Source organism: Micromonospora halophytica (assembly GCF_900090245.1).
GTDB lineage: Bacteria > Actinomycetota > Actinomycetes > Mycobacteriales > Micromonosporaceae > Micromonospora > Micromonospora halophytica.
This window is the reverse complement of the sequence record NZ_FMDN01000006.1, coordinates 115343-171402: the sequence shown is the minus strand read 5'-3', so window position 1 is coordinate 171402 and position 56060 is coordinate 115343. Positions and strand designations below refer to the sequence as shown.

General features: G+C 73.5%; 52 protein-coding genes (2 of these 52 running past the window's edge). 19 read left to right on the top strand and 33 right to left on the bottom strand.

The features are described 5' to 3' along the window. From GA0070560_RS11575 to ctaD, 3 genes are all read left to right on the top strand, one after another. Window positions 1-493, top strand: partial view of a glycosyltransferase gene (locus GA0070560_RS11575; RefSeq protein ID WP_091294709.1) — the 3' portion only. Its footprint begins 665 nt before the window's first position; the window shows 493 of its 1158 coding nt (coding positions 666-1158); its start codon lies off the left edge, out of view; it ends in the stop codon at window positions 491-493. Between the two features lie 200 nt (window positions 494-693). Next, window positions 694-1422: an ATP-binding protein gene (locus tag GA0070560_RS11570; protein WP_091294706.1), complete on the top strand. Its 729-nt coding sequence runs from the start codon at window positions 694-696 to the stop codon at window positions 1420-1422. Between the two features lie 88 nt (window positions 1423-1510). Next, entirely contained in the window at window positions 1511-3514 is a 2004-nt protein-coding gene (ctaD, locus tag GA0070560_RS11565) for an aa3-type cytochrome oxidase subunit I (protein ID WP_091294704.1), read from the top strand. A gap of 238 nt (window positions 3515-3752) precedes the next feature. On the opposite strand, the gene GA0070560_RS11560 is transcribed toward ctaD, so the two are convergent. Then, window positions 3753-4895, bottom strand: a complete 1143-nt coding sequence (locus tag GA0070560_RS11560) for a SigB/SigF/SigG family RNA polymerase sigma factor (RefSeq protein ID WP_091294701.1) — start codon at window positions 4893-4895, stop codon at window positions 3753-3755. Window positions 4896-5173: 278 nt separating this feature from the next. After that, on the bottom strand, window positions 5174-6586 hold the full coding sequence (locus GA0070560_RS11555; protein WP_245675474.1) for a hypothetical protein: 1413 nt from the start codon (window positions 6584-6586) through the stop codon (window positions 5174-5176). 192 nt (window positions 6587-6778) lie between these two features. Between GA0070560_RS11555 and GA0070560_RS11550 the strand changes: the two genes are divergently transcribed. Then, window positions 6779-7009: a CDGSH iron-sulfur domain-containing protein gene (locus GA0070560_RS11550; RefSeq protein ID WP_091294699.1), complete on the top strand. Its 231-nt coding sequence runs from the start codon at window positions 6779-6781 to the stop codon at window positions 7007-7009. A 12-nt stretch (window positions 7010-7021) separates the two neighbouring features. Here GA0070560_RS11550 and GA0070560_RS11545 read toward each other — a convergent pair whose 3' ends face one another. Genes GA0070560_RS11545 through GA0070560_RS11535 form a run of 3 tightly spaced genes read right to left on the bottom strand, consistent with a single transcriptional unit; the run spans window position 7022 to window position 10998 of the window. Next, window positions 7022-8074, bottom strand: coding sequence for an iron-containing redox enzyme family protein (locus tag GA0070560_RS11545; RefSeq protein WP_091294697.1), 1053 nt, complete (start codon window positions 8072-8074; stop codon window positions 7022-7024). A 49-nt stretch (window positions 8075-8123) separates the two neighbouring features. Then, on the bottom strand, window positions 8124-9887 hold the full coding sequence (locus tag GA0070560_RS11540; protein ID WP_091294696.1) for a thiamine pyrophosphate-binding protein: 1764 nt from the start codon (window positions 9885-9887) through the stop codon (window positions 8124-8126). Then, window positions 9880-10998: a baeRF2 domain-containing protein gene (locus GA0070560_RS11535; protein WP_091294695.1), complete on the bottom strand. Its 1119-nt coding sequence runs from the start codon at window positions 10996-10998 to the stop codon at window positions 9880-9882. Before GA0070560_RS11535 ends, GA0070560_RS11540 begins: the two co-directional genes overlap by 8 nt. A gap of 146 nt (window positions 10999-11144) precedes the next feature. Here GA0070560_RS11535 and GA0070560_RS11530 point away from each other — a divergent pair, with 146 nt between their 5' ends. Further along, window positions 11145-11696: a hypothetical protein gene (locus tag GA0070560_RS11530; protein ID WP_170839376.1), complete on the top strand. Its 552-nt coding sequence runs from the start codon at window positions 11145-11147 to the stop codon at window positions 11694-11696. 46 nt (window positions 11697-11742) lie between these two features. Here the strand turns inward: GA0070560_RS11530 and GA0070560_RS11525 are convergent, their stop codons facing one another. Beyond that, the gene (locus GA0070560_RS11525) at window positions 11743-12081 is read right to left on the bottom strand and encodes a DUF3817 domain-containing protein (RefSeq protein ID WP_091294694.1); all 339 of its coding nucleotides are present in this window, start codon (window positions 12079-12081) and stop codon (window positions 11743-11745) included. A gap of 164 nt (window positions 12082-12245) precedes the next feature. Between GA0070560_RS11525 and GA0070560_RS11520 the strand changes: the two genes are divergently transcribed. Further along, window positions 12246-13724, top strand: a complete 1479-nt coding sequence (locus GA0070560_RS11520; protein WP_091294692.1) for a glutamate-cysteine ligase family protein — start codon at window positions 12246-12248, stop codon at window positions 13722-13724. A gap of 115 nt (window positions 13725-13839) precedes the next feature. On the opposite strand, the gene GA0070560_RS11515 is transcribed toward GA0070560_RS11520, so the two are convergent. The 4 genes from GA0070560_RS11515 to GA0070560_RS11500 form a co-directional block, all read right to left on the bottom strand. After that, window positions 13840-15042, bottom strand: coding sequence for a zinc-dependent alcohol dehydrogenase (locus tag GA0070560_RS11515; protein WP_091294691.1), 1203 nt, complete (start codon window positions 15040-15042; stop codon window positions 13840-13842). Between the two features lie 15 nt (window positions 15043-15057). Next, entirely contained in the window at window positions 15058-16014 is a 957-nt protein-coding gene (locus GA0070560_RS11510; RefSeq protein ID WP_091294690.1) for an SRPBCC family protein, read from the bottom strand. A 335-nt stretch (window positions 16015-16349) separates the two neighbouring features. After that, on the bottom strand, window positions 16350-17267 hold the full coding sequence (bla, locus tag GA0070560_RS11505; protein ID WP_425412637.1) for a class A beta-lactamase: 918 nt from the start codon (window positions 17265-17267) through the stop codon (window positions 16350-16352). A gap of 117 nt (window positions 17268-17384) precedes the next feature. Beyond that, entirely contained in the window at window positions 17385-18002 is a 618-nt protein-coding gene (locus GA0070560_RS11500; protein ID WP_091294688.1) for a DUF6518 family protein, read from the bottom strand. 135 nt (window positions 18003-18137) lie between these two features. Between GA0070560_RS11500 and GA0070560_RS11495 the strand changes: the two genes are divergently transcribed. Together GA0070560_RS11495 and GA0070560_RS11490 are read left to right on the top strand one after the other, a co-directional pair. After that, window positions 18138-18509 (top strand): PadR family transcriptional regulator, encoded by a 372-nt coding sequence (locus GA0070560_RS11495; RefSeq protein WP_091294687.1) that lies wholly within the window; start codon window positions 18138-18140, stop codon window positions 18507-18509. Further along, the gene (locus GA0070560_RS11490) at window positions 18506-19873 is read left to right on the top strand and encodes a permease prefix domain 1-containing protein (RefSeq protein ID WP_170839366.1); all 1368 of its coding nucleotides are present in this window, start codon (window positions 18506-18508) and stop codon (window positions 19871-19873) included. Before GA0070560_RS11495 ends, GA0070560_RS11490 begins: the two co-directional genes overlap by 4 nt. An 80-nt stretch (window positions 19874-19953) precedes the next feature. Here GA0070560_RS11490 and GA0070560_RS11485 read toward each other — a convergent pair whose 3' ends face one another. The 4 genes from GA0070560_RS11485 to glgX all read right to left on the bottom strand — a co-directional run bounded on the left by GA0070560_RS11485 (window position 19954) and on the right by glgX (window position 26780). Continuing rightward, window positions 19954-20430: a LysR family transcriptional regulator gene (locus tag GA0070560_RS11485; RefSeq protein WP_211565811.1), complete on the bottom strand. Its 477-nt coding sequence runs from the start codon at window positions 20428-20430 to the stop codon at window positions 19954-19956. Window positions 20431-20597: 167 nt separating this feature from the next. Continuing rightward, a complete protein-coding gene (treZ, locus tag GA0070560_RS11480) occupies window positions 20598-22331 on the bottom strand; it encodes a malto-oligosyltrehalose trehalohydrolase (RefSeq protein ID WP_091294684.1) in 1734 nt (577 codons plus the stop codon). Further along, a complete protein-coding gene (treY, locus tag GA0070560_RS11475) occupies window positions 22328-24658 on the bottom strand; it encodes a malto-oligosyltrehalose synthase (protein ID WP_091294683.1) in 2331 nt (776 codons plus the stop codon). The genes treZ and treY overlap by 4 nt, the downstream gene beginning before the upstream one ends. A gap of 1 nt (window position 24659) precedes the next feature. Beyond that, window positions 24660-26780 carry a glycogen debranching protein GlgX gene (gene glgX, locus GA0070560_RS11470; RefSeq protein WP_091294682.1) on the bottom strand — a complete coding sequence of 707 codons (2121 nt, stop codon included), beginning with the start codon at window positions 26778-26780 and terminating at the stop codon, window positions 24660-24662. Window positions 26781-27099: 319 nt separating this feature from the next. Here glgX and GA0070560_RS11465 point away from each other — a divergent pair, with 319 nt between their 5' ends. Then, window positions 27100-28506, top strand: a complete 1407-nt coding sequence (locus GA0070560_RS11465; protein WP_091294681.1) for a glycosyltransferase family 4 protein — start codon at window positions 27100-27102, stop codon at window positions 28504-28506. A 347-nt stretch (window positions 28507-28853) separates the two neighbouring features. On the opposite strand, the gene GA0070560_RS11460 is transcribed toward GA0070560_RS11465, so the two are convergent. The 4 genes from GA0070560_RS11460 to GA0070560_RS28660 form a co-directional block, all read right to left on the bottom strand. After that, on the bottom strand, window positions 28854-30137 hold the full coding sequence (locus GA0070560_RS11460; protein ID WP_091294680.1) for a citrate synthase: 1284 nt from the start codon (window positions 30135-30137) through the stop codon (window positions 28854-28856). Window positions 30138-30325: 188 nt separating this feature from the next. Then, window positions 30326-32317, bottom strand: a complete 1992-nt coding sequence (locus GA0070560_RS11455) for a sulfatase-like hydrolase/transferase (RefSeq protein ID WP_245675485.1) — start codon at window positions 32315-32317, stop codon at window positions 30326-30328. A 52-nt stretch (window positions 32318-32369) separates the two neighbouring features. Further along, the gene (locus GA0070560_RS11450; RefSeq protein ID WP_091295030.1) at window positions 32370-33785 is read right to left on the bottom strand and encodes a class I SAM-dependent methyltransferase; all 1416 of its coding nucleotides are present in this window, start codon (window positions 33783-33785) and stop codon (window positions 32370-32372) included. Between the two features lie 10 nt (window positions 33786-33795). Then, complete coding sequence (locus GA0070560_RS28660) at window positions 33796-33945, bottom strand: hypothetical protein (protein WP_157745101.1); 150 nt, start codon at window positions 33943-33945, stop codon at window positions 33796-33798. 187 nt (window positions 33946-34132) lie between these two features. Between GA0070560_RS28660 and GA0070560_RS11445 the strand changes: the two genes are divergently transcribed. Then, the gene (locus GA0070560_RS11445; RefSeq protein ID WP_091294678.1) at window positions 34133-34540 is read left to right on the top strand and encodes a VOC family protein; all 408 of its coding nucleotides are present in this window, start codon (window positions 34133-34135) and stop codon (window positions 34538-34540) included. A gap of 49 nt (window positions 34541-34589) precedes the next feature. Here GA0070560_RS11445 and GA0070560_RS11440 read toward each other — a convergent pair whose 3' ends face one another. From GA0070560_RS11440 to GA0070560_RS11425, 4 genes are all read right to left on the bottom strand, one after another. After that, on the bottom strand, window positions 34590-35279 hold the full coding sequence (locus GA0070560_RS11440; protein WP_091295028.1) for a helix-turn-helix transcriptional regulator: 690 nt from the start codon (window positions 35277-35279) through the stop codon (window positions 34590-34592). 50 nt (window positions 35280-35329) lie between these two features. Then, on the bottom strand, window positions 35330-36841 hold the full coding sequence (locus GA0070560_RS11435; RefSeq protein ID WP_091294677.1) for a sensor histidine kinase: 1512 nt from the start codon (window positions 36839-36841) through the stop codon (window positions 35330-35332). Then, on the bottom strand, window positions 36819-37565 hold the full coding sequence (locus GA0070560_RS11430) for a response regulator transcription factor (protein WP_091294676.1): 747 nt from the start codon (window positions 37563-37565) through the stop codon (window positions 36819-36821). Before GA0070560_RS11430 ends, GA0070560_RS11435 begins: the two co-directional genes overlap by 23 nt. A gap of 236 nt (window positions 37566-37801) precedes the next feature. Beyond that, entirely contained in the window at window positions 37802-38032 is a 231-nt protein-coding gene (locus GA0070560_RS11425) for a hypothetical protein (protein ID WP_091294675.1), read from the bottom strand. Between the two features lie 197 nt (window positions 38033-38229). Between GA0070560_RS11425 and GA0070560_RS11420 the strand changes: the two genes are divergently transcribed. Then, window positions 38230-39180: a serine/threonine-protein kinase gene (locus GA0070560_RS11420; protein WP_091294674.1), complete on the top strand. Its 951-nt coding sequence runs from the start codon at window positions 38230-38232 to the stop codon at window positions 39178-39180. Between the two features lie 91 nt (window positions 39181-39271). Beyond that, complete coding sequence (locus GA0070560_RS11415) at window positions 39272-39697, top strand: OsmC family protein (RefSeq protein WP_091294673.1); 426 nt, start codon at window positions 39272-39274, stop codon at window positions 39695-39697. A 4-nt stretch (window positions 39698-39701) separates the two neighbouring features. On the opposite strand, the gene GA0070560_RS11410 is transcribed toward GA0070560_RS11415, so the two are convergent. Next, entirely contained in the window at window positions 39702-40643 is a 942-nt protein-coding gene (locus GA0070560_RS11410) for an endonuclease/exonuclease/phosphatase family protein (protein ID WP_245675473.1), read from the bottom strand. Between the two features lie 303 nt (window positions 40644-40946). Between GA0070560_RS11410 and GA0070560_RS11405 the strand changes: the two genes are divergently transcribed. Then, entirely contained in the window at window positions 40947-41795 is an 849-nt protein-coding gene (locus GA0070560_RS11405) for a hypothetical protein (RefSeq protein WP_425412627.1), read from the top strand. Window positions 41796-41804: 9 nt separating this feature from the next. Here the strand turns inward: GA0070560_RS11405 and GA0070560_RS11400 are convergent, their stop codons facing one another. From GA0070560_RS11400 to GA0070560_RS11380, 5 genes are all read right to left on the bottom strand, one after another. After that, on the bottom strand, window positions 41805-42353 hold the full coding sequence (locus tag GA0070560_RS11400; RefSeq protein WP_091294671.1) for an ATP synthase subunit B family protein: 549 nt from the start codon (window positions 42351-42353) through the stop codon (window positions 41805-41807). A gap of 122 nt (window positions 42354-42475) precedes the next feature. Next, window positions 42476-42907, bottom strand: a complete 432-nt coding sequence (locus GA0070560_RS11395; protein WP_425412626.1) for a response regulator — start codon at window positions 42905-42907, stop codon at window positions 42476-42478. A gap of 89 nt (window positions 42908-42996) precedes the next feature. Beyond that, window positions 42997-43344, bottom strand: a complete 348-nt coding sequence (locus tag GA0070560_RS11390) for an STAS domain-containing protein (protein WP_091294669.1) — start codon at window positions 43342-43344, stop codon at window positions 42997-42999. An 86-nt stretch (window positions 43345-43430) separates the two neighbouring features. Beyond that, window positions 43431-44477 carry a cobalamin B12-binding domain-containing protein gene (locus GA0070560_RS11385; protein WP_091294668.1) on the bottom strand — a complete coding sequence of 349 codons (1047 nt, stop codon included), beginning with the start codon at window positions 44475-44477 and terminating at the stop codon, window positions 43431-43433. Beyond that, window positions 44474-46240 (bottom strand): PP2C family protein-serine/threonine phosphatase, encoded by a 1767-nt coding sequence (locus GA0070560_RS11380; protein ID WP_091294667.1) that lies wholly within the window; start codon window positions 46238-46240, stop codon window positions 44474-44476. The genes GA0070560_RS11385 and GA0070560_RS11380 overlap by 4 nt, the downstream gene beginning before the upstream one ends. A gap of 216 nt (window positions 46241-46456) precedes the next feature. On the opposite strand from GA0070560_RS11380, the gene GA0070560_RS11375 reads away from it, so the two are divergent. Together GA0070560_RS11375 and GA0070560_RS11370 are read left to right on the top strand one after the other, a co-directional pair. Further along, a complete protein-coding gene (locus tag GA0070560_RS11375) occupies window positions 46457-46849 on the top strand; it encodes an STAS domain-containing protein (protein ID WP_245675472.1) in 393 nt (130 codons plus the stop codon). A gap of 46 nt (window positions 46850-46895) precedes the next feature. Beyond that, complete coding sequence (locus tag GA0070560_RS11370) at window positions 46896-47237, top strand: STAS domain-containing protein (RefSeq protein ID WP_091294665.1); 342 nt, start codon at window positions 46896-46898, stop codon at window positions 47235-47237. A gap of 69 nt (window positions 47238-47306) precedes the next feature. Here GA0070560_RS11370 and GA0070560_RS11365 read toward each other — a convergent pair whose 3' ends face one another. Continuing rightward, a complete protein-coding gene (locus tag GA0070560_RS11365) occupies window positions 47307-47621 on the bottom strand; it encodes a hypothetical protein (protein ID WP_091294664.1) in 315 nt (104 codons plus the stop codon). A gap of 182 nt (window positions 47622-47803) precedes the next feature. On the opposite strand from GA0070560_RS11365, the gene GA0070560_RS11360 reads away from it, so the two are divergent. Together GA0070560_RS11360 and GA0070560_RS11355 are read left to right on the top strand one after the other, a co-directional pair. After that, window positions 47804-48781 carry a DUF2267 domain-containing protein gene (locus GA0070560_RS11360; RefSeq protein ID WP_091294663.1) on the top strand — a complete coding sequence of 326 codons (978 nt, stop codon included), beginning with the start codon at window positions 47804-47806 and terminating at the stop codon, window positions 48779-48781. A 106-nt stretch (window positions 48782-48887) separates the two neighbouring features. Then, a complete protein-coding gene (locus GA0070560_RS11355) occupies window positions 48888-49679 on the top strand; it encodes a spermidine synthase (protein ID WP_091294662.1) in 792 nt (263 codons plus the stop codon). A 127-nt stretch (window positions 49680-49806) separates the two neighbouring features. Here GA0070560_RS11355 and GA0070560_RS11350 read toward each other — a convergent pair whose 3' ends face one another. Beyond that, window positions 49807-51111, bottom strand: coding sequence for an NAD(P)/FAD-dependent oxidoreductase (locus tag GA0070560_RS11350; protein WP_091294661.1), 1305 nt, complete (start codon window positions 51109-51111; stop codon window positions 49807-49809). 44 nt (window positions 51112-51155) lie between these two features. After that, on the bottom strand, window positions 51156-53309 hold the full coding sequence (locus tag GA0070560_RS11345) for an amylo-alpha-1,6-glucosidase (RefSeq protein ID WP_091294660.1): 2154 nt from the start codon (window positions 53307-53309) through the stop codon (window positions 51156-51158). 198 nt (window positions 53310-53507) lie between these two features. Here GA0070560_RS11345 and GA0070560_RS11340 point away from each other — a divergent pair, with 198 nt between their 5' ends. Both GA0070560_RS11340 and GA0070560_RS28655 read left to right on the top strand, forming a co-directional pair. Next, entirely contained in the window at window positions 53508-54590 is a 1083-nt protein-coding gene (locus GA0070560_RS11340) for a hypothetical protein (RefSeq protein WP_091294659.1), read from the top strand. A gap of 127 nt (window positions 54591-54717) precedes the next feature. Beyond that, complete coding sequence (locus GA0070560_RS28655) at window positions 54718-54879, top strand: hypothetical protein (protein WP_170839365.1); 162 nt, start codon at window positions 54718-54720, stop codon at window positions 54877-54879. A gap of 39 nt (window positions 54880-54918) precedes the next feature. On the opposite strand, the gene GA0070560_RS29425 is transcribed toward GA0070560_RS28655, so the two are convergent. Together GA0070560_RS29425 and GA0070560_RS11330 are read right to left on the bottom strand one after the other, a co-directional pair. Further along, window positions 54919-55449, bottom strand: a complete 531-nt coding sequence (locus GA0070560_RS29425; RefSeq protein WP_091294658.1) for a GNAT family N-acetyltransferase — start codon at window positions 55447-55449, stop codon at window positions 54919-54921. Window positions 55450-55733: 284 nt separating this feature from the next. After that, window positions 55734-56060, bottom strand: partial view of a TerC family protein gene (locus GA0070560_RS11330; RefSeq protein ID WP_091294657.1) — the final stretch only. The gene runs 690 nt beyond the window's last position; the window shows 327 of its 1017 coding nt (coding positions 691-1017); the start codon falls outside the window, past its right edge; it ends in the stop codon at window positions 55734-55736.

Here is a 56060-nt window from a genome sequence, read left to right as displayed (position 1 = left end):
GCCGGTCGGGCCGTACCACCGGCCGGAGGACCTGGCCGCGGCCGGGGACGAGGCCCGGCAGAACCCGGACGTCCGGTTCTTCTACGACGAGGTGGCCCCCCATGTGGACGGCGAGCTGGTCCGGTGGGTGGGCACGGTCGCCGGGCAGGAGCGCGACGACCTGCTGGCCGGGGCGAAGGTTTCGCTCTTCCCGCTACGGTGGGAGGAGCCGGGCGGCACCGCCGTGGTGGAGTCGCTGGCGCTGGGCACGCCGGTGGTGGCGACCGCCCGCGGCTGCCTGCCCGAGCTGATCGAGCACGGGCGCACCGGCCTGCTCACCGGCGACGAGGAGGAGCTGGGTGACCTGCTGCTCGCGGCCAGCCTGCTGGATGCCGACGAGTGCCGGCGGGAGGCCGCCGTCCGGTTCACCCCGGCGGTGATGGCGCAGCGGTACGTCGGCCTCTACGAGCAGGTCCGGCGGGGCGCACGGGTACCCCAGTTGCAGGCCGCCTGAGACGGACTTGTTCGGGGTGTTCCAGGTCTCGGTGCTGCACCTGGGGCTGGGGGTGGGCATGCTCGGTCTGGGCCTGCTCGCCCGACGTGACGGGGATCGCCGCTGAGCGGCCATGGCGGGCGAATGCGTTCCGGTTTCGGCCTGGTCCGCCCCGGGTACCTGCGGGGATCTGCCAGCACGCGAGCCGAATCGAGGAGCCGATGGCCAGCCGGATCAGCTGTGAGGTCCACGACGAGTCCCCGGTGACCGTCGTGCGACTCGCCGGCGCGCTGGACCTCGCCACGATGCGCTCGGTGCACACCGTGCTGGACCGCTGCCTGACCAGCCAGCCGGACGCGCTGGTGGTCGACCTCGACGGGGTGGAGGTCGCCGACCGGCTGGCGCTGTCCGTCTTCGCCGCCACCGCCCGGCGGGCCGCCGACTGGCCGTCCGTGCCGGTGGTGCTCTGCGCTCCCCCGGCCGACGCCGCGGCCTGGCTGGCCAGGTCCACCGCCTGCCGGGTGGTGCCGGTACGCCCCAGCTGCGCCGAGGCCACCGAACTGGCCGGAGCGTCCGCCTCGCCCCGGCTGCGGGTGCGGCTGGAGCCGGTGGCGACCGCCTGTCGGAAGGCCCGGGAGCTGGTCGCGGAGGCCTGCGGTCGGTGGAACGTCCCGGAGCTGGCGGGCCCGGCCTCGCTGGTGCTCAGCGAACTGGTGGGCAACGTGGTCCGGCACGCGCACACGCCGATGCAGGTGACGCTGACGCTGCGCCGGCCGTACCTGCAGGTCTCGGTGGCCGACGGCAGCCCGACGGCGGCCCGGGCCAGCTGCCCGGAGCTGCGCGCCGAGGGTGGCCGGGGCCTGGTGCTGGTCCGTGAGGTGGCGCAGCGCTGGGGCAGCTCGCCGCTCGGCGACGGCAAGGTGGTCTGGGCCCTCGTGCCGGCGGTTTGACCGAAAATTACCTCTCTCGCCTGGTTACATAGGCAGCGGGGCGGGTAGTCACGCCCGTCCTTTCTGTCGTGACGACGGGGTGAGAGCCATGCCCAGACGGGTAACCACGGAGCCCGCACGAGACCGGGGGCCGGCGATTCTGGCGCCGGCCCGGTTCGGGGGCTATCCCGGCCCGGTCCGGTCGGCCCTGCCCGGTGCCAAACTGATCAAGCTGCTCGGGACGACCGACGCCAAGCAGATCGGTCTGCTCTACATGCTGACGTCGTTCATCTTCTTCCTGATCGGCGGGGTGCTGGCGCTGTTCCTGCGGGCCGAACTGGCCCGCCCGGGGATGCAACTGCTCTCTCCGGAGCAGTACAACCAGGCGTTCACCATGCACGGCACCATCATGCTGCTGCTCTTCGCGACCCCGCTGGTGTTCGCCTTCGCCAACTACATCGTCCCGATCCAGATCGGCGCCCCGGACGTCTCCTTCCCCCGGCTCAACGCGTTCGCCTACTGGCTGTACCTCTTCGGCGGGGCGATCGTGATGGCCAGCTTCTTCACCCCCGGCGGCGCCGCGGACTTCGGCTGGTTCGCCTACACACCGCTGAGCACGGCCGAACACTCGCCGGGAGTCGGCGCCAACTTGTGGGTGATCGGGCTGGCCATCTCCGGCCTCGGCACGATCCTCGGCGCGGTCAACATAATCACCACGATCCTGACCCTGCGCGCGCCCGGGATGACGATGTTCCGGATGCCGATCTTCACCTGGAACATCCTGCTGACCAGCGTCATCGTGATCTTCATCTTCCCGCTGCTGGCGGCCGCGTTGCTCGCGCTGGCTTCGGACCGGCTCCTCGACTCGCACGTCTTCGACTCGACCACCGGCGGCGCACTGCTCTGGCAGCACCTGTTCTGGTTCTTCGGCCACCCCGAGGTCTACGTCGTGGCGCTGCCGTTCTTCGGCATCATCACCGAGATCATTCCGGTCTTCTCCCGCAAGCCGATCTTCGGCTACACCGGCCTGGTGTTCGCCACCATCGCGATCACCGTGCTGTCGATGACCGTGTGGGCGCACCACATGTTCGGCACCGGCCAGGTGCTCCTGCCGTTCTTCAGCGTGCTCAGCTTCCTGATCGCCGTACCGACCGGAGTGAAGTTCTTCAACTGGATCGGCACCATGTGGAAGGGGCAGATCACCTTCGAGACCCCGATGCTCTTCGCCGTCGGGTTCCTGGTGACCTTCCTGTTCGGCGGCCTCTCCGGGGTGCTGCTGGCCAGCCCGCCGGTCGACTGGCACGTCACCGACACCTACTTCGTGGTCGCCCACTTCCACTACGTGCTCTTCGGCACGATCGTCTTCGCCGCCTTCGGCGGCGTGTACTTCTGGTTCCCGAAGATGACCGGGAGGCTGCTCGACGAGCGCCTCGGCAAGCTCCACTTCTGGACGATGTTCGTCGGCTTCCACGCCACGTTCCTGGTGCAGCACTGGCTGGGCAACGAGGGCATGCCCCGCCGGTACGCCGACTACCTGCCCAGTGACGGCTTCACCACGTTGAACATCATCTCCACGGTGGGCTCGTTCGTGCTCGGCATCTCCACCCTGTTCTTCATCTACAACGCCTGGCGGTCCTGGCGCTACGGCGCGATGGTGACGGTGGACGACCCGTGGGGCTTCGGCAACTCCCTGGAGTGGGCCACCACCTGCCCGCCGCCGCTGCGCAACTTCGACCGGATGCCCCGGATCCGCTCCGAGCGGCCCGCCTTCGACGCCAAGTACGGCCCGCTCGTCGCCGACCTGGGCCGGGACCTGCCGCAGCGCACCACCCGCCCGCCGCAGGAGTTCCGCGAGGAGCTGCACCGGGAGAAGCACCTACCGGAGTCGCCGGCGGCCGAGGGTGCGCACGGCGCACGGGAGGCGGTGGCCTACCACCCCGCCCCGCAGTCCGGCGCCCGGCCGGTGGACGTGCCGGAGCCGGAGGAGGTGCGCCGACCCAGCTTCGAGGAGACCGACGCGCCGGAGAACGGCGCCCCGGACGCGGAGCGGGCGTCGCAGGAGAGCGAGCGGTGGCGGCACCCGCGCGGGCACGGCGACACCGAGGAGCACTGAGCGGGGTACGTCGAGACCGCTCGGGTGCGGGGCCTGGGCGTACTCCGCGCGGGCCCGCACCGCAGTGAGGGGTGGGTCCACAAGGCAAGGGGTCGCGCGTCGACGGCCATGTGCCTCCTCTGCCGCCGTCGCCACGGGCCCGCCCACTCCGGACGGTCGGCTGTCGACGGCCGGGACGAGGGGCCGGTGCCGGCCGACCCCGGCGCGGACAGCCGCGCCGGGGTCGGGTGACAGGTGCTCAGGCGTCGACGGTGGCCGGCAGACCGGCCGCCGTCAGCGATCGGCGTACCGCCGGCTGCACCCGGGTCAACCGCAGCGGGACGCCGGTTCGGGCGGCCGCGTCCCGGCCGGCCATCAGCGCCGCGATCCCGCCGGCGTCGACCCCACCGGCGCCGTCCAGGTCGACCACGACCTCGCGGGGCCGGCCGGTGACCGCCTCCAGCATCACCCGGCGCAACTGGTCGGCGCCGTCCCGGTCGATCTCGCCGCCGACCTCCACCACCACCCGGTCGCCGGTGCGCTTGAGCGCGATCCGGTTGCGCCCGGTCCCGGTCTCGGCGGCGCCGTTCTGCCAGGGCGGCGGAGCGTCGGCCAGCATGGCCTGGCGCAGCCAGGTCAGCGCGCGCGACAGCAGCCGGGAGACGTGCATCTGCGAGATGCCGAACCGGGCCGCGATCTCCGCCTGGGTCTGGTTGCCGTAGAAGCGCATGGCCAGGATGCGCCGCTCCCGCCAGGGCAGGCGGTGCAGCAGCCCGCTGACCGTCACCCGGTCGTCCACCGACTCCAGAGCGTTGTCCGACTCGCCGACCAGGTCGCCGAACTCGGCGGAACTCTCCCCGCCGACCGGCGCGTTCAGCGAGGCCGGGCTGTAGCCGGCGGCCGACTCCAGCGCGGCGAGGATCTCCTCCTCCGGGGTCTCCAGCCGCGCGGCCAGCTCCGCCACGCTGGGCGCGCGGGACAGCTCGCTGGTCAGCGCCGCGGTTGCCTGCCCGACCTCCAGGATCAGGTCGCGCAGCCGGCGGGGCACGTGCACCCCCCAGGTGCGGTCGCGGAAGTGCCGCTTGATCTCGCCGACGATGGTGATGGCCGCGTACGCGGTGAACGAGCCCCGCTCCGGGTCGTACCGGTCGACGGCGTTGACCAGGCCGAGCCGGGCCACCTGCTCCAGGTCCTCCAGCGGCTCACCCCGCCCCCGGTACCGGCGGGCCAGCCGGCCGGCGAACGGCAGGGCGAACCGGACCAGGTCGTCCCGTGCCTCCTGCCGCCGCTCGGGCGGCAGACCCTCGATCCGCGCCGCGTACGCCAGCGCCGCGGCGTCCAGGTCCTCCAGGCCGCGCTCGTTCGTCGGCGGTGGTGTGGTTGTGGTGGTCTGTCCGAACATCCGCGCCTCCCTCAGGAAGGTCCCCCGCCCGGATCGGAGCCGGTCGTGCGCGTGGTCGGGCCACGCACCGGGCCGGAAGTTGGGTCACGTGACGCGCCGGTGTCACCGGACGCGCGGGAGCGGCAGAGAGCGCGCCGCACGGCATGTGGGGCCGTCGCAGCGAGCGGTGTTCCCGCTCCGTAGGTACTCAATCACGGGACCCGGGGTTCGCGAGGATGTTTCGGCGGCTCGGCCCGCCGGGTCGGGTGCCAGCCCGCCCGGCGTCCGGTTTCCGCCCGTCAGGTCACGGCCAGTCCGAGCGGGGCGCCGCCCTCACGCAGCGCCGCGAGGGCCTCGGCGGCGGCCAGCGGCGGCGGGACCGGCAGGTCGTACGGCTGGTTGCGGAGCACCTCGGTGGCCCGGCGGGTGGGGACGGTGGCGACCGGATAGCCGCGGGCGGCGGTCCGGTCCAGGGCCCGACGACGGCGACCGAACGCGGCGACGGCGAGCCACTGCGGCAGTCCGGCCACCGCCGGCGTACGCATGCCGGGCGACTCCGGCAGCACGTCCACCGAACTGAACGGCTCGCTGCCGGCGAGCCACCACTCCACCGCCTCGACGCTGCGCCGGGTGGCGTTCTCGCACCAGTAGGGCACCAGCCCCGCCCGCACCACCTGCCACGGGTCGAGCAGCCGGCCGCACTCGACCACCAACCGGTTGCCGGTCTTGCCGGCCCGCCGCAGCCAGCGCCGGTAGAGGTCGGCGACGGCGGCGCTCAGCGCGGCCGGGTGCGGAAAGAGCACCTCGTGCAGGCCGTGGCCGTGGCGTTGGGCCCAGCGTCGGGCCGCCTCGGCGAAGCCCGGTTCCACCCCGTGCTCGGCGTGTTCCCCGGCCGAGGAGACCTCGGTCGGTTCCCAGTGGGCGCCGTTGCCGCCGGCGGACCGCAGCACCTGACGTAGGGCTGGCGAGTCCGGGTGGAAGTCCACCGGCTCCAGCCCGCTGGACGGGCAGCCGAGCTGGAAGCTGTGACCCCGGCCCTCGTCCAGCACCGGCCAGGTCCGGGCGTCGCGGACGACCAGCACCGGGGCACCGGGCAGCAGCCGGTCGGCCAGGAAGCGGGCGTACGCCAGCGGCAGTGCCCGCCACCGGGCCAGCAGCGACACGGTCGCCCCGGCCAGCGCGCCCCGGCTGGCCGGGCAGTGCACCTGCCGTACGTGCAGGTCGGGGTTGCCGGCCAGCAGCCGGGCGGCGAGCGCCGCGCCGTGGTCGAGCGCGGCCCGGGGCCGGTCCACCGCTCCCCGGCTCCAGTGCGCGCTCATCTCGAAGCCGGCCGGCAGCCACGGTACGCCGAGCGCGACCGCCAGGTGCACCGCGGCGGCGTGCGGCGAGCCCACGACCACTCCCGGGTAGCGCCGGCGGGGGTACTGCTCGACGAGCCACCGGGCCACCCGTTCGGCCTCGACCTCGGCGGTCTGGTCCGGGGTGAGCGCGACGCGTCCGGCGGCCCGGGCGGCCGCGGCACGGCGTACCGCCTCGGGCGCGGCGGTGAACCGGGACAGCGGGGTGGGCTGGCCCAGGTCGGCGCAGTCGGCGCCGCGCAGCGCCCTGGCGGCGGCCGCCACCAGCACCCGCGCGGTACTGCCCGCCGCCACGACCCGGTCGCCGGCCAGGCCCGCGCCCTCGGCCACGAGCCCCTTCTGCACCTCGGGCACCGGCCCCACCTTGCCTCGTTCGCTCACCACGCGGCCCGGCTTCCCGTACCGATGGGGTCTAAACGGTGCATTGGGGGCAATCACCGGGTCGGTGGCGGTACGCCGGTCGAGGTGCCCCCGGTCCGGGACCGCCCAGCCGGGACAGCCGTCACGCAGGAGTTTCGGCGGAACCGGCACGGGCACATCCGACGCATGAGCGCCGAGGACCCCACCGCCGACGCGGCGGCAGTCATCACCCCCTACCCGGACGGACCACTGCTGGTCCGGGGCGACTTCGCCCTGGTCACACCCGACGGGCGCACCATCGACGCACGGCGGGGCACGGTCGCGCTGTGCCGGTGCGGCAAGTCGGCGCTCAAGCCGTTCTGCGACGGCACCCACAAGGCGGTGAACTTCCGCGCCGGGACCGACCGCGAGAGCTGACCGGCGGGTGGGTCAGGCTGCGGCGGGAAGGGCGACGGGCTCGGGTGCCGGACGCAGTGAGGACCGGCCGACGGCCCAGCTGTCGAGCAGGTACGCCGCGAAGAGCCGATCCACCGCCAGCGCGGCGGCCGCACCGAACAGCACGTCGGCGGTGAGCCCGGGCTCCGCGCGCGCCAGCCCACCGCACAGGTCGTACGCGGCGATCTGCTCGTGCACGGCGTCGGCCTCGACGTGCTCGTCGTAGAAGCGGGTGGCCACCTCGTCCAGACCGAGCCGGCGCAGCCCGTTGCCGTAGCGGCGGTTCGGCAGCGACGAGGTCATCTCGAAGGCGGCGAGGTGGCCCAGGAGCGCGCCGCGAAGCCGCCGGTGCAGCCCGAACAGCGAGATCAGGTTGTTCGTGGCCAGGGTGACCGCCGGGACCAGGTCCAGGTGGGCGGCGTACCCGGTGTCCAGGCCGAGTCGGTCGAGGGTGACACGGAACAGTTCGGCGTGCATCCGGTCCAGCCGGCCGTTGCCGTACTCGTCCATCTGGATCTCCACCAGGGCGGCCTTCGCCGGCCCGCCGAGCCGGGGCAGACCCCAGCTGTGCGGGTCGGCCTCGCGCAGGTGGTAGATCGACCGGTGCGTGACGAACTCGCGGAACTGCGCCAGCGTGGCCCGGCGCTGCAACGCGGCGGCGAGCGACGGCCCGTCGTCGGCGGCCACCAGGTCGGCCAGCGCCCGGGGCACGCCGGCGGGCAGCACCGCCGGCAGCGGCCCGGCCAGCCGGCGCAGGGCCGCCTCGAAGGCCCGCTCGGCGACCGACCGGAGCACCACCAGCGTGGGCTGCCACTCCCAGTCGTCGTCCACTCCCTGCCAGCCCCGGTAGTGCAGCTCGTAGCAGAGGAACAGGGTCAGCTGGAGGTCCTCGTCACCGAGCGGGTCCCCCGTCGCCAGCTGCGCGCCGAGGTCCGTCGGCAGGTCGTGCGGCGGCTGCCGCAGCGCGTCGACCAGGGCGGCGGAGACCACGCCCCGGGGCTGCGGCAGTGGCGCGGGGCCGTAGCGGCGGTCGACGGCGTCGGACATGGAACCTCCTGGAAACGGCGGGGTCTCCTGATGCCCGACCGGAAAACGGCTAAACGAGGTCTTCCGCCTCGACCGCCGTCCGGGCCCGCAGCATCGTGTCGCGGACCCGCCGCACCGCGTCGCCCTCGGCGAAGATCCCCCGCAGATCGGCCAGGGCCGGCTCCGGCGGGCGCAGCGGCACCGCCGGGTCCACCACCGCCTCCAGCACGCAGGGCCGGTCCGCGGCGAGCGCCTCGTCCCAGGCCGCCCCGACCAGCTCCGGCCGGTCGACCCGGACGCCGTGCAGGCCGAGCAGCCGACCCCAACCGGCGTACGGCACCTCGGGGCGGCGGCGGGTCGCGGCGTCGAGATGCGGCCGCCCGCCGCCCGTGCCGGAGCGGCCGCGGTTGTTGAGCACCAGCACCACCAGCCGCGGGTCGGCCCACTCCTGCCACCGGTCCGCCACGGTGATCAGCTCGGCCAGGCCGTTGAGCTGCATCGCCCCGTCGCCGACCAGCGCCACCACCGGCTCGCGCGGCCGGGCCAGCTTGGCCGCGACCGCGTACGGCAGGGCGCAGCCCATCGAGCCGAGGGTGCCGCAGAGCTGGGCGTTCACCCCGGGCGGCAGCTCCAGATGGCGGGCGTACCAGTAGGTGACCGAACCGACGTCGACGGCGACCGCGCCGACGCGGGGCAGCCGGGCGGAGAGCTCGTGCAGCACCAGTTGCGGGTTCACCGGCTCGGCCGGCTCGGCGGCCCGGGCGGCGGCGTGCCGGCGCCACCGGTCGACCGAGCCCTCCACGGTGGCCCGCCACTGCCGGTTGGGCTGGTCCGCCACCCGGGCCAACAGAGCGCGCAGCGTCTCGGCGGCATCGCCGACCAGCGGCACGTCCACCGGGTAACGGTTGCCGATCCGCCGCCCGTCGATGTCGATCTGCACCGTGCGGGTCTGGCCCGGCATCGGGAAGTAGTCGGTCCACGGGTCGTTCGTGCCGACCAGCAGGAGGGTGTCCGCCCCGCCCATCAGCTGCGCCGCCGCCGGAGTGCCCACCTCGCCCAGCACCCCGGTGTGGAAGGGCAGCCGCTCGTCGAGCACCGGCTTGCCGAGCAGCGAGGTGGCCACCCCCGCGCCGAGCCGGTCGGCGAGCGCGACGACCTCGTCGGCTGCACCCCGGGCACCCTGGCCCACCAGGATCGCCACCCGGTGTCCCACGGTGAGCAGCGACGCGGCGGCACCCAGGTCGGCGTCGTGCGGCAGCACCCGGGCCAGCGGCTCCCCCGGGGTCGCGGTCACCACCCCGGCCGCGTACGGCTGCAGGTCGGGCACGACGGTCTCCTGCACCGCCCGGGGCAACACCACGCAGGTGGGGCTGCGAGTCGCGGCGGCGGTCCGGAACGCCTGGTCGAGCAGGACCGGCAGGTGCGCCGGGGAGCGGGCGTAGCGGACGAACTGGTTGCAGACGTCGCCGAAGAGCCGGCTCAGCCCGATCTCCTCGTGCGCGCCGCCCAGCGGGCCGCTGATGTCCTCCCCCACGACCGCCACCACCGGCTTGCTGTCCAGCTTGGCGTCGTACAGGCCGTTGAGCAGGTGCACCGCGCTGGGTCCCTGGGTGGCCAGGCAGACGCCGATCTCCCCGGTGAACTTGGCGTGCCCGGTCGCCATGAAGGCGGCGGTCTCCTCGTGCCGGGCCGGGACGAACTCCGGGTCGCCCCCGGCGGCGTCCAGCGCCTCGACCACCGGGGCGATCGCCGCCCCCGGATAGCCGAAGACACGGGGCACCCGCCAGGCCCGGAGCCGGTCCACGACCAGGTCGGCCGCCGTCCGGTCAGCCATTGCCACGTCCGGGCGTGCCGGCGTCGACGTAGCGCAGCACCGCGCCGACGCCGTCGGTCAGGTCGGGCGCCTCGTCCGGGCCGAGGACGGTCAGCTCGGCGTCGGTGCCGACCAGCGCCCGGACCAGGGCGGCGTCGGCCCGGGCCCGCTGCGGGTCGCGGACGGCCGCGAGCTGCCCCGGGTCGGTGGCGATGTCGGTGGGCTCGGGGCCGATCCAGAGCTGCCCGTTCGCCGACGGGTCGTCGACGATGAGCATGGTGTCGACCTGGTTGCGTTGCAGGGCGGAGACCACGGCGTCCAGCCCGGCCCCGACGTCCTCCTGCATGCCGAAGCGGTCCAGCGCGGCGGCGACCCGCTGTTCGGCGACCTCCGCGATGGTCTGCACGGTCACGTCGTCCATCAGGGTGTCGTCGGCCCCGACGTTGCGGGCGCCGGCGTCGGTGCGGACCACCATGTCCTGCCAGCGCTCGGGCAGCTGGGCGGCGATCATGCCGGTGGCGCGGACGTCACCGGCGACCACGAGCACCTCGGCGCCGACCTTCTCGGCCAGCTCCACGGTGGCGGCGGCCGCGTCGCCGGCGTTGTGGTGCCACGCCTCCATCGCCGCGCGCTGGTAGCGGGACTGTGACCAGCCGCCCGGCTGCACCCGGCGCAGCTGCCAGCTCTCCCGGCCCTGCACATGTGCCCGGCGGGGCACCCCGCCCGCGCTGACCGCCATCGCGTCCGCCCCGGTGCGGTCGGCCAGCACCCGCACCCAGGCGACCTGCTCACCCCGCTGGGCCACCAGCGGCATGGTGTGCGGCAGGTCGGACCAGACGGCCAGGTCCTTCAGCGGCGGCGCGGTCAGGTACTCGGTGAGCACCACGTGACCTCGGGTGGCGAAGACCGCGATGCCGTAGTCCCCCGGCATCGGGTCGTGCCCGCGCACCACCCGTTCGATCGCGTCGATGCTCCCGGCGTCGGCGCCCTGCTCCAGCAGCTGGCCCTTGAGGGCCCGCCAGCGCAGGTCGACCTGTGGATGCGCGTCGTGGGTGTCCCGGGAGGCGTCCAGGTATACCGAGCACCACGGCCCGGGCCGGTCGTAGAGCGGGCGCAGGAAGGACAGCTGCATGCTCAAGACCCCTTTCCAGCTCGGCCGCACGCTTACCCGCGCCACCGGGGATGTCACCTCGCCGCACCGCCGGGCGTGACCGGGAGTTCATTCACGTCGTTCGACCGGGAGGGCCGATACCATCAGTGCACGGATCCGGACTCTCGGTGGTGATCATGGACAGCGATCTCGCGCCCCGCGTCGTGCGCCCGACGCAGCGCATCCTCACCGGGCGGGTCGTCCGGCTGCTGGAGGGATATCCCCGGGAGGTCCGCATCGGGCAGCCGGTGCTGTTGGCGGTGGTGACCGCCGCGAGCGTGACGGGTCTGCTGGTGCTGCTGGTGCGCACGCTGATCTCGTCCGGCGGCGGCGGAGGCGGCGCCCGGCGCAAGTGGAAGGACCTGAAGAAGGGTCCCGAGTTCCTGGTGACCCCGCTGCGGGTCCGCGACGCGGCCGGCGTCCTCTACGAGGTGGAGCTGCACGGACACCTGCCGCAGAGCGCCCTGCACCCGGGCGACCACGTGCAGCTCACCCTGCGCCCGCAGGATCCCGACCTGCCGCCGAAGGTGGAGCGGATCGTCAACCTGACCACCGCGCAGCCGCTGCGGCCGCGTACCGCGACCGTCTGGTCGCATCTCGGGCCGCCACTGCTGCTCCAGGCGGCGCTCGGACTGCTGCTGCTGGCGAGCGTGGGTGCCTGCTCGGTGCTGACCGGCTGAGGGTTTCGCGCCCGCCCGGCGGGGCGACGGCCGTGGGCGGGCGGGGTCAGCCGACCGGGGTGAGCGGGCGTTGCGACCGCGGCGCGGCGTCGAGCAGGCCGCGCCGCTTGGCCCAGCGCTCGAAGAACAGGGTGGCGAACGGCGGCACGGAGCAGACCAGCGCGACGACGGTGACCGCCGGGCTCCACCGGTGCGTCCGAGCCATCACCAGCACCAGCAGCCCGTACGCCACGAAGAGCGCGCCGTGCACCGGGCCGAAGATCTTGACGCCGATCTCGTTGGCCGGAGGGCCGTACTTGACCGCCATGCCGACCAGCAGGGCCAGCCAGGAACACGCTTCGGCGATCGCCGCCGCCACGAACAGCCGGGTGGTCTTCTCGCGCATCGCGCCATCGTAGCGAGCCCTCCGGCCCCGGCCGGGCACCTCGACTCCCCGGCGCGACAGGGATCACCTCCGCGCGGGACGGGTAGGTAAGAGTCCTTCGGGTCTTTCCCGTCCTTGCCGGAACGTGCGAGGTTGGGAGAACCAACGGTGACAAGGTGGTGACCATGGGCGAGGACGTCGGCGTGCGCACCTTCAGTCGTGAGGACCGGGCCCGCTACCGCGAGAAGGTACGCCGGTGCCTGGACGTGTTCGCCGAGATGCTGCGCGAGTCACGCTTCGACGTCGAGCGGCCGATGACCGGGCTGGAGATCGAGATCAATCTGGTCGACGACGAGTCCATGCCGGCGATGCGCAACGCCGACGTCCTCTCCGCCGTCGCCGACCCCAGCTTCCAGACCGAACTGGGGCAGTTCAACGTCGAGATCAACGTCGCCCCGCGCCGGCTGGCCGGCACCGGCACCGCCGAGTTCGAGCAGCACGTACGGGCCAGCCTCAACGCCGCCGAGTCCAAGGCCCGCACCGTCGGCACACACCTGGTGATGATCGGCATTCTGCCCACCCTGCGCCCGGAGCACCTGACCGCCGCGACACTGTCGGCGAACCCGCGCTACAAGCTGCTCAACGAGCAGATCTTCGCCGCCCGCGGTGAGGACCTGCGGATCGCGATCACCGGGGTGGAGCGGCTGACCGCCACCGCGGACACCATCACCCCCGAGGCCGCCTGCACCAGCACCCAGTTCCATCTCCAGGTCAGCCCGGCGCAGTTCGCCGACTACTGGAACGCCGCCCAGGCGATCGCCGGCATCCAGGTGGCGCTCGGCGCGAACTCCCCCCTCTTCTTCGGCCGGGAGCTGTGGCGCGAGACCCGCATCCCGCTGTTCCAGCAGGCCACCGACACCCGCTCGGAAGAGATCAAGGCACAGGGGGTACGTCCGCGCGTCTGGTTCGGCGAACGCTGGATCACCAGCGTCTTCGACCTGTTCGAGGAGAACGTGCGCTACTTCCCGGCCCTGTTGCCGGTCTGCGACCCGGAGGACCCGGCCGAGGCGCTCGCGGCCGGCGGGGTGCCGAAGCTCGCCGAGTTGCGGCTGCACAACGGCACCGTCTACCGCTGGAACCGACCCGTCTACGACGTGCTCAAGGGCCGACCCCACCTGCGGGTGGAGAACCGGGTGCTGCCCGCCGGGCCGACCGTGCTGGACACGGTCGCCAACGGCGCGTTCTACTTCGGGCTGGTGCGCGGCCTGGCCGAGTCGGATCGTCCGCTGTGGTCGCAGATGTCGTTCAGCGCCGCCGAGGAGAACTTCCACAGTGGCGCCCGGTACGGCATCGACGGCCAGGTGTTCTGGCCCGGGCTGGGCTACCTGCCGGTGACCGAGCTGGTGCTGCGCCGGCTGCTGCCGCTGGCGTACCACGGGCTGGACCGGTGGGGCGTGGACCCGGCCGAACGGGACCGGCTGCTCGGCATCATCGAGCAGCGCTGCCTGACCGGACGCAACGGCGCCACCTGGCAGGTGGAGACGTTGCACCGGCTGGAGTCCGCCGACCACCTGGACCGGCCGGAGGCGCTGCGCGAGGTGGTCCGCCACTACGTGGAGCTGATGCACAGCAACCGCCCCGTGCACGAGTGGCCGCTGCCCTGACCGGCGGGCACCCGACGGCCCGGTCGTGACCAGCGGCGGAACCGGAGAGCGCCCGGTCCCGCCGCCGATCAGCCGGTCGGCCGGCACCCGGGCGTCGTCGGAGGCGGCGCCGGGCTCAGACCTTGAGCACGACCTTGGTGCAGTCGTCCTGCTTCTTCTGGAAGATCCGGTAACCCTTCGCCGCGTCCTTGAGCGGCATCCGGTGGCTGATCACGAAGCTCGGGTCGATGTCGCCGCGGACGATGTGCTCCAGCAGCGGCCGGGTGTAGCGCTGCACATGGCACTGGCCGGTCCGCATGATCAGCGACCGGTTCATGAACGCCCCCATCGGGAACTTGTCCACGAAGCCGCCGTACGCGCCGATCACCGACACCACTCCCCCGCTGCGGCAGGCCATGATCGCCTGGCGCAACGCGAACGGCCGCTCGGTCTCCAGCCGCCCGGCCTGCTTCACCCGGTCGTACGCGTACATCGCGGCGTTGCCGTGGTGCCCTTCCAGGCCGACCGCGTCGATGCAGGCGTCCGGGCCCCGGCCGGCGGTGAGCTGGTTCAGCTCGTCGAGGACGTCGAGCTGCTCGTAGTTGATCGTCTCCGCGCCGACCTGCTCGTAGTTGATCGTCTCCGCGCCGACCTGCTCGGCGGCCAACCGCAGCCGGTACGGGTACCGGTCGATCACGATGACCCGCTCCGCGCCGAGCAGCCGGGCGCTGGCCGCCGCGAGCAGCCCCACCGGCCCGGCGCCCCAGACCGCGATCACGTCGCCGGGCTTGATGTCGCACATCTCGGCACCCATGTAGCCGGTGGGGAGGACGTCGGCGAGCATCAGCGCCTGGTCGTCCGGCACCTCGTCGGGGACCTTGATCGGGCCGACGTCGGCGAACGGCACCCGGGCGTACTCGGCCTGGCCACCGGCGTACCCGCCGAGCAGGTGGGAGTAGCCGAAGATGCCGGCCGGGGAGTGGCCCATGATCTTCTCGGCGACGCCGGCGTTGGGGTTGGAGTTCTCGCAGACCGAGTAGCGGCCCTGCTGGCAGGAGGCGCAGTTGCCGCACGCGATCGGGAACGGCACCACCACCCGGTCGCCGACGGCGAGGTTGTCCACCTCCGGGCCGACCTCCACCACCTCGCCCATGAACTCGTGACCGAGGATGTCGCCCTTGCGCAGCGCGGGAATGTAGCCGTGGTAGAGGTGCAGGTCGGAGCCACAGATCGCGGTGGAGCTGATCTTCACGACAGCATCGCGGGCGTTCATGATGCGCGGGTCGGGCACGTCGACGACCTTGACGCTGTCCCTGCCCATCCAGGCGGTGGCCTTCATCGTCTCTCCTCTCGGTCAGCCGCGCAGGCCGGCGGGCAGGGGCTGGGCGGGTCGCTGCCGGAGCTGCTGGTGCAGGCTGACGCCCTCGGGGCTGGCGTCGGAGCGGACCACCTCGCCGGTCTCCAGCACCTGCTTGAACCGGCGCAGGTCGTCGCGGACCTGCTGCTCCGGTTCCTCGCCGAAGAGCTTCGCCACGGCCCGGCCGAGCCGTCCGGCCGGCGGGGCGTACCCGAGTTCGACCCGGACCTCGGTGCCGCGGTCGCCGGGGGCGGGCACGAAGCGCACCCGGCCCGCGTTGGGCACCCGCGCGCCCGGCAGCGACCGCCAGGAGATCAACTCGTTCGGGCGGTCCTCGACGATCTCGGCGTCCCAGCTGATGTGCCGGCCGGCCGGACCGCGCGCCGTCCAGTGCGAGTTGCGCAGGTCCTCGGCGCGCACGGATTCCAGGTGGGCCATGAACCGGGGCAGGTTCTCCAGGTCGCGCCAGAACCGGTACGCCTCGGACGCCGGCCGGTTCACGGTGACCCCGACCTCCATGAGGATGAGCCGCTCCCGGGCCCGCCGGGCCCGCCCGGCACGCAGCGCGGCGAGCAGGTCGACGGCGGCGATGCCGGCGGTCACCGCCGTGGTGACAGCCACCCGCCGGCGGCGCTCACCGCGCCGGTCCGCGAGGGCCCGCCCGAGCAGGGTGAGGTCGACGGCGTCACCGGCGACCCGGGTCCACGTCCAGCCGGCGGGCCGCCGTCCGGCCAGCAGTCCGGCGGCCTGCCCGAGTTCCCGGGCGGCGACGGCCGGGATGACGCCCGCCGCGTGCGGGGAGTCGTCCACCCCGGTCAGCCGGGCCACCGTGCGCGGGGCCAGCAGCCCACCCACGCCGAGAGTCAGGCTCACCACGCCCAGCAGCCGGGGCAGTCCGGTGCCCCGGCGGCGCCGTTCCAGTTCGTCCAGCACCGTCGGATCGGTTCTGTCCACGTCGCACCACCGTCAGATCGTCCTGACCGCCAGGCTGCGGCCCGGCGGCGGAAGCCGCCACACCTGACGCTATGCCCGCCGCACGGCGCACGAACCCCGAATCGGGGCAGCGGGCCCACCCGTCCCGGCGTCACGGGACGGTCCGGGGCGACGCGGACTGCCGGCCTCGGTGACGATCATGCCGGGTGCCTGGTCTGGCTGAGCACTTCGCCGGGCAGACGAACGGCCGCTGCGGCGCGGCGAAGGCCGGGGTCCTGCTCCTGACGACCGGCATCCGACGCCCGCGACCTGCCACCCGACCCGGCCGGCTGACCGTCCTCCCCAGCGCCACCCGGTCAACGCAGCGCCTTGAGCGTCACCCTGGTCGCCTCCGCGATCAACGCGTCGTCGTGCCGGGCGTCCTTCGTGTCGCGGCGGGACATCACGGCCAGCACGATCGGGGCGGCGTCCGGCGGCCAGAGGACGGCGATGTCGTTGCGGGTGCCGTACCCGCCGGCGCCGGTCTTGTCGCCGACCTGCCAGCCTGCCGGCACCCCGGCCCGGATCAGGTTCGCCCCGGTGGTGTTGCGCTTGAGCCAGTCGAGCAGCACCCGCTGGTCCTCGACCGACAACGCGCCGCCGATCGCGTACGCCTGGAGCGAGTCGGCCATGGCGCGCGGCGTGCTGGTGTCGCGGACGTCGCCCGGTGCGGCCTCGTTGAGGGCCGGTTCGGTGCGGGCGGGGTCGGTGACGGTGTCGCCGATGCCGCGCAGCGCCCGCTCGAACCCGGCCGGGCCACCCAGTTCGGCGAGCACCAGGTTCGCGGCGGTGTTGTCGCTGTAGCGCACCGCGGCGTCGGCGGCCTCGCGCAGGGTCATCCCGTCCGCGACGTGCTTCTCCGTGACCGGCGAGTGCATCACCAGGTCCTCGCGGCCGTAACGGACCACCCGGTCCAGCTCCGCGTCCGAGGTGGCGGCCAGCAGCGCCCCGGCGGCCAACGCCTTGAACGTCGACGCGTACGCGAACCGTTCGTCGGCCCGGTACGCGAGCGTGCGGCCGGAGCCGGTGTCGAGGGCATAGACGCCGAGCCGGGCGTCGTAGCGCTGCTCCAGCGCGGCGAACTCCGCAGGTGGCGGCACCGGCGTCACGGTCGGGCCGACAGGGGCGGTGGTCCCGGGGACGGCGGTGGGCCGGGCGCTCGTGCAGCCGGTCGCCGCGGCGAGCCCGACCGCGACCACCGCCGCGAGCACCCGACGAACGGGCCAGGTCATGATGGCGCTCCTCTCCGTCGGTGGCGGTCGCCGTGGTGCGACCCACCCGAGCGGCTCGGGTGGCGGCGACACCGCCGGCACCCGTGTCACAGCCTGCCACCACCGACGACACGGACACTCCTATGCCGCGCCGGCCACCGCGAATCCCCACGAGATGAACACGGCCAGGGGCAGGGCGACGGCCAGTGCGAGCGCCCGCTGCCGGTGCGATCCGCCGATCAGCACGACGATCAGGACACCGAGCGCGACGTCGATGGCCACGTTCCATTCCGCGCCGGGGGGATGGTCGGGATCGCGGGCCTTGCCGACGAACCGGGCCGCCTCCTCGAAGAAGACGGCTGCCGGCAGCGCGGCCCCGACGACCCGCCGCCAGCCCGTCTCGCGCGCCCAGGTGCCCGCGGTGCCGAAGACCACCCCGGCGAGCGCCCCGAAGACCATCCAGAGCAGCGACGTCGGCGCCCACAACACCGCCAGGTCGTCACCCTGCAGGAGCGTCGCCGCAAGGTAGTAGCTGGGCACCGCGACGACGAGCAGGACGGTGGCGCCCAGCGCCGCGCGTACCCGGGAGGACCTGACCCAGTACCCGAATCCGAAGGCGGCGACCGCCCAGGTGGCGGTGGAGTTGCCGAGTTCGGCGAAGGGGTACGGCACCGACGTGATCCACACGAAGTCGAGGAAGCCGAGCAGGAATCCACCCACCAGGGCGACGAGCGCCACTGTCCGATCACCGGGTCGCATGGTGGCTGAGCATACTCGGTATGCAATCACGCGTTCATGTGGGCCCATACCCCCGCGCAGACGCGCTGGTGGAGGATTGCGCCGCGCTCATACCTAGAACTACTATGCATTGCAGTCTTAGGGTCAGGGGGCCACGTGCGCATCACCAAAGACCTCGTCGCCGCCTCGGCGACACCACTCGTGCTGGGCATCCTCAGCGAGGGCGAGAGCTACGGCTACGCCATCCTCAAACAGGTCGACGACCTGTCAGGCGGGCAACTGGAGTGGACCGAAGGGCTGCTCTATCCGCTGCTGCACCGGCTGGAGCGGCTGGGTCACGTCGAGTCGTTCTGGGTGACCCCGCCGGGCGGACGGCGCCGCAAGTACTACCGCATCACCGAACAGGGCCGGGCCGAACTCGCCGAGCAGCGCCGCCAGTGGGCCACGGTCGTCGACGCGCTGCGCGGCGTCTGGAGCGCCGCACAGACCAGCACGCCGATCATGCCGGCATGGGAGGCGGGACGATGACCATCGACAGCGATCTGGAGGGCCAGATCGCCGAGTGGCGGGCCTACATGGACCGCCGCCGGGAACTGCACCGCACCGACGCCGAGGAGTTGGAAGACCACCTGCGCAGTCGGATCACCGAGCTGGCCCAGGGCGGCCTGCGCACCGACGAGGCGTTCCTCATCGCCGTCAAACGCATGGGCAGCCTCGACGAGCTGTCCCGCGAATTCGCCCGCGAGCACTCCGATCGGCTGTGGAAGCAACTCGTCCTGCCCAGCGAGTCGGACGCCCCCACCGCCGCCCGCACCCGCCGCGAACTGCCGGTCATGGTGCTCTGCGCCGCCCTCGCCGCGCTGGCGATCAAGGCGCCGGCCCTGTTCGGGCTCGGCCTCGGCGAGGACGACGACGCCGCCTTCTACGCCCGCAACCTCAGCCTGTTCGCGCTGCCGGCGCTGGCCGCGTACTTCGCCTGGCAACGCCGCGTCGGCCTGCCCGTCGTCGCGGTGCTCGGCGCGCTCTTCGTCCTCGGCGCGGTCGCCGCGAACGCCTACCCGCTCGACGATGACGCACACACCCTCGTGCTCACCGCCATCCACCTGCCACTGGCGCTGTGGCTGGTCGTCGGCGTCGCCTACGTCGGCGGCGACTGGCGCTCCGACCGGCGGCGGATGGACTTCATCCGGTTCACCGGCGAGTGGCTGATCTACATCGCCCTGCTCGCGCTGGGCGGCGGGGTGCTCACCCTGTTCACCGTCGGCACCTTCGAGGCCATCGGCATCGACGCCGAAGGCTTCGTCAGCCAGTGGCTGCTGCCCTGCGGCGCGATGGCGGCGATCGTGGTGGCGGCCTGGCTGGTGGAAGCCAAACAGAGCGTCATCGAGAACATGGCGCCGGTGCTCACCCGCGTCTTCACGCCGCTGTTCGCGGCCACCCTGCTGGCCTTCCTGGTCGCCTTCATCGCCACCAACAACGGCATCGACGTCGAACGCGACGTGCTCATCCTGTTCGACCTGCTCCTCGTCGTCGTGCTCGGCCTGCTGCTCTACGCCATCAGCGCCCGCGACCTCACCGCCCGACCCGGCCTCTTCGACCGCCTGCAACTCGTGCTCGTGGTCAGCGCCCTGGTCATCGACGTCCTGGTGCTGCTGGCGATCACCGGCCGGATCACCGAGTTCGGCTTCAGCCCCAACAAGACCGCCGCGCTCGGCGAGAACCTCATCCTGCTGGCCAACCTCGGCTGGTCGGCCTGGCTGTTCCTCGGCTTCCTGCGGGGCCGGATGACCTTCGCCCACCTGGAGCGCTGGCAGACCCGCTACCTCGCTGTCTACGCCGTCTGGGCCTGGACGGTGGTGCTCGCCTTCCCGCCGGTGTTCGACTTCGCCTGACCGAGTGCGCGACCCGCTCCCGGATCCGGGCCGGAGCGGGTCGCGCCGGCGCGCGACGCCTGGCGAGCATCGAGCACTTCTCAGTTGGCGTACAACTTGCCCCACGGGCCGGCCTGCTCGGCCCACAGTTCGAACTTGAAGTTCCGGGTCACCGTCCTGGTCGCCAGGGAGATGTCCGTGAACGGGATCTTCCCGGCCTGCCATTTGAGGTCCACCTGCACGTCGGTCTGGTAGATCCGCCACGGGTCGGCGCCGTCCGCGACGTAGCGCTTGCCACCGAGCCTGGTCAGGGGATCGCGTCCGGCTTGAGTCACCGTGCCATCCAGACTGCGCACATCCATCTCGGTACGATGCAGCTCCAGCAGGATCCGCGTGGCACGCTGCGCCAGCAACTGCCCCGCTGGCGTCAACACCGTCGACCGGCCCGTCCTGGTTGCCAGGCTGACACCGAGCCGGCGCTCCAACTCACGCAGCTGCCGGCTGAGCGCCTGATGGGTCATGCCCAGCTCGTGAGCGGCACCGGTCAACGACCCCGCCTCGGCGAGCGCCTTGACCAACCGCAACGACCGTGTGTCCATGCACGTCCTTGCCGCTTCAGGCCATGCTCTACAGCCCCCGCCGCCGCAACCGGACGCCACCTGCCACGTCGTCTCCGGCGGGCACCACCCTAATACTCAGGAGCTGTCAGAGAAAGATCGCCGTGAGGGGCCACGACCTCAGATCCTCACAGCGCCACGATCGCCGCCGTCTCCCCCGGCAGCTCCACCCGGTCCCGCATCACCGTCACCCCCTCGCCGGTGGCCAGCAGCACCCGCCGTACCACCCCCGGCAGCGAGATCCCCTGCGCCCGACCGGCCAGGTTCGCCACGACGAGCGTCTCGCCCCGGCGCATCACCAGGAACCGGTCGCCGTGGCGCACCTGCACCCGGTCCAGCCGGGGGTCGGACAGGTCGGCCCGCGACTTGCGCAGCGCGATCAGCCGCTTGTGGAACTCGTACATCTCGTGGTGCTCGGGCTTGTCCAGCTCCGCCCAGTCCAGCCGGGAGCGCAGGAACGTCTGCGGGTCCTGCGGGTCGGGCACGTCCTGCGTGGCCCACCCGTGCGAGGCGAACTCGCGCTTGCGCCCGTCGCGGACCGCCACAGCCAGCTCCGGCTCGGGGTGGCTGGTGAAGAACTGCCAGGGCGTCGACGCGGCCCACTCCTCCCCCATGAACAGCATCGGGGTGAACGGCGCGGTCATCAGCAGCACCGCCCCGACCCGCAGCAGCGCCGGGGAGAGGCTGGCGGAGATCCGGTCCCCGGCGGCCCGGTTGCCGATCTGGTCGTGGTTCTGCAGGTACGCCACGAAGCGGTGCCCCGGCGTGCGCTGCCGGTCGACCGGCCGGCCGTGGCTGCGGTTGCGGAAGCTGGACCAGGTGCCGGCGTGGAAGAACGCGCCGGTGAGCACGTCGGTGAGGCACTCCAACGAGCCGAAGTCGCCGTAGTAGCCCTGCCGCTCGCCGGTGAGCAGGGTGTGCAGCGCGTGGTGGGCGTCGTCGTTCCACTGGGCGTGCAGGCCGTACCCGCCGGCCTCGCGTCCGGTGATCAGCTTCGGGTCGTTGAGGTCGGATTCGGCGATCAGCGACAGCGGCCGGCCCAGGTGGGTGGAGAGCGTCTCCACCTCGGTGGCGACCTGCTCCAGGAAGTGGGTGGCCCGGGAGTCCGGCATGGCGTGCACGGCGTCCAGCCGCAGCCCGTCGACGTGGTAGTCGCGCAGCCACATCAGCACCGAGTCGACGATGTAGCGGCGTACCCCGTCGGAGTGCGGGCCGTCGAGGTTGACGGTGCGACCCCAGGTGTTGCTCTGCCCGGTGAGGTACGGCGCGAACATCGGCGCGTAGGCCCCGGAGGGCCCGAAATGGTTGTAGACGACGTCGAGGATCACCCCCAGCCCCTTGGCGTGGGCGGCGTCGACGAGCCGTTTGAGCCCGTCCGGCCCGCCGTACGGCTGGTGCGGTGCGTACCAGCAGACGCCGTCGTAGCCCCAGTTGTGCTCGCCGTTGAAGGCGTTGACCGGCAGCAGCTCGATCATGTCGATGCCGAGGTCGACCAGGTGGTCGAGGCGGGCGATCGCCGCGTCGAAGGTGCCCTCCGGGGTGAACGTGCCGACGTGCAGCTCGTACAGCACGCTTCCGGGCAGTTGCCGGCCGGTCCAACCCTGGTCGGTCCAGGGGTACGCGGCGTGGTCGTAGAGCCGGCTGGGCCCGTGCACCCCGTCGGGCTGCCAGGCCGAGCGCGGGTCGGGCAGGGCCCGGTCGCCGTCGTCGAGCAGGAACGCGTAGTCGGTGCCCGGCCCGGCGCCGGGGACCTCGATCCGCCACCAGCCCTGCGGGGCGGGACGCATCTCGTGGTCGATGTCGCCCGGCAGCCGCAGCCGGACCCGGGCGGCCTCGGGCACCCACACCGTGAACTCGGTCATGCGGCGTCCTCCACGGAGTCGGTGGGAGCCAGCAGTGCGACGGGGTAGGTGCTCAACAGATCATCGAGCAGCAGCTCAGACCCACTGTAGACCCGCCCGGTGAACACGTCCGTAACACTGTTGCCGGAAATCGGGAGGATGGTGTCCCGCCAGCCGCCGTCGTGGGCCAGCCGCAGCGGCAGCCGGGTGGCCACCGCGACCGCGCCGCCCCGGTCGAAGGCGAGCGCGTGCCGGCCGGCCGGCCCGTGCGCCGGCACCGGCCGGTAGCCGGTGAACAGCTCCGGATGGTTCCGGCGCAGCCGCAGCGTCCGGGAGACCACCAGCAGCTTCGCCGCGCCGTCGGCGGCCACCGCGGGCCGCCGGCCGGCGTCGAGGCGGGCCAGCAGCTCCCGGCGTACGGCGAAGTCGACCGGGCGGCGGTTGTCGGGATCGACCAGGGAGTTGTCCCACAGCTCGGTGCCCTGGTAGGTGTCCGGCACCCCGGGCATGGCGAGCTGGACGAGCTTCTGCCCGAGCGCGTTGGACCAGCCCGCCGGGGTGATCTCCGCGGCGAAGGCGCTGATCTCGGCGTGCAGCTCGGGGTCGTCGTACATCCGGTCGATCAGGGCGTGCAGCTGGTGCTCGAAGGCGAGGTCGGGGTCGGCCCAGCTGGTGCAGACCGACGCCTCCCGGGCGGCCTTCTCCCCGTACGCGTGCAGCCGCTCCCGCTCGACGGGCCAGGCGCCGACGGCGGTCTGCCAGAGCAGGTGGGCGAGGGCCGGGTCCGCCAGCGGCGCCCGGGACGTCCACCGGCTGACCTGCTCGGCCCAGCGGCCGGGCAGCTCGGACAGCACGGCGAGCCGGGCCCGCACATCCTCGCCGCGCTTGGTGTCGTGGGTGGACAGGGTGGTCATGCTCGCCGGCCAGCGGACCTGGCGGGCGGCGGCGAAGCGGTGGAACTCCGCCGGCGGCACCCCGAAGTGGGCGGGCGAGCCGCCGACCTCGTTGAGCGCGACGAACCGGCTCCACCGGTAGTAGGCGGTGTCCTCCACCCCCTTGGCCATCACCGCGCCGGTCAGCTGCGGGAAGCGGGCGGCCAGCTCGTGGTCCGGGTCGCGCAGGTGGGCGGTGAGCGCGTCCAGGGTGGCGGCCAGGTCGGGGCGGCGCCGGCCCGCCTCGGACCGGGCGGCGGCCAGGTGCCGGGCGCCCACGGGCGGGTAGCCCCGGTAGACCGGGAAGCAGGCGGCCAGTTCGGCGAGGGCGTCCCGGGCGGCCTGGGGGTCCAGTTCGGCCACGAGCGCGGCGAGCCGGCCCAGTTCGGCGGCGAGCAGCCGGGTGGCGGCCTCCCGCTTGGTGTCGTGGGTGAGGTCCTGCCAGGAGGTGTGCCGGCCGGTCAGCCGGCCGTCGAGGGCGGTGAAGTCGCCCTCCGCGTCGCCGTCGACGAAGAGCCCGCAGACGGCGGCGAGGGCGTCGTACCCGGTGGTGCCCTGCACCGGCCAGTCCGGCAGCTCCTCGCCGTACTCCAGGATCTTCTCCACCACCAGCCAGACGTCCGGCGCGGCGGCGCGCAGCCGGGCCAGGTAGCCGGCCGGGTCGCGCAGGCCGTCGGGATGGTCGACGCGGATGCCGTCGACGTCGCCGGCGGCGACCCAACGCAGGATCTCCGCGTGGGTGGCGTCGAAGACGCCCCTGTCCTCCACCCGCAGGCCGGCCAGGTCGGAGACGGCGAAGAACCGGCGGTACGTCAGCTCCGTGTCGCCGCGCCGCCAGTTGACCAGCTCGTAGTGCTGCCGGTCGTGCACCTGCCGTGGGGTGCCGTCGCCGGTGCCGTCGGCGATCGGGAAGCGGTGCTCGTGGTAGCGCAGCTCCCCGTCGACCACCGTGAGGTCGTTCAGGGCGTCGGTGCTGTCGGCGAGGACGGGCAGCAGCAGCCGGCCCCGGTCCCAGTCGATGTCGAACCAGGAGGCGTACGCCGAGTCCCGGCCCCGGCGCAGCACGTCCCACCAGGCCGGGTTGGCGGCGGGCCGGGCCACCCCGGCGTGGTTGGGCACGATGTCCACGACCAGGCCGAGCCCGGCGGCGCGCAGCGCCCGGACCAGGCGCTGTCGGGCGGCCTCGCCACCCAGTTCGGGGTTGACCGCGCGGTGGTCGACCACGTCGTAGCCGTGCTGGCTGCCGGGGGTGGCGGCGAGCAGGGGCGCGCTGTAGAGGTGGGTGACGCCCAGCGCCACCAGCCAGTCGGCGAGGGCGGCGGTGGCGTCCAGGTCGAAGCCGGGGCGGACCTGGACCCGGTAGGTGGACCCCACCCGCGCGCTCGGCGTCTTGTCGGGCCGGGGGATGTCGGGCATGTCAGGCCGTCCTCTCCAGGACCAGCAGCGAGCGGTCCGGCACGCAGATGGCGCCGCCCGCCTCCACCATTGTGTTCTTCTCCGGGTCCGGTTCCGCGGTGCTGATCTTCAGTTCCCAGCGCTGCCCGAACTCCGGCCCGGGCAGGGTGAAGTCCAGCGGGGCGTCGTGGGCGTTGAAGCAGAGCAGGAAGGAGTCGTCGCGGTGACGCTGGCCGTACTGGCCGCGCTCCCGGATGCCGTCGCCGTTGACGAACAGGGCCACCGAGCGGCCGAAGTCGTTGCCCCAGTCCTCGCCGGTCATCTCCCGGCCGTCGGGGGTGTACCAGGCCAGGTCGGGCAGGGCCGAGCCGGCGGCCCGGCCGCCGACGGGCAGGCCGGTGAAGAAGCGCCGGCGGCGGAACACCTGGTGGGAGTTGCGGAACTCGGTGAGCCGGCGGACGAAGGACAGCAGGTCGTCGTCGGCGTGCTCCCAGTCGATCCAGGCCAGCTCGCTGTCCTGGCAGTAGGCGTTGTTGTTGCCGCGCTGGGTGCGGCCGAGTTCGTCGCCGTGGCCGATCATCGGCACGCCCTGGGAGAGGATCAGGGTGGCCAGGAAGTTGCGCCGCTGCCGGGCCCGCAGGGCGCGTACGCCGGCATCGTCGGTCTCCCCTTCGACTCCGCAGTTCCAGGACCGGTTGTGGCTCTCGCCGTCCCGGTTCTCCTCGCCGTTGGCCTCGTTGTGCTTGTCGTTGTACGACACCAGGTCGTTGAGGGTGAACCCGTCGTGGCAGGTGACGAAGTTGATGCTGTGGAAGGGGCGGCGGCCGTCGTCCTGGTACAGGTCGGCGGAGCCGGAGATGCGGGAGGCGAACTCGGCCAGGGTGGCCGGCTCGCCGCGCCAGAAGTCCCGCACGGTGTCGCGGTACTTGCCGTTCCACTCGGTCCACTGCGGCGGGAAGTTGCCGACCTGGTAGCCGCCGGGGCCGACGTCCCACGGCTCGGCGATCAGCTTGACCTGGCTGACCACCGGGTCCTGCTGGACCACCTCGAAGAAGGTGGACAGGCGGTCCACCTCGTAGAACTCCCGGGCCAGGGTGGCGGCCAGGTCGAAGCGGAAGCCGTCGACGTGCATCTCGGTGACCCAGTACCGCAACGAATCCATGATCAGTTGCAGTGAGTGCGGGCTGCGCACGTTCAGGCTGTTGCCGGTGCCGGTGTAGTCGACGAAGTAGCGGCGGTCGTCCTCGGAGAGCCGGTAGTAGCTGGGCGCGTCGACGCCCTTGAAGCTCAGCGTCGGGCCGAGGTGGTTGCCCTCGGCGGTGTGGTTGTAGACCACGTCGAGGATGACCTCGATGCCGGCGGCGTGCAGCGCCCGGACCATGCCCCGGAACTCCTGCACCTGCTGGCCGAGGCGGCCGAGCGCGGAGTAGCCGTGGTGCGGGGCGAAGAAGCCGATGGTGTTGTAGCCCCAGTAGTTGCGCAGGCCCAAGTCGGCGAGGCGGTGGTCGTGCACGAACTCGTGCACCGGCATCAGCTCGACGGCGGTCACCCCGAGCCGCCTGAAGTAGTCGATCATCACCGGGGAGGCGATGGCGGCGTACGTGCCGCGCAGCTCCTCCGGGATGTCGGGGTGGCGCATGGTCAGCCCGCGTACGTGCGCCTCGTAGATCACCGAGTGGTGGTACGGGATGCGCGGCGGCCTGTCGTTGCCCCAGTCGAAGTACGGGTTGACCACCACCGACTTCGGCATGAACGGCGCGGAGTCCGTTTCGCTCATCCGGTCCAGGTCGCCGCCCAGCTCGTAGTCGTAGACCGCCGGATCCCAGGCGACCTCTCCGTCGATCGCCTTGGCGTACGGGTCGAGCAGCAGCTTGTGCGGGTTGCAGCGCAGACCGTCGGCCGGGTCCCAGGGCCCGTGCACCCGGTAGCCGTACCGTTGACCCGGCTCGATTCCCGGCAGGTACGCGTGCCAGACGTACGCGTCGACCTCGCGCAGCTCGACCCGCCGTTCCGCGCCGGTGTCCCACTCGTCGAAGAGGCAGAGTTCGATCTTCTCGGCCACCTCGGAGAAGATCGCGAAGTTGGTGCCCATCCCGTCGTAGGTGGCGCCGAGGGGGTAGCGCTCGCCCGGCCAGACCTGCATGTCGCTCCTTCGGCCCATGATCGTGAGCGCACCGGGCGGGGCGGGCCGCCGGTGCGCACGCCGCTAATGCCCCACCGCGCGACCGGTCAATCCAGCCGTTCGGACGGCACCCGATATCCACCTACCTGATGCCGGAACGACCTTTGGGTGTCTTCGGTCACCATAGGCCGTTTCGAGATGCGGCGGAGAGCGTCATGCCCTTTCCTTGATGCGGGCGCGCCCCGCGATGGCGCCCTGTCGAGCCCTTCGGCCACCCCACCCCACTCTTTCCGCCGCCACCGTTGCCGGCGCGACCCTTCGTGCATGGACGGAGATTGATGTGACCACCCCGCGGGTCGGCGAGCAGCCCGTGATCGCCCCGGACCGGACCTGCCGGCCCGGCCCCACCTCCCGCACCCAGATACCGCAGCAGCACAGCGCCTCGGGCATGGCCCCGCGGAACCGTCGGATCCTGATGCTGTCCTGGGAGTACCCGCCGGTGCTCGTCGGCGGACTCGGCCGGCACGTGCACGCCCTGTCGGTGGCCCTGGCCGCCGCCGGGCACGAGGTCACCGTGGTCACCCGGCACGTCGACGGCGCACCCCTGGAGGAGTACGCCGACGGCGTACGCATCGTCCGCGCCGCCGAGGACCCGGTCACCTTCCCGCTGGCCACCAGCTCCCTGCTGGCCTGGACGATGGCGTTCAACCACACGCTGACCCGGGCCGCCCTGCGCGCCACCGGGTCCGGCACGTACGACGTGATCCACGCCCACGACTGGCTTGTCGCGCACACCGCGATGACCCTGCGCGAGCACCTGGACGTGCCGCTGGTCAGCACCATCCACGCCACCGAGGCGGGCCGGCACCAGGGCTGGCTGCCGGAGGAGATGAACCGCACCATCCACGGCGTCGAGCAGTGGCTGGCCGGCGAGTCCGGCCGGGTGATCGTCTGCTCCGGGTACATGCGTCGGGAGGTGGGCGCGCTGTTCGGGGTGGACGCGGCCCGCGTCGACGTGGTGCCCAACGGCGTGGAGCCGCACCGCTGGCGGGTGCCGACCTCGGCGGTGGCCTCCGCCCGGGCCCGGTTCGCCGGGGACGGCCCGCTGGTCACCTTCGCCGGTCGACTGGTCTACGAGAAGGGCGTGCAGCACCTGCTCGCCGGCCTGCCCCGGCTGCGGGAGCGGCACCCCGGGCTGCGGGCGGTGATCGTCGGCGACGGCCCGTACAGGTCGGCGCTGGAGGCCGAGGTGCAGCGGCTCGGGCTGGGCGCGACGGTGAGCATGCCGGGCTTCCTCGGCGGCACCGACCTGCCCGCGGTGATGGCCGCCTCGGACTGCTTCGCGGTGCCGAGCATCTACGAGCCGTTCGGCATGGTCGCGCTGGAGGGCGCCGCGGCCGGGGCGCCGCTCGCGGTGGCCCGCACCGGCGGTCTCGCCGAGATCGTCGAGCCCTGGGTGACCGGGATGACCTTCGCCCCGCAGGACCCGGACGGGCTCACCGAGGCCGTCGACGCCCTGCTGTCGGACCGGGACCGCGCCCGGCTGCTGGCCCGCCGCGCCCGCGCCATGGTCCACGAGCAGTACGGCTGGTCGGCCATCGCGCACCGCACCGCGGCCGCGTACGCGGCCGCGATCGCCGGCGACGCCGCGTTCACCGCCGAGCGGGCCGAACTGCGGATGACGCTCGGCCGGATGACCGCTCCGACACCGGAGGGCAACCTCCTCGCCGCAGCCGGCCTGCGCTGACCGGATTCCGCTCCGGCGCACCATGCCCGGTGGTGCGGGCGGGGTGTCCACGCGGACGCCCCGTCGTGCGCCGGCGCGCTCACGGACCAGACCGGCCCTACCGCCGGCATCCACCGGCGCTCGACCGCCCCAGCCGTCCGGACCGTTCGACGGTCGTCCGGGGCCCCGCTTGATCGACTCCGGGTCGGCGACAGTGCGGTATCGGGCACACCCGGAGGCCGCCACATCGCCGCAATGGTGTCGATCATGCCGGCCCCGGGCGGGACGCGGGCGGATGCGACCGGGCGGGACGGCGAAGGCCGCCGACCCGTACGGGTCGGCGGCCTTCGCCGCGAGGGGTACGCCCGTCAGCGGTCGGCGAGCGGGGTGTAGTCGCGCTCGGCGGAGCCGGTGTAGATCTGCCGCGGGCGGCCGATCTTGGTCTCCGGATCGTTGATCATCTCGCGCCACTGGGCGATCCAGCCGGGCAGCCGGCCCAGCGCGAACAGGACCGTGAACATCTTGGTCGGGAAGCCCATGGCCTTGTAGATCAGGCCGGTGTAGAAGTCCACGTTCGGGTAGAGCCGGCGCGAGACGAAGAAGTCGTCGGCGAGCGCGATCTCCTCCAGCTGCATCGCGATGTCCAGCATCGGGTCCGGCTTGGCCATCCGGCCGAGCACGTCCTGCGCGGCCTTCTTCACGATGGCGGCACGCGGGTCGTAGTTCTTGTAGACCCGGTGACCGAAGCCCATCAGCTTCACGCCGTCCTGCTTGTCCTTGACCTTGCGGACGAAGGAACGGACGTCGCCACCCTCGGCGTCGATCTTCTCCAGCATCTCCAGCACGGCCTGGTTGGCGCCGCCGTGCAGCGGGCCGAACAGGGCGTTGACGCCGGCCGAGACCGAGGCGAAGAGGTTGGCGTTGCTGGAACCGACCAGCCGGACCGTGGAGGTCGAGCAGTTCTGCTCGTGGTCGGCGTGCAGCACGAAGAGCATGTCCAGCACGCGGGCCACCACCGGGTCGACCTCGTACGGCTCCGCCGGCACGCCGAACGTCATCCGCAGGAAGTTCTCCACGTAGCCCAGCGAGTTGTCCGGGTACAGCAGCGGCTGGCCGATCGACTTCTTGTACGCGTACGAGGCGATGGTGGGGACCTTCGCCATCAGCCGCACGGTGGACATCTCCACGTGCTCGGAGTCGAACGGGTCCAGGCTGTCCTGGTAGAAGGTGGAGATGGCGCTGACGGCCGAGGAGAGCACGGCCATCGGGTGCGCGTCCCGGGGGAAGCCGTCGAAGAACCGACGCATCTCCTCGTGCAGCAGCGAGTGTCGCCGGATCCGCTCACTGAACTCGGTCAGCTGCTGCCCGGTGGGCAGTTCGCCGTAGATCAGCAGGTAGGAGACCTCCAGGAAGGAGCTCTTCTCGGCCAGCTGCTCGATCGGGTAGCCGCGGTACCGCAGAATGCCCGCGTCACCGTCGATGTAGGTGATCGCGGACGAGCAGGACGCGGTATTGACGAAACCGGGGTCGTACGTGGTCATCCCGGTTTCCTTCAGCAGCTTGCTCACGCCGATACCGGCGGGGCCTTCGACCGCGGCCTGTACCGGCATCGAGAGCTGCCCACCGGGGTGATCGAGCTTGACTTCCGTCATGTGGTTCCTCGCTTCGCCGGCGAATCTTCGTTGAATTGCCTTCGCTTCTACCGTATTCGCGGAGCCCGGGACACCGCCCGCCGTGGTTCGGCGGTGAGGTATGCGTCACCCGATTCCCGACCCGACGGCTCGGAAACCCTGGTCAGCGAGGACGAACCCGACGATGACGGATGTCGGGGAGGAACGGTTCAGCCGAGCGTCAGCCGGCGCAGGCCGCCGTGGGCGGCGACCCGGTAGAGGTCGAGCCGGTTGGCCCCGACCCGGAACAGATGGTCGTCGCCGACGAGGGCGGCGAAGCGGCGGCCCCCCTCGTCCCGGGGCACCACGGGCACCACCGTGGCGACCGTGCCGTTGACCGCGACCGCCAGCAGCGTGCCGTCGGGCACCTCGTCGGGCACCGTCCCCCAGACCAGCGCCGGCAGCTCACCGGCGGCCGGGTCGACGGCCCGGAACGCGGCCAGGTTCGCCACCCGGGCCCGCCCCTCGGTGGGCGCTGCATCGACGGTGGTCCCGACCAGCGGGTGTGCCGGCGGGTCCGGCGGCCGGACCGGCACCCCGCCGCGCAGGGTCAACGGCTGCCCCGGCCGGTCGTAGAAGACCTTCTCCGCGTGCGGACGCGGGGCCTGCCGGGCCGAGCGGCCGTCGACCCGCCACGGGATCCGCACATGCACCTCGTCGGCGATGGTCGGCAGCAGGTCGACGTGTTCCCAGTTGCGGTCGTCGACCCGGCCGGCGCGCTGGTGGGGCGTCTTGACGAAGGTGGGCACCCAGGCCACCTCGCCGGCGGCGTGGTTGATCGCGTCCAGTCCGCGGCCCTGCCAGTCCCGCTGGAAACTGACCCCGTGGTCGGCGGTGAGCACCAGCAGCGCCCGGTCGTACAGGCCGGTGGCGCGCAACGTGCGCAGGGTCTCGCCGACCAGCCGGTCGGTGTAGCGCAGCTGGGCCAGGTGCCGGGCGCGGGCCAGCTCGGCCCAGCCGGCACCGGCGTTGGGCAGGTCCTCGGGGGCGGTGTAGCGCGCTCCGGACGGCAGGTACGCCCAGGGCGCGTGCGGCATCAGCAGGTGCAGGAAGTGCAGGGCGGGACGGTCGGTGGGCCGCAGCCCGGCCAGGAAGCCGGCGAAGCGGGCGGGCTGGTTGTCGTTCAGGCTGTCCCAGCGGAACTTCGGATCGTCCGGGACCGGCTCGGCGTCGTCCAGGCCGACCTCCGCCGCGGTCCGCTCCCGGTACGACTCCTGCGGGTCGACCCGGCTGTCCACCGGCGCGACGAGCTGCCGCAGCAGCCGCCCGCTCTCCCGGACCAGCGCCTTGAGGCCCTGCTCCGGGCTCGACGGCTGGTCGCAGCGGCTCGGCGGGCAGAGCCGGGTGATGCTCTCCTCGGCGCGGACGTCGTACAGGCCGCCGAGGGCGGTGAAGAGGTTGTCGGGGTACTGCGAGTAGTGCGGGGCGAGCGGCTGCGCCGGGTACCGGCCGGTGAGCATCGCCGGCAGCGCGTACGGCGTCCAGCCGCTGACCCCGGTGGCGTTGCGGTACCAGGTGGACCCGGCCGCCAGCTCGGCGAAGTGCGGGTAGCGGGTGGCGTCGATCCGCCCGTCCGGGCCGAGCAGGGAGACCAGCGGCAGCTCGTCCAGGACGATCATGACCACCGGCGGGTGCTCCCCCGGCCCGGCCACCCCGGCCGCCCCGCCGTCAGCCCGTGGCAGCACCACCGCCGAGGCGGGCGAGGCGAACAGGAACAGCGCCACGAAGACCGGCGGGCCGACCGCGGCGACCCGCAGCACCCGCCCCGGCGCGCGCCACCGCCGGTGCGCCGCCGCCCCGGCGGCGCCGAGGACCCCGGCGGCCAACAGCAGCGGTACGCCCCGCAGCCCGGTGGCGTGCCGGCCGACCTGGACGGCGAGCGCGGCCAGCAGCAGCCCCACCACGGCGGTGTGCGCGAGAGTCCGGGCCCGGACACCGGCCAGCCGGGTGGCCAGGCCGAGCGTGCCGACCGCGACGGTGGGCAGGACCGTCACCAGCGCCACCAGCAGCAGCACATCGCCGGGGTCGGCCCGGTGGAACAGGAAGAAGTCCGGGCTGCGCCCGAGCACGTCGAGCAGCGGCTGGGTGACCACCAGTCCGACCAGGGCGGCCACCTCCAGCAGCCGGCGCAGCTCGGCCCGCCGCCCACCCGGTCGGTCCAGCTCCGGCGGCGGGCCGGACGTACGTGGTGGCGCCGCAGTCGCGAGGGTGCGGTCAGCCACCCACCACCACCTGGTAGAGCGTGCGGGTGCCCGAGGGCAGTTCCCGCTGCCGCTCGACCCGGCAGCGGGCCGCGAGCAGTCGCTCGAACTCGTCGCGGCGGTAGTCCGGGAAGAGCCCGTCGGGCTTGTTGGCCAGCAGCCGGCGGGCCATCACGTCCTCGGGGTGGACGAACTCCACCACCAGCCGCCCGCCGGGCCGGACGCAGTCGACGAGCTGGTCGACGACCTGGGCCAGCGGCACGTTGCGGCCAATGGCCAGGTGGTGGACCACCGCGAGGGCGAGCACCACGTCAGCCCGGGCCCGGGCGGCGAAACCGGCCCGCTCGACGCCGCGCCAGCCCCCGCCGGGGGACGGATCGGCGAGGTCCATCACGAGCGGCAGGATCCGCTGCTCGCCCTCGGCACGCAGCGCCCGGTAGAGGGTGTCGACCACAGCCGGATCCTGCTCGACGGCGACCACCGTGGCGGCGTGCCGGGCGGCGATCCGGGCGTACCGGCCGTCGTTGGCACCGAGGTCGAGGACCAGGCCGGGCGTGCCGGCGGCGGTGACGGCCGCGGTGACGAACTGCTCCTTCTCCGCCCGGTCCTGCGCGGTGTAGCTGCAGGTGCGCTGGTAGTCCACCCAGTGGCTGGGCTCGTCGCGCCGGTCCAGCCGGCGGACCAGCTTCTCGATCCCGCGTACGGTGGCCAGGGCCAGGTCCCGGGAGTAGCCGGCGGCCCGGAGCTGGGCCCGGACGTCGGTGGTGCTCGCCCGGGCGTTGCGCTCCTGCATGGCGCCGTGCAGGTGCACATGGGTGAGCACGCCGGGCAGCAGCCGGCGGGCGCCCCGGAAGAGCCGGCGCATCTGGTCCGGCTCGACGCCGTCGACCCGGGCCCGCAGCCAGGGCTGGAAGTCCACGCCGAGATGGGCCTGGAGCAGCAACGGGTAGAGCATCGTCTGGCAGAACTGCCGGTAGCCGGCCCAGGGCTCGCCGTCGGCCAACGGCGCGAAGGAGCCGACGTCGATGAAGACCGGGGTCGCGCCACGCCACTGCAGGTTGTACGCCGTACCGTCCTTGGTGGTGAACCCGGCGGGCAGCGCCCGGCGCAGGATCTCCAGGTGCAGCAGCGTCGCGTCGCGGAGCATGCCGAACGACCACTCGTACGGGTGCGAGACGAACGGGATGCGGTCGTGGCGCAGCACGGCGGTCCAGCCGGGCAGCACGCCTGGGTCGACCGGCTCGGTGCCGCAGACCTTGCCCTCGGCGAGCAGCGTGGTGAAGAAGTCGCTGGCCGCCAGGGTCTGCCAGTCGCGGGCCGCCTGCGGGCCGAGCCCGCGCAGCACCTGGTCGCCGGCGTGGAAGACCCGGTTGGCCGGGTCGCGGAAGGAGCCGGGCTCGACCCGGATCCGGGTGTCGGAGCTGGTCATCGGCGAGCGGTCAGCCACGGTCGGTCGGCTGGCGGCGGAAGCGGTCGACCAGCCGTCGCCAGTAGAGCTTGGCGGCGACGGCCGCCCCCGCGACCCCGCCGACCACCGCCTGCACGATCAGGCTGCCGGACCCCGCGTCCAGGTAGGCCAGGTGGTTCACCGACCGCTCCCTTCCCTCGCCGTCGTCACCCGGCGCCAGGCACGCCCATATGCGGCATTTAAGCCGTTCCGCCGGACTTGTTCCTTTGCCACCGTACGCGGTCGGCGCCTCCCGTGGGGCCACACCGGCCACCGTGCGTCCGTTTCGTTCAAGACGCCCGCCACGACACCGGCCTAGCCTCACCGGCATGGCACCTCGAATGGACTACATCGGCGTGGTCGTCGCCGACATGGCACGCAGCCTCGACTTCTACCGCCGGCTCGGACTGGACCTGCCGTCCGGATCGGACACCCTGCCGCACGTCGAGATGACCCTGCCCGGCGGGGTCCGGCTCGGCTGGGACACCGTCGACAGCATCCGCGACCTCGGCGCCGGATGGACGCCGCCGACCGGCAGCGCCCGGATGAGCCTGGCCTTCCGGTGCGCCGACCCGGCGGAGGTCGACCGGTACTGGACGGCGCTGACCGGGGCCGGCTTCCACGGCGAACTGCCGCCATGGAACGCCGACTGGGGGCAGCGGTACGCGACGCTGCACGACCCGGACGGCAACGGCGTCGACCTCTACGCCCCGCTGCCCACACCGGTCGCCGACTGAGCCCACCTGGGCCGCGCCGCGCCTTCCGGGGCCGCCGGCAGGGCTGGGGTCAGCCGGGCAGCAGCCGGGTGGGTGGGACGCCGGCCAGCTCGCGGACGTCGCGGGTGAGGTGGGCCTGGTCGGCGTACCCGCAGTGGACCGCCACCTCGGCCAACGGGACGCCGGCACGGGCCAGCGCCAGCGCCCGGCGCATCCGCAGGATGCGGGCGAGGGTCTTCGGGCCGTACCCGAAGAGGGCCTGGCTGCGTCGGTGCAGGGCACGCGGGCCGAGGCCGACCTCGGCGGCGGTCGCGGCGACGCTCGCCCCGGCGGCGAGCGAGGCGGCGATCCGGCAGCCCAGCGGGTCCGGCCCGCCGACGGCGACCAGCCGGTCGACGGCCACGGACTCCAGCGCGACGGCGGTCGGCCGGTCACCCAGCCGCTCGGCGGCCTCGCCCGCCGCCCGGCCCCAGAGCGCGTCGAGCGGCACCCGGCGGTCCCGCAGCACGTCGGCGGGGACACCGAAGACCGCCGGACCGGTGCCGGGCGGCAGGCGCAGGCCCAGCCACCGCTCCCCCGGCACGGAACGGGAGAGCTGGGCTGTCCGGTCCGGCCCCGCCACCAGCAGCCCGGACCGGCTGGACCAGAGCAGGTCCAGGCAGCCGTCCGGCAGCACCCGGGTCGGCGCCGCGCCGGCAGGGGACCGGCTGGCCCACACCACCGCCCCGGCGATCCGGCCGGCCCGACGCTCCCGGTACACGCCACCCACCCTGCCACGGCGGTACGACGGCGACCGGGTCGGCACCGGGGTCAGGGCAGGGGGTGTCGGGATCCCGGCAGCCGCACCGTGAAGACGGTGCGCCCGGGTCTGCTCCGGAGCTGGACGCTCCCGTGGTGCGCCTCCACCACCGCCGCCACGATCGCCAGCCCGAGTCCGGTACTGCCGTGCTCCCGGGAGCGGGAGCTGTCGCCCCGGGCGAAGCGCTCGAAGACCTCGCCCTGCAACTGCGGCGGGATGCCCGGTCCGTCGTCGTCGACGGTGATCTCCACCCCGTCGTCCACCCGGGCCAGCCGGGTGATGACCGTGGTACCGGCAGGCGTGTGCACCCGCGCGTTGGCCAGCAGGTTCGCCACGACCTGGTGCAACCGGACGCCGTCGCCGGGCACCTCCAGCGCCTCGTCGGGCAGGTCGAGCTGCCAGCGGTGCTCCGGACCGGCGACGTGCGCGTCGCTGACCGCGTCGACGATCAGCGCGGTCAGGTCGACCGGCTCCACCGCGAGCGGCCGGCCCGAGTCGAGCCGGGCGAGCAGCAGCAGGTCGTCGACGAGCCCCGTCATCCGGGTGCTCGCCGACTCGACCCGCAGCAGGGCGTGCGCGACGTCGGGCGGCACCCGGTCCCGGCCGCGCCGGGCCACCTCGGCGTAGCCGCGGATGGCGGCCAACGGGGTACGCAGCTCGTGGCTCGCGTCGGCGACGAACTGGCGTACCCGGGTCTCGCTGGCCTGCCGGGCGGCGAGCGCGCCGGCGACATGGCCCAGCATCCGGTTCAGCGCCGCCCCCACCTGCCCCACCTCGGTGCGGGTGTCGGTGTCCGCGGCGGGCACCCGGACGGAGAGGGCGACCTCTCCCCGGTCCAGCGGCAACTCGGCGACCCGGGCGGCGGTGGCGGCGACCCGGTCGAGCGGACGCAGCGTGGCCCGGACGATCAGCGCCCCGATGCTGCCGGCCACCAGCAGCCCGGCGGTCACCACACCGACCTGGGCGACGACCATCCACATGACGGTGTCCGACACGCCGGACAGCGGGATCGCCACGGCCAGCACGTTGCCGTCCTGGGTCGTACGGGCAACCGCCCGGTAGTCCCCCCGGTCGCCCAGGTCGACGGTGTGGGGGTGCCCGTCCGTGGGCATCGCGGCGAGCGGGGCCACGTCGGCGGTGGGAACCTGCTCCACGCCGCCGGTCTCGACCCGGGTTCGGGCGGTGATGACGCCGTCGAAGGTCCGGGCCGCGATCGAGCCGGGCGGGAAGCCGCGTGGCGGTTCGGGGGCCGGCGGCTCGGCGCCGCTCCGCCACGGCAGGTCGCCGCCCTGGCGGAACCAGGGTGGGAAGTCATCGCCGTGCCGGCGGTCGCCGAGGGTGAGCTGGTGGTCCACCTGGGCGATCAGGAAGTGCCGCAGGGCGAGGGTGGTGAGCCCACCGATGCTGACCCCGACCAGGGCGAGCAGCACGACCACGGCGAGCACCAGCCGGCGGCGCAGCGACCAGCCGGCCAGCCACCGGTGCGGGCGCCCACCCTGGTCACTCCGCGGGCTTGATGACATATCCCGCCCCGCGCAGCGTGTGGATCATCGGGGCCCGCCCGGCGTCGATCTTCTTGCGCAGGTACGAGATGTAGAGCTCGACGACGTTGGCCTGGCCGCCGAAGTCGTAGTTCCAGACCCGGTCGAGGATCTGCGCCTTGCTGAGCACCCGGCGCGGGTTGCGCATCAGGTAGCGCAGCAGCTCGAACTCGGTGGCGGTGAGGGTGATCATGTCTCCGCCGCGACGCACCTCGTGGCTGTCCTCGTCGAGGCTGAGGTCGCCGACGGTGAGCACCGCCTCCTCCCGGGTGGCCACCGCGAAACCGGAACGGCGCAACAGGGCCCGCAGCCGGGCGATCACCTCCTCCAGGCTGAACGGCTTGGTGACGTAGTCGTCGCCGCCCACGGTGAGGCCGGCGACGCGCTCCTCCACCGCGTCCCGGGCGGTCAGGAAGAGCACCGGCACGGTCGGGGACTGCTCGCGCAGCCGGCGCAGCACCTGGAAGCCGTCCAGGTCGGGCAGCATCACGTCGAGCACCACCACGTCGGGCCGGAACTGCCGGGCGACGTGGAGCGCGGCCGTACCGTCGCCGGCGCTGCGCACCTGCCAGCCCTCGTACCGCAGCGCCATGGCGAGCAGGTCGGTCAGCGTCGGCTCGTCGTCGACCACCAGCACCCGGACCGGCTCGCCGTCGGGGCGGCGCAGCTCGATGCGTTGCGGTGCCGCCTGCCCGTTCATCACCATGCACCCATCGTGGGCCGCCGGACTGGCGTGGACCTGTGCCCCTCCTGTGTGCCCGCTGTGCGTGCACCGGGTCCGGCTCCGACCGTACCGGCCCGCCCCGCCACCGGGGCGGCTTCCGCGCCGGTGGCGAGGGCTCGCCGGGCCGGCACCTGGACCTCGTCGGTGCCGATGCACGACGACCCGGAGCTGGTCGCCTCGGTGGTCCCGGAGACCACCGGCGCCGCGGGCCGGCCGAGCTACTCCCCCGCGCCGACCGGGTAGGTGTGCACGAACCGCATGGTCCACACCCCGGTGCCGTCGCGCTGCTCCCGGGCGTAGAGATGGTCCGCTCCGGCGCCCGGTGGCGGGTCACCGTCGGGGTGCCGCATGATCCACCGTGTGGGCGGAACACCGTCGGGGTCGGCGGGCAGCTCGCGGAGCAGGCCGTGGGCCGGCCCGCCGACGAAGCGCACGGACACCGCGCCCATCCCGTCCCCTCCCGTACACCCGACCCGGCCGGTCGGCCGGTGCCCTGGCTGGCAAGCTACCGCACCGGCGACCACCCGCGAGCCCGCTCGGCCCACCAGCCGGACCCAGGGTTTGCCCAGCTCGGGCCCCGGGTACCGGCTCCGGGACGCCGAGAGCGCAGCGGGCGGTACGGCACGAAGCAGACTGGAGCGGGTCGATGAGGACGCTGGACGGGCGGTACCAGCTCGAACAGCGCATCGGCGTGGGCGGCATGTCCGAGGTGTGGCGTGCGCACGACCTGGTGCTGGACCGGCCGGTGGCGGTGAAGCTGATGTCGCCCGGACGGCAGGGCGAGGAAACCTCGGTGGAGCGGATCCGGGCGGAGGCCCGCTCCGCGGCCCGGCTGGTGCACCCCAACGTCGCCAGCGTGCACGACTTCGGCACCTCGGCCACCGCACCCGGGCAGGAGGCCCCGTACATCGTGATGGAGCTGGCCGAGGGCGAGACGCTGGCCGCGCACCTGCGCGTCGGGCCACTGGACTGGCGGATCGCGGTGCGGGTCTGCGCCGAGGTCGCCGCGGCGCTGGCCGCCGCGCACGCGCACGGCATCGTGCACCGCGACGTCAAGCCGGCCAACGTCATGCTCACCCCGTCCGGGGTGAAGGTCCTCGACTTCGGCATCGCCACACCGGCCGGCGCGGCGGACGAGACCCCCGCCGGAATGGTGCTGGGGACGCCGGCGTACCTGGCCCCGGAGCAGTTCGACCGGCATCCGGCCACCCCGGCCGCCGACATGTACGCCCTGGGCGTCCTGCTCTACTACTGCCTCACCGGACGACTGCCGTACGCGGCGGGGACCACGGCCACCCAACTGGTCGGGGCCCGTCGTATGGTGGCGCCCGAGGCGCTGCCGCCGATCGACGGGCTGCCGACGGAGGTGGCGGACCTGTGCCGGCGCTGCCTCGCCGACGACCCGACGAGCCGGCCGACCAGCCTGATGGCCGCGCTGCTGCTGGCCGAGGCGGTGGACGCCCGGGTGTACGTGCCGATGCTGACGTCGGTGCCCCGGCCCCGCGCCACCCCGATCTCCCCCTGGACGGAACGGGCGGCGACCGAGGCGACGGAGGCGGTCGCCCTCGACGACTGGTCGCGCGCCGGCCCGGCCTGACACCACGGCCGACCCGGCGGCGGTCCGGTCCGCACGCGTTTCACCCGATCGAGGCCGGGAACCCCGGCCGGTGAGTGACGGGAGGAACGTGATGCCGGATCCGAGTTCCTGGCTGCATGAGGCCACGGCCACCGCCTCAGGTGGTCACGTACGAACCGACGACGGCGGCCTGTCCAGCGCGCTGGCGTCCCCGCTCGCGCCGCACTGCACGGGCCTGAAACCCGAGCAGCTGCTGGCCGCCGCGTTCGCCTCCTGCCTGCACCACGCGGCGGTGGAGGCAGCCGGGGCGATCACCGACGAGGCGCACACCGTCCAGGTCACCGCCGAGGCGAAGCTGGGCCGCGACGACGACGGCCGCTACCGGGCGGACGTACGCGCGTCGATCTCGTCGGCCGGGCTGAGCCGCGAGCAGTTGGCCGACCTGGTCGAGTACGCCGACCGCATCTGGCCCTTCTCCAGCGGCGACGCCACCCGGCACCGGTTGACCGTCACGCCCGCCGACGGCGCCCGGCGCTGAGTCGTCACCAGCGGAAACCCGCGGTCACCGCGCGGTGGTCGGTGCGCGGGGTACGGACCACCCCGGCCGCGGTCGGGGTGAGCCCCCGGTAGAGCACGTGGTCGGGGCGGGTCACCGGCACCGCTGACGGCCAGGTGAAGCCGAAGCCCTGCCCCGCCTCGGCGTGGGCGTCGCCCAGCAGGCGGGTCAGTGGGGTGAAGACCCGGTCGGTGGTGGCCGTGTTGAGGTCCCCGAGCACCACCAGGCGCTCGGCGCGGTCGGCGCGGACCGCGCGGGCCAGTGCCCGCACCGTCTCGTCGCGGGTCGCGGTGTCACCGGCCCGCGCCGATCCGAGGTGGACCGCGTAGACCACCAGTTCCCCGTGCGGCGTGGCGACGACCGCGCGCAACCCCCGGGTCCAGCCGAGGCCGGTGTCCACCCCGGCGGAGTCCGTGATCGGGTACCGGCTCCAGAGGGCCACGGTGGAGACCGCCGCGCGGTGCGGGTAGCGCTGGCGCAGCCCGAGGCGGTCGCCGTCGTCGACCTCCTGCAATGCGATCAGGTCGGCGCCGGAGCGGGCGAGGGGCGCCACGGTCGCGGCCGGATCGGGGTTGCCGGCCCGGAGGTTCTGGCTCGCCACCCGGATCCCGGTCGGCCCCGAGCCGGCGGGAGGCAGCCAGGCGCCGCCGTGCGCGAGCGCCCACACCACGGCGGGAAGGACCACCGCCAGCAGCGCCCGCCGGGACCGGCGGAGCAGCGCGCCGAGCGCCAGCGCCGGCACCGCGAGGCCCAGCAGCGGGGAGACGCTGTCGAGCAGGCTGCCGAACCCGTGCACGTTCGGCACCGCGCGGTGCCCGGCGAGCACCGCCGCCAGCAGCCCGGCGAGCAGGACGACGACGAGTCCACGCCGGTCGCCGGCGCGGGCCGGGACCGCCGGGGCCGGCTCGTCGATCATGACACTGGTCACCGTCCGCATCGTACCGAGGGCGGCCGACGGCCGCCGGCAACCCCGTCACCCGACCAGGTCGGGGGTCGGCGGTACGGTCCGACGACCGTCCACCGAACGGAGGAGGCACCTGCCGGGCGCCGCTCCACCCGGTGATCGCCGGATTGCTGCCGGCAGGAGCGACATGCAGGACAAGAGCGAATTGCCTGGCTGATACGGTTCATGACCCGCCGAGGAGATTACCCCCGCGGATCATGGCAAATTGTGACGCATGCCACTAATCAGCCCGATGGCACGGGCCGTGCGGCTCTCTAGCCTCGGCGGGTGCCTGCCGACCACGCCCCTGAGCAGCAGTCCACCGCGACCCGACGGACTGCCCGTCCAGCCGGTGCCGCCTCGGGCGAACGGAGGATCGGCCGCCACCGGGCCCCGGAGCCGCCCCGACGCGGAGTCCGCGCGCTGCTGGCGTCCACGCCCGTCCGGATCGCCCTCGCCGGCGGCGTGACCTGCTGCCTCGGCCTGGTGGCGTTCGCCGGGACGCAGGAGGGCGACCACCGTACGGAGCCGCTGCGTGAGGTGCTGGCCGAGCGCGCCGCAGCCGACGAACGGGCCTCCCGCTCCCTGGACCGCGGCGCGTCCCCGCTCGCCGCCCCGGTCACCCCGATCCCCGCAGCGACGCCCAGCCCGGCCGCCACCCGCAAGCCGAAACCGAAACCGAAGCCGGTCCGACCCGTGCGCCCCCGCCCCGTCGCCGGCCTGACCCAGGCACAGATGGACAACGCCAAGGTGATCGTCGACGTGGGCGTCGACATGGGCGTGCCCAGGCGCGGACTGGTCGTCGCGATCGCCACCGCCATGCAGGAGAGCAACCTCTACAACCTGGCCAGCGACGTGCTGCCCGAGTCGTTCGACCACCCGCACCAGGGCAGCGGCTCCGACCACGACTCCGTCGGGCTGTTCCAGCAGCGCCCCAGCAGCGGCTGGGGCACGGTGGCCCAGCTGATGCGCCCGGCGTACGCCGCCGGGGCGTTCTACACGGCGCTGCTCGAGGTCCCCGGCTGGCGGGACATGAGCGTGACCGCCGCAGCCCAGGCGGTGCAGATCTCCGCCTTCCCCGACGCGTACGCCAAGCACGAGCAGCGGGCCACCACGGTGGTGGCGGCGCTGACCTGAGCCCGGTGGTCAGGCCACCCGGGTGCCCGGCTCCGGCCGCTCGACCGACACCTCGGAGGCGCCCGTGGCGACCCGGGTCGCCGGCACCCCGCCCGTCGACGCCGCAGCGGTGGGCGTGTCCACCGGCACCGCCTCCCCGGGCAGGCCGGCGAGGATCCGGTCGACCCGGGCCTCCCGGCGACGCCGCTCGTGCAGCGCGGCCTCGAACTCGCGCCGGGCCTGCATCGCCTCGGCGTACACCCGCTCCCGGACCTGTCGGGCCTCCTCGCGCGCGGCGTCCAGCTCGCTGCGGGCCTGCGCCAGGATCTCGGCGGCCTCCCGCTCGACGGCCGACGCGTCCCGACGCGCCGCGACCGCGCCGCCACCCCTGGCTGAGCCCTGGCGGTCGACCAGCCCGCGCAGCAGCGTCGCCTCCTGCCGAATCTGGTCCCACTCCCGGCCCGCCCCGGCGGCGACCTCGGCGCGCGCCGCCAGCCGGGTCAACCGGATCCCGAGCTCATCCAGGCAGGAATCCACCTGCCGCTGGTCGTAGTCGGTCTCAACGACGGAGAACCTCATACTGTCGCCCCCCAGGAAGCTGGTACGTCTTTCCCCAGTTCGATCCTGGCGGCTGCCGGCGACCACCGGAGGGGTTCGGGAAAAATGCTCGGCAACTGAGGGCCGCGACGGCGCGCGGTCGCTCAGGTGCGCTTGGGCAGCACGACCACGCGGCCGAAGAACTCGTCGATCCGCCGCACCACGTCGTTGAAGTCGTCCAGGTCGATCGGCTTCGTCACGTACGCGTTGGCCTGCAGGGTGTAGCTGCCGACGATGTCGTTGTCGGCGTTGGAGGTGGTGAGCACCACGATCGGAATGGTCCGCAGGTCCTCGTCCTGCTTGACCTCACCGAGCACCTGCCGCCCGTCCATCCGGGGCATGTTCAGGTCCAGCAGGATCACGTCCGGCCGCCGGGCCTCGGTGTGCCGGCCCTCCTGGCGGAGGAACTCCATCGCCTCCTGGCCGTCGTTGACCACGTCGATGACCTTGTCGATCTCGGAGTCCGCCAGGGCCTCCTCGATCATCAGGACGTCACCCGGATCGTCGTCGACGACGAGGATCCGGACGGGGTTCACGGCACCTGGGCCCATGGGGATGTACCTGTCTCGTGTCGGGCGGTTGGGGGACAACGGTCTCGGTCACCCGCTGGCGGGAATCTAACCGATCACCGGCCGGATCGCGACGCCGGGTCCACCGTGTCCGGTGCGTATCGCAGCACGTCCGCCAGGCCGGTGACCTGGAGCACCCGGTCCACCCGACCGGTCGCGCCGGTCACCCGCAACCACCCGCCGTCGGCCGCCGCGCGGTTGTCGCCACGGACGAACGCCGCGATGCCGGTGGAGTCGCAGAAGGTCAGCTCGGTGAGGTCGAGCAGCAGGTGACGCTCACCGTCGGCGGCCAGCCGGTCGATCGCCTCGTTCAGCTCCCCCGCCGTGCTCACGTCCAGCTCGCCGACGAGCCGCAGGTGGACCCCGCCACCATCGCGCGGGCTGTGCGTGACGACGAACGTCAATGTCGTCCCTCTCGCTCACACCGCAGGCGGACCCTTGCAGTGGAGCAAGTATACGCAACGGACCGCCGCGCGACGGTACCGCCGGGTCAGCCCCGGACGGTGTCACGCCGGGCGGCGACCCGGGCCTTCCCGAGCGCCAGGAACCGCCCGGCGCGCGGGAAGTCGCGCAGCAGCCGATGGTAGTGCCCGAGGGTCAGCCCCACCGCCCCGGAAGGGACGCCCCGGCTGGAGAGGATCTGCGCGAGCCAGTCGACGAAGTCGGTGAAGAGCGAGTCGTCGTCGACGTACAGGGCGGCGGCGAGGAAGTCCACGATGTAGCCCAGGTCGCTGATGGTCGAGTCCAGCTGGGCCGGGGTGTAGTGCTCGACCGCGGGCACCCGCTCGCGCAGGTCGGCCAGCGCCGAATCGATCAACTCGCCACGGCGCTTCACCAGGCCGGCGTACTCGTCGTCGGCGAGGTGGGGCAGTTCGGCCGGGCGCACCCGGCGCAACGCCCGCTCGTCGGCCACCAGGTCGGCCGCGGTCGGCGCGTCCGGCGCCCAGGCCACCCCCAGGGTGCGGGCCCACCGGCCGTCGTCGCCGAAGCCACGGCCACCGACCACGACCGGCACGTCGGAGCGACGGCAGGCCTCGATCATGCGGTGCGCGTGCGGCAACCGCATCGGCAACGCGCAGGCCAACGCCACCGCGTGCGCGTCGTGCCGGTGCAGGTACGACACCAGGTGCGCAGCGGGCACACTCGCCCCCAAGAAGGTCACCTGCCAGCCGCGCAGCCGCAGCACCTCCGCCACCAGCCGGGGCGGCAGCGCGTGCCACTCGCCGTCCATGCACGCCACCACCACCCGACCCCGGGTGGGCCGGGGGTTGGCCTGCGCGGCGACCGCCGCGACCACCCGCTCGCTGATGTGGGTGGCGGCGTGCTCCTGGGCCACACTCCACTCGTTGCGGGCCCACCGCTCCCCCACCTCGGCCTGCGCCGGGGCGACCAGGTCGAGCAGCACCCGCTCGGCCGGCACCCGCGCGTCGAGCAGCCGGCTGGCCACGTCGATCGCCGCGTACTCGTCGGCCTCCGCCAGCGCCTCCAGGAACTGCGCGTACGCCTGTGCCGGGTCGGCCTGGGTCGGGGCGGTCACTGTCGCGTCTCCCTCTGCTCGGCAGGCCCACCCGCTGCGGGTACGGCGTGCAGGTGCCGCGGCGGACGCCCGCCCGGGCCGGTGGCCCGCAGCGCCAGCACCGCGATGTCGTCGTGGTCACCGTGGGCCAGCCAGTCGCAGGTCACCTGCTCGACCCGCTCGGCAAGGGCCGGCGCCGGCACCCGGTGGCAGCCGGTCACCGCGTGGACCAGCCGCTCGTGCCCGAACTGCTCGTCGCCGCGCCGGCCGCCGCGCGCCTCGGTCACCCCGTCGCTGTAGAGCAGACAGGTCTCCCCGGGCTCCAGGCGTACGGTCACCTCGCCGATGCGCGGGTCGGGCACCACGCCGATCAGCATTCCGCTCAGCGGCACCGCCTCCACCTCTCCCGAGGCGCGCAGCACCAGCGGCGGCAGGTGCCCCCCGCCGGCCATGGTCAGGGTGAGCGCACCGTCGCGCTGGGGCCGGACCACGCCGAGCACCATCGTGGCGAACCGGCCCTGACCGTGCGCCTGGGTGGTCTCCAGCAACGCGTCGTTGAGCAGCTTGAGCAGCCGGCCGGGATGCGACTCCACCCGGTGCAGCGCCTGCAGGCACTGCCGCAGCTGGCCGGTGAAGACCGCCGCCTCGACCCCCTTGCCGGATACGTCGCCGAGGAAGAACACCGAGCCGCCGTCGGGCAGCCGGTGCGATCCGTAGAAGTCACCGCCGATGCGCAGGCTCGCCTGCGCCGGCCGGTACGCCGTGCCCCACTGCACGCCCGCGACGGTGATCGGCTCGACCGGCAGCAGGCTCGCCTGCAGCGTGTCGGCGACCTCGGCCTGGTCCCGGTAGAGCACCGCCGTGGTCAGTGCCGCGCCGGCCCGGGCGGCGAAGGCCCGCACCAGCTCGACGTCGTCCTCGTCGTACCAGCGGGTGGCGCGGCGGGCGACCAGCAGCGCGCCCGCCGGGGCCTCCCGGCCCGGCAGCGGCAGCACCCGGGCGACGACCTCACTGGCCTCCAGCCCCGGCAGCCACCCGGCATCCACCGCCTGCTCCACCAGCCAGTCGACGGCGTGCGGCTCGACGCCGGAGAGCCCTTCGGCGATCGCCGGGGGCAGCGCGGTGGCGGAGAGCACCCCGCTGTCCACCGCCGCCGCCTCGTCGTCGGCCCGGCTCGCCCGCCACCAACGGGCCCGCCCGGAGCGGGGGGCCAGCACCAGCACGGCGACCTCGGCCAGGGTGGGCACGGCCAGCCGGACCACCGCGGCGGCGGCCCGGTCGGGGTGCAGCGGGTTGCCGAGTTTCTCGCCGACCACGGCGAGGAAGGCCGAGCGGGCCCGCTCGGCCAGCAGCGCGTCGGCGCGGGTGACGCTCTCGGTGACATCCTCGACGTAGTGGCAGCTACGGCCCCCGGAGAGCGGCATCGCACGGATCCGCAGCCGACGGCCGTGGTGGGCGAACTCACCGGGCCCGCCGGAACGCAGACCGGGCACCCCGGCGGCGGTCAGCGGACGGCCCTGGGCGACCTCGGGCAGCAGGCGTTCGGCCACCGGGCTGAGGTGGCGCACCACCCCGTCGGGATCGCAGACGACCAGGCCCTCCCGGAAGTGCTCGACCACCTCGGACCAGTCGGGCTCGGGATGCCCACGGTCGGGGGCCAGCGGCGGCAGCGCGGACGAGGGCCGGACCACGGCCTCGGAGGGCCGCGCCGGCCCCCGGACGTCGCTCGGCGTGGAAATCCGGCCGTCGCCCGGGTCGGCACCCCTGACGTCGGCAGAAGTCACCAGCTGAGCCCCACTCCTCGTGTCGACACCCACGGCCCGCGGTAAAGGTCCGTATGTTCCGATCTCCTCGGCCCACCCTACGCCGGTATCCCGGTACCGCCACTCCACGCTGCCGCCGAGGCCGGTCCCGCGAGCCGGGCGGGGCACGACGGTGGTTGTTACGATCCCGGAAAGTCCCCCTGCCCGACGGCAGCCCTGCGGAAAGGTGATCGTGTGGTGCCCCACGGGAGGAAGCCCGAGGCGACTCCGCTGAGCATGTCCGTCGATCGGTCGGATCCGGACGCCCCGGTCATCTCCGTCGGCGGGGACCTCGCCTTCACCACCGCCGCCCCACTGCGCGCCGAGGTCGACCGGGCCCTGACGCAGCGCCCGCCGGTGCTCGTGCTCGACTTCTCCGACCTGCTCTTCATCGACAGCACCGGGCTGTCGGTCATCGTGCACGCCTGGCGCGAGGGGCAGCAGAACGGCACCCTCATCCGGCTGCGCTCCACGCCCCGGTTCCTGGACACCATCCTCGACATGACCGGCGTCACCGGGCTGCTGGCCAGGCCGCTCACCGGCGAACGACCGGAGGTCGGGGCGTACGGCCGCCCCGCCGCGTCCGCCTGAACCCCCCGTGCGTTTCCCGGACACCGGAAGCTGGGAACATGGGTTCATGCCCTCTCAGCTGTTGTCCATCGAGGCGACCCGGCTCGACGCCGGGCGCGCCCGGCTGCGGCTGACCGGCGATCTCGACTTCGACACCGCGCCCGAACTGGTCGCCGCCGCCGCCGAGGCCCGCGCGGACGGCTGCCACGAGCTGCTGATCGACCTGGCCGGGGTCGGCCTCTGCGACTCCTCCGGGCTGAGCGCGTTCGTGGTGCTCGCCGGCGCCGGCACGGTCCGCCTCGCCGGGGTCGGCCCTCAGCTCCAGCAGTTGCTGGACCGCACCGGCCTCACCGAACTGCTCGCCGTCGAGCATCCGGCGGTCGGTGACGAGGCGCGCGAAGCCGGCTGAGCCGCCCCGGCCGCCGAGCCGGGGTGGCCCCCGACCCTGGGACCAGGGGCCGGGGGCCGGGAGGAGGGTCTAGGTGGTGGCGACCGGCTGGAGTCGGGGGCCACTCTCGCGCAGCTCGGTCGCCGACGGCGGCTCGGCGTCCTCGGGTGGACCGGAATCGGGCGTCTGGAACAGGTACCGGACGAAGTCCCCACCCGCCTCGTTGTCGTCCGCGCCGGGCCACTGACCGGCGCAGTCCATGCCGACCACCTCGCGGCCGGACCCGTCCGGCCCTTCGACCAGCGCCCACAGGCTCACCGGGTAGCACCGGGTCCGCTCGGGCGTGACCTGCCAGCGGGCGTACCAACCGGGACGGGCGGGGACGATCTCGACGATCCTCTTCATGACGACCTTCCCTTCCGCACTGCTCGGAAGACTTCCGGTCAGCCTGATCGTGCGGCCCCGGCGGGTGAGCGCCCCTCACCCCCGAGGAGTGAACCCCGGCGACCCGGCTCACCCGTTACCTTCCTCGCGCCGGCGGGAACGCCAGCGGCGACGGTGAACCCGACAGTGGAGCGAGGGCGACCATGCGCAAGCAGATGGAGGGCGACAACCAGCGCCGCCGGGCCCTGGCCCGCCAGGCCCGCGAGCAGGGTCGGCAGCCGAGCGAGGCGGGCACCACCCTGAGCGCTTCGAAGCAGCTCACCAGCCTGGACCGGGGCAGAAGGTCCGGCACCGCGCCGGTCGGCCGGCACAAGCCGGACAGCACCCGGGGCGGACCGGTGCCGCCGGCCGCCGCGGTGGCCACGGCCAACCGGCCCCGCCCCGAGCCGGGGCAGGGCACGCCGGAGGTGACCGCGATGGGCTACCGCGAACTGGTCGACGAGGTGAGCCGACGCGCGGGGGTGGACTTCCGCACCGCCAAGGTCGGCGCCGAGGCCACCGTGCTCGCCCTGGCCTGGGCGCTGGACGAGGGCGAACGCGCCCGACTGCTGGAGGCGGTGCCGGTGAAGCTGCACGACGTGGTGCCGGTCGACGGCATCGAGCGCCACCGTGACCTGCCCGGCTTTCTGGCCGAGGTGGGCCGGATCAGCGGGCGCTCCCCGGAACAGGCCCGCTACCAGGCGGAGGCGACCCTCGCCGCGCTCGCCGCGCACGACGGCGAGCTGGTCGGGTCGCTGGACGTGCCGGACGGGCTGCGCGACCTGCTCGGCCCGGCCGAGGTCGGCGGGGGCCTGGTGGGGCCGTCCAGCGCCACCGCCCCGCTCAGCGAGGCGGAGCTGCGCGCCGCGCTGGACGACCTGCCGTACTGGTCCAGCGACCGGCGGTCGCTGGTGCGCGCCATCGAGCTGCCGCCGGGCAACCTGGACCGGGTGCTCGACCGGCTCGACCTGCTCCGCGCGCAGACCGGTCGGGGGCCGCAGATCGGCCGGCCCGATCCGGACAACGCGGTGCTGACCATCCGCAGCCAGCAGGTCGACGCGGTGACCGCCGCGGACGTCGAGCTGGCCCACCGCATCGACGACGCGATCGACGAGGCCGGGGCGGGGATGGCCGCCGGCTGAGCCGATGTCACCCGGGCCGGTGGGCGGGCGCCCGCCGGCCCGGCCGCCGCCGGGGTCGGTGCCGGCCCGGGCGGCGGGCGACGGGGCGTCCGCTAGCCTGCCGCGCATGGACAGCGCCGCCGACGACCGGTTGGACCTGGTCGTCGACCCGGCCCGCCGATCCGGTCGGATCCTGCTCGCCGGGGGCGTGGCCCAGTCGTACGTCGACGTGGCCGACCCGCGTCACCTGCACTTCGAGTACGTGCGCCGGATGGCCGCCGTGGTCGACCTGGCCGCCCCGGCCGGGCTGCCCCGCGACGTGCTGCACCTGGGCGGCGGCGCGCTGACCCTCCCCCGGTACGTCGCGTCGACCCGCCCCGGGTCGACGCAGCGGGTCGTCGAACGGGACGCTGCCGTGGTGGACCTGGTCACCCGCGAGCTGCCGGCGCTGCCGGCGCAGGTCCACGTCGAGATCGCCGACGCCCGGGCCGCGGTTACCGCGGCCCCGGCGCACCGGTACGACCTGGTGCTCGCCGACATCTACCGGGCCGCGCGGATGCCGGGCCATGTGGCGAGCCGGGAGTTCGTCACCGAGGTCGCCCGGACACTGCGCCCCGACGGGGTGTACCTGGTCAACGTGACCGACCTGCCGCCGCTGGTCTTCACCCGGGTGCAGGTGGCGACCCTGCGGGCGGTCTTCGTCGAGGTCTGTCTGCTGGCCGACCGCCGGATGCTGCGGGGCCGCCGGTACGGCAACGTGGTGCTCGCCGCGGCCCACCGCCCGGGCCGCCTGCCGGTCCGGCGGCTCGCCGGGCGGGTGGCGGCCGACCCGGTGCCGGGCGGAGTGCTGCACGGTGGGGAACTGGACGCGTTCGTCGGCGGAGCCCGGCCGGCCACCGACGCCTCGCTGACCGGCTGAGCCGTCGACACCTTTCCCGGGGGCAAGTCGAAGTCCCTGTCCGGGACGGGCCGTCCACGCCGGCCCGGCAGCACCGGCACGGACGCCGGACCGGCCGGCGGGTGATCCCGCCGGCCGGTTCCACGCCCTACGCCCGCACCCGCACCGGTACCTCCGGCGACGAGCTCTCCAGCGGTACGGCGTGCGCCGGCACCAGTCCCAACTGGGTCGCCGAGCGGGGCAGCGCGGCGTCGAGCACCCAGTCGGCCCCCACCCGCGCCCGGTTGCCCGGCATGGCCAGCAGGTGGTAGCCCCGGGTGACGGCCTTGGCCGGCAGCCCGGACAGCGACAGCTTGAGCGGGTTCGCCGCCGCGTCCTTGCCGCCGAGATCCACCACCCAGCCGAGGTCGTGGTGCTTGTACGGCTTGCGCCTGCCCTGCCCGTAGGAGGCGGCGATGTTGTGCGCGACGAGCCGGCCCTGGCGCTGGGCGTGCTGTGCGGTCATCGTGCAGATCTGGCCGGGGCGGGTCAGGTCGGGCACGGCGGCGGCGTCGCCGCAGGCGTACACCTCGGGGAAGCCGGGAACGTTGAGGTACTCGTCGGTCACCAGCCGGCCCTTCTCCGTGCGCAGGCCCAGCTCGGCCACGAACGGGTCGGGACGCACGCCGACGCACCAGACCAGGCTGCAGGTCGGCACGTACTCGCCGTCGGTGAGCATCACCCCGTCCGGGGTGGCCTCGGCGACCGAGGTGCCCATCCGCACGTCCACGCCCCGGCGGCGCAGCACCCGGTCCGCCGTCTCGGACATCCGCTCGTCCAGCTCGGGCAGGGGCCGGGGTGCGACGTCGAGCAGCATCCAGCGCGGCCGGATCTTCAGGTGCGGCCGCTGGGCGACGAGCCGGTCGGTGAAGAGCTGCCCGTGCGCGGCCACCTCCGTGCCGGTGTACCCGGCGCCGACCACCACGAAGGTGGACCGGGACCGCTGCTCGGCCGGGTCCTCGGCCTGCTCGGCCAGCTCGATCTGGCGGATCACGTGGTCGTGCAGGTAGACCGCCTCGGGCAGGCCGCGGAAGCCGTGCGCGTACTCGGTCACCCCGGGAATCGGCAGCAGCTTGTTGACGCTGCCGACGCAGAGCACCAGCCGGTCGTACGCGATCCGCCCACGGTCGCCCTCGGGCTGGGTGAAGCCCACCCAGCGGTTGCGCAGGTCGACGTGATCGGCTTCCCCGACGACGACCCGCACCCCGTCGAGGGTGCCGGTGAGCGGCACCGAGATCCGGGTCGGTTCCACCACGCCGGCGGCCACCTCCGGCAGCAGCGGCAGGTAGAGGAAGTAGTCGGTGGAGTTCAGCACCACGATCTCGGCGCGGTCGCGGGCCAGCCGGCTCAACGTCTTCGCCGCGTGGTAACCGGCGAACCCGGCCCCCACGATCACCACACGAGGTTTCGTCATGCCCGCTGCCGTTCCCATCGCATGCCCCGGCAAACGTGGCCCGGTCAGGCCGAGTCGCCCTGGAGCCGGACGTGCCCGCTCCGGCCGATCGCCTCGATCTCCCAGATGTGGCCGAACGCGCGGACCTTCTCGACGTGGATCCGGCCCACCTCCGGCGGGATGTCCGGGTCGAGCACCAGCCGGCCGTCCACCGGGTTGAGGCCCACCATCGCCCGGGCCAGGGCCAGCGGGGTGCCGGCCGCCCACGCCTGCGGGCTGCACGCCGTCGGGTACGGCACGGCGAACAGGGTACGGTCGCGCGGGTACCCGCTCAGTGCCTCCGGCAACCGGTGGTTGAACTGGTCGGCGACGTCGAGCAGGGCCAGGCTCACCCGGTTCGCCTCGGCCCGGAAGCCGTAGCGGGCCATGCCGAGCACGGCCAGGGAGTTGTCGTGCGGCCAGACCGTGCCCAGGTGGTAGCCGAGGGCGTTGAACGGCTGGTCCTCCTGGGACAGGGTGCGGATGCCCCAGCCGGAGAACATGTGCGGGGCGAGGAGTTGGCGTACCACCCGCTCGGCCCGCTCGGGCGGGACGATGCCGTTCCAGAGCAGGTGGCCCATGTTCGAGGTCTTGGAATCGATCGGGTTCTTGTCGCCGTCCAGCCCGACGGCGTAGAAGCCGCCGCGCTCGTCGAGCCAGAAGTCCCGGTTGAACCGCTCGTACAGCCGGGCGGCGTCGTCGCGCAGCCGGGCCGCCAGCGCCGGGTCGCCCAGCGGACCGTCGGCCAGCTCGGCGAGGCGCAGTTTCGCGTCGTACGTGTAGCCCTGGACCTCGCTGGTGGCGATGGGCAGCACCGGAATCCGGCCGTCGGAGAAGCGGACCCCGTCCGGGGAGTCGCGCCAGCACTGGTTGCCCAGCCCTTCCGGGGAGCGGGTGGCGTACTCGACGTAGCCGTCGCCGTCCCGGTCGCCGAACTGGTCGATCCAGCGCAGCGCGGCGAGGGCGTTGTCCCGCAGCGCCCGGACCAGGTCGTCGTCGCCGGTCCAGCGCCAGTACTCCGACAGCAGGATCAGCCAGAGCTGGGTGGCGTCGGCGGTGCCGTAGTACGGGGTGTACGGCTTGCGGCCGGTGCGGGTCAGCTCACCGCTGCGTACCTCGTGCAGGATCCGCCCCGGTTCCTCGTCGGTGAAGTTGTCGCAGCGCCTGCCCTGTAGGCGGGCCAGCGCTATCAGCGCGCCCTGGGCCAGCATCGGCCCGGCCGACAGGGTCTGGTAGGCGGTGATCAGGGTGTCCCGGCCGAAGAGGGTGAGGAACCAGGGCAGGCCGGCGCCGGGCAGCATGATGCGCTGGCCCCTGACCTCCAGGTCCAGCCGCAGCGCGGCCAGGTCGTAGCGGGACTGCCGGGTGGCCCGTTCCAGGCTCGGGTGGTCGCTGCGCAGGCTCGCCCGGGTCTCGATCCAGCGCCGGATCGGGTCGTCCCGGCGGCCGTGGACGACCTCGGCGAAGTCGGCGCGACCGGTCTCCACGACGCCCATCCCGGGGGGCAACGGCACGCGCAGGTCGAGCTGCCACTGCTGGCGGGGTTGGAGCTTCACCTGCCACACCAGGTCGTCGCCATCGACCCGGTCGGCGGGGATCGAGCAGCGCACCGTGGTCCAGGCGGAGAAGTCCTCGTGGTCGTAGGAGAAGAGGAGCTGCTGCGGGGTGTGCTGTCGCAGGATGGAGTCGGACCGGTCGCGCACCCCGGACTTGATCTCGAACAGGTCGGCGAAGTCGGCGCGGACGGCCAGCCTCAGCTCGATGGTGCACGGCCTGGTCTTGTACGACAGCAGCTCGATCCGCTCGTGGAAGCCCTGCCCGAGGTAACGCAGCCGGCGCACGCCGACGGTGTCCGGCGCGAGCCCGGGCAGCTCGGGGCTGGTGAGGATGAACTGGGCGGAGTAGTGGTCGATGGTCTCGGCGCGCAGCACCAGCAACCGGTGGCCGTTGATGGTGAGCACCCAGCCACTGATCAGGCGGGTGTCCAGGTGGACCAGGCCGCCGATGCCGCCGGGCGGCACGTCCCCGGCACGGTCGGAGAACATGAAGGTGGGGCCGCTGAGCACGGCCATCGAGTCCGGGCCGAGTTCGGGTGGCATGGCACGTTGTTCGCCGGTGTCGCGGTCGGCGACGGACACGCCCGGGATGGGGTCGACCGGGGTCGGGCGGACGGCAGCCATGGCACCCACCGTAGGAGGGCCGAGGGCGAGCCGGGCATCACCCGGTCCGGGTGAAATCCATGCATCGAGGACAATAGATTAATGACGTACGTCTGACAGCGGCGGACTCCCGACACGTCACGGCGTGACAGCCGACAGTGACCGGTGCGACGCCGCGGCACGCTCCTGGGCGACCCGGCTCTCGTCACAGGAGGAAACATGCGACTCCGTTCGCTCGCCGCCGCCACGCTCGCCGCCGTCCTGGCGGTCGGCGCGGTCGCGGCCGCCCCGGCCGCGGCGGCCACCGCCGACCGGTGGGGCTTCGCGTACGTCAAGGACCCGACCGTGCCGGCCTGGACCGTGCTCGACACCAGCCGGCAGTGGGGCAGTTGGAAGACGGCCTTCCCCGCCGCCTGGGCACAGGGCGCCAAGATCGCACCGGGCCGTTTCCTGGTCCGGTTCCCGCAGATCGGCACCGGATCTCGCGGAGTGCCGCACGTGACCCCGGTGAACCGGACCGGTCACTACTGCGAGGTGGTCCGCTGGTACCAGTCCGGGGCGGACCAGATCGTCGACGTGCAGTGCCACAAGCCGGGCGGCGAACGCGACGACAGCCCGTTCACCGTGCTCTGGACGACCAGTTCCGGAGTGCTGCCGGCGGGCACCTCCCACGCCTGGGTCCACCAGGCCGGCGGCGGGGTGGCGCAGTCGTACAACTCGACCGGCGCGGCGAACGGTGCCGCCCACCTGCTGCTCGGGCAGTACTCGGTGAAGCTGCCCGGGGTCGGGCTGGCCGGTGTGCTCGCCGGGAACGTGCAGGTCACCGCCGTGCACCCGAACGCGGCGCAGCGCCGGTGCAAGGTCCTGCAGTGGTTCGCCGCGGGCACCGACGTGGTCGTGTACGTCAACTGCTTCGACCAGACCGGCGCGCCGGCGGACAGCGACTTCACCCTGTCGTACCACCGGGACCGGTCGGTGATCGGCTCGTTCGCCCCGCCCACCCGCTTCGGTCACCTGGGCACCGCCGTCGGCGGCCCGACCAACGACAACTCGGTGCTCGGCGTCGGCGCCAACACCGTCGTGGCGATCGCGCCGGCCGGCCGCTACCTGGCGACGTTCAAGCAGCTCGGGGCCAAGGAGACGCACGTCCAGGTGGTGGCGCAGGGCAGCGGGTCGACCTACTGCCACCTGACCCAACCGTGGTCGTACGCGCTCGACGCCGAGGTGGACGTGAACTGCTTCGACAACGCCGGGGTGGTCACCCCGCACCGTTTCCTGGCCGCCTTCACCTCCCGGATCTGACACCCGGGCGAGGCGGCGACCGATCGCCGCCTCGCCCGGCTCACCCCGTCCGGGTGGGGTCGTCTCACCCGGCGCCGGCGCAGCGTGGTGTCCACCGCCATCTCCAGCCCGGAGGGAGGACAGCCGCATGACCATGCCGATGTCCAACGACCAGCGACAGCCGATCTACCTGCGGCAGAGCGGGCGCAAGCAGCTCACGCCCCGACAGCGCCGGCGGGTGGAGCACAAGCAGGGCCGCATCGAGCGGCTCGGCGGGCAGCGCCAGCAGGCGCGCGGGCCGGGCCGCTGAGCAGAGCCGGGGCGGTTGCCGTACGGGCCGCCCCGGCGCTCACCCGTCGGACGCCGGGGCGGTGATCGCCCAGCGTTCGTGGTCGCGCCAGGCGCCGTCGATGAACAGGTAGTCCGGCGAGTACCCCTCCTGCCGGAAGCCGAGCTTGCGGGCCACCCGCCGCGACGGCTCGTTGCCCGGCTGGATGTTCGCCTCCACCCGGTGCAGGCCGAGCGTGTCGAAGGCGTACGCCAGCACCAGCCCGATGCCGGTCGAGGCGTGTCCGGTCCCGGCGTACGGCAGGAACGCGGCGTAGCCCAGGAACCCGCCACGCAGCGGGCCCATGATGATCCCGCTGATGTTGACGTAGCCGGCGATCTGCCCGCTCGGCCGGTCGCAGATGAGGAAGCTCTGCTGGTCTCGGCGGCGGGCCTTGGCCAGGTGAGCGGCGTACTTCTCCGGGGTGTCCGGCGCGGCGAGCCAGGGATGGTGCAGCTCGCGGCTGCGCCGGGCGGCGGCGACGAACTCGGCGGCGTCGGTGGGGCGGGGACGGCGGATGCCGACGGTGCCGGCGATGCGCAGGTATCTCACGACGGGCCACTCTCGCCGGGCGTCCGCCGTGTTGTCCAACGATATGGCGGCGCCACGGTACGGCCCCGGCGGCGGTCGGCGCGCGGGAGGGAGCACGGCTCGTCGGCGACGGCGGGCCGGTGAGATCTTGGACAGTTTCCGTTCGGTGGGAACGGCAACTGTCCAAGATCGGCGAGTGCGGGTGCGGAGGCGGGGTCCGCACGGGGTGGGGTGGCAGCCTGCGGCGACGGGCCAGGCGGAGGCGTTCACCCGTACCCCCGGCGGCGACCGGGACGGCCGCCGGGTCAGCGCCGCTCGGCGACCACCTCACGGTTGCCGGGGGCATGGTCGCGGGTGGCGCGCAGGCTGGTGAGGGTGACCACCGCCAGGACGCCGATGATGACGCCGAGGGAGGCCAGCGTCGGGATCTCGGGCACGCCTTCCCAGATGCCGTGCGCCCAGTGCAGGCCCAGCTTGACGCCGATGAAGGCCAGGATGGCCGCCAGGCCGTAGCTGAGGTGGACCAGTCGGCTCAGCGCGGCGTGCAGCACGAAGTAGAGCGCGCGCAGGCCGAGCAGGGCGAAGGCGTTGGTGGCGAAGACCAGGTACGGGTCCTCGGTGATGCCGTAGAC

Coding starts and splice junctions, on each gene's coding strand:
- GA0070560_RS11570 (WP_091294706.1), top strand. CDS start 694: ATGGCCAGCCGGATCAGCTGTGAGGTCCACGACGAGTCCCCGGTGACC.
- ctaD (WP_091294704.1), top strand. CDS start 1,511: ATGCCCAGACGGGTAACCACGGAGCCCGCACGAGACCGGGGGCCGGCG.
- GA0070560_RS11560 (WP_091294701.1), bottom strand. CDS start 4,895: ATGTTCGGACAGACCACCACAACCACACCACCGCCGACGAACGAGCGC.
- GA0070560_RS11550 (WP_091294699.1), top strand. CDS start 6,779: ATGAGCGCCGAGGACCCCACCGCCGACGCGGCGGCAGTCATCACCCCC.
- GA0070560_RS11545 (WP_091294697.1), bottom strand. CDS start 8,074: ATGTCCGACGCCGTCGACCGCCGCTACGGCCCCGCGCCACTGCCGCAG.
- GA0070560_RS11540 (WP_091294696.1), bottom strand. CDS start 9,887: ATGGCTGACCGGACGGCGGCCGACCTGGTCGTGGACCGGCTCCGGGCC.
- GA0070560_RS11535 (WP_091294695.1), bottom strand. CDS start 10,998: ATGCAGCTGTCCTTCCTGCGCCCGCTCTACGACCGGCCCGGGCCGTGG.
- GA0070560_RS11525 (WP_091294694.1), bottom strand. CDS start 12,081: ATGCGCGAGAAGACCACCCGGCTGTTCGTGGCGGCGGCGATCGCCGAA.
- GA0070560_RS11520 (WP_091294692.1), top strand. CDS start 12,246: ATGGGCGAGGACGTCGGCGTGCGCACCTTCAGTCGTGAGGACCGGGCC.
- GA0070560_RS11515 (WP_091294691.1), bottom strand. CDS start 15,042: ATGAAGGCCACCGCCTGGATGGGCAGGGACAGCGTCAAGGTCGTCGAC.
- GA0070560_RS11500 (WP_091294688.1), bottom strand. CDS start 18,002: ATGCGACCCGGTGATCGGACAGTGGCGCTCGTCGCCCTGGTGGGTGGA.
- GA0070560_RS11490 (WP_170839366.1), top strand. CDS start 18,506: ATGACCATCGACAGCGATCTGGAGGGCCAGATCGCCGAGTGGCGGGCC.
- treZ (WP_091294684.1), bottom strand. CDS start 22,331: ATGACCGAGTTCACGGTGTGGGTGCCCGAGGCCGCCCGGGTCCGGCTG.
- treY (WP_091294683.1), bottom strand. CDS start 24,658: ATGCCCGACATCCCCCGGCCCGACAAGACGCCGAGCGCGCGGGTGGGG.
- glgX (WP_091294682.1), bottom strand. CDS start 26,780: ATGCAGGTCTGGCCGGGCGAGCGCTACCCCCTCGGCGCCACCTACGAC.
- GA0070560_RS11460 (WP_091294680.1), bottom strand. CDS start 30,137: ATGACGGAAGTCAAGCTCGATCACCCCGGTGGGCAGCTCTCGATGCCG.
- GA0070560_RS11450 (WP_091295030.1), bottom strand. CDS start 33,785: ATGACCAGCTCCGACACCCGGATCCGGGTCGAGCCCGGCTCCTTCCGC.
- GA0070560_RS11445 (WP_091294678.1), top strand. CDS start 34,133: ATGGCACCTCGAATGGACTACATCGGCGTGGTCGTCGCCGACATGGCA.
- GA0070560_RS11435 (WP_091294677.1), bottom strand. CDS start 36,841: ATGTCATCAAGCCCGCGGAGTGACCAGGGTGGGCGCCCGCACCGGTGG.
- GA0070560_RS11430 (WP_091294676.1), bottom strand. CDS start 37,565: ATGGTGATGAACGGGCAGGCGGCACCGCAACGCATCGAGCTGCGCCGC.
- GA0070560_RS11425 (WP_091294675.1), bottom strand. CDS start 38,032: ATGGGCGCGGTGTCCGTGCGCTTCGTCGGCGGGCCGGCCCACGGCCTG.
- GA0070560_RS11420 (WP_091294674.1), top strand. CDS start 38,230: ATGAGGACGCTGGACGGGCGGTACCAGCTCGAACAGCGCATCGGCGTG.
- GA0070560_RS11415 (WP_091294673.1), top strand. CDS start 39,272: ATGCCGGATCCGAGTTCCTGGCTGCATGAGGCCACGGCCACCGCCTCA.
- GA0070560_RS11400 (WP_091294671.1), bottom strand. CDS start 42,353: ATGAGGTTCTCCGTCGTTGAGACCGACTACGACCAGCGGCAGGTGGAT.
- GA0070560_RS11370 (WP_091294665.1), top strand. CDS start 46,896: ATGCCCTCTCAGCTGTTGTCCATCGAGGCGACCCGGCTCGACGCCGGG.
- GA0070560_RS11365 (WP_091294664.1), bottom strand. CDS start 47,621: ATGAAGAGGATCGTCGAGATCGTCCCCGCCCGTCCCGGTTGGTACGCC.
- GA0070560_RS11360 (WP_091294663.1), top strand. CDS start 47,804: ATGCGCAAGCAGATGGAGGGCGACAACCAGCGCCGCCGGGCCCTGGCC.
- GA0070560_RS11355 (WP_091294662.1), top strand. CDS start 48,888: ATGGACAGCGCCGCCGACGACCGGTTGGACCTGGTCGTCGACCCGGCC.
- GA0070560_RS11350 (WP_091294661.1), bottom strand. CDS start 51,111: ATGACGAAACCTCGTGTGGTGATCGTGGGGGCCGGGTTCGCCGGTTAC.
- GA0070560_RS11345 (WP_091294660.1), bottom strand. CDS start 53,309: ATGGCTGCCGTCCGCCCGACCCCGGTCGACCCCATCCCGGGCGTGTCC.
- GA0070560_RS11340 (WP_091294659.1), top strand. CDS start 53,508: ATGCGACTCCGTTCGCTCGCCGCCGCCACGCTCGCCGCCGTCCTGGCG.
- GA0070560_RS28655 (WP_170839365.1), top strand. CDS start 54,718: ATGACCATGCCGATGTCCAACGACCAGCGACAGCCGATCTACCTGCGG.